We start from the raw sequence: 57,671 nt of genomic DNA, 5'->3' as shown, positions 1-57,671 counted from the left end.
ATCAGCGCCTGCAGCTCCGACATCGCCGAGCGCTTCTTGGCCACCACCATCAGCCCCGACGTGTCGCGATCCAGCCTGTGGACCAGCTCAAGCTCCTGGTTGGGACGCAGGGCGCGCAGGGTCTCGATGACGCCGAAGCTGATCCCGCTACCGCCATGGCTGGCGATGCCGGAGGGCTTGTTGATCGCCAGCAAGCGCGCGTCCTCGAACACGACGCTGCCGGCCACGGCCTCGAGCAGACCGGGCGACGGGCTGCCCTTGTCCGCCGGATCCTCGATCCGGACCGGCGGGATGCGGACCTCGTCCCCACCCTCCAGGCGCCGGTCGGCGCGCACGCGCCCCCCGTTCACCCGCACCTGGCCGCTGCGCACGATCTTGTAGACCAGTGAGCGCGGCGCACCCTTGAGGTAGGCGAGGAGGAAATTGTCGAGGCGCTGGCCGTCGCGATCCTCGGAAATGCGGACCTGGCGTACGCCGCCGGTTGCTGGGGTCTTGCCTGGATCGGACATGCGTGGATTCCCTGCGGGCTGCTGGAAGCCGCCCTTCGCGGGGCGTCTTGCCTGAATTCTTTTCTGCTACACTCGCCGGGCGAGATAAGGTCCTGATTTCGCTGGAAGTTCCCCGGTCAAAAGCCGGCCTTCCGCGAGTCCCTCCAGAGCGCGACCACTGCCCCCGGGGCAGCCATGTTAGCGGCTGGACGGCAGCTCCTGTGATCGCCCGGTGCACGCACCGGCGCTGAACATGTCCCGCGCGGCGCGCAGGCCTGCCCCCAAGGGGGGGCTCCTGCGCAGCCGCCGGCCCAAAAAAAGCATTATGGAACAAGCGCTCCCGCGGCCCGCCGTGGTGTGCAGCGCTGGAAGCAACCAGAGTCGCCAGGCGCTCGCGCGCCGGCGGCAGGTCAGATCCAGGCGAAACGCCCCGGCGTTCCGCGTGCGAGAGCGCGTAAGGAACGCAACAATGAAGCGCATGCTGATCAACGCGACGCAGGCAGAGGAACTGCGCGTCGCAATCGTCGATGGACAGAACCTGTACGACATCGACATCGAGCAACCCTCCCAGGAACAGAAAAAGTCCAACATCTACAAGGGCCGCATCACCCGCATCGAGCCCTCGCTTGAAGCCGCCTTCATCGAGTACGGCGGCGAGCGCCACGGCTTCCTGCCGCTGAAGGAAATCTCCCGCGACTACTTCGCCTCCGGCGTCGACCACAACAAGGCCGGCATCAAGGAGCTCCTGCGCGAAGGCCAGGAAGTGGTGGTCCAGGTCGACAAGGACGAGCGCGGCAACAAGGGCGCCGCCCTGACCACCTTCATCTCGCTGGCCGGCCGCTACATGGTGCTGATGCCGAACTCGCCGACCGCCGGCGGCGTCTCGCGCCGCATCGAGGGCGACGACCGCGCCGAGCTCAAGAAGGCGATGGACGCGCTGGCGATCCCCGACGACATGGGCGTGATCATCCGCACCGCCGGCGTCGGCCGCGACGCCGAAGAGCTGCAGTGGGACCTCGACTACCTGCTGTCGATCTGGAAGGCGGTGGCCGAGGCCGCGCTGTCCAAGCCCGCGCCGTTCCTGATCTACCAGGAGTCGCGCCTCATCATCCGCGCGCTGCGCGACTACATGCGCGCCGACGTCGGCGAGATCCTGGTCGACACGCCGGAGATGTACGAAGAGGCGAAGGAATTCGTCGAGCTGGTGATGCCGCACAACCTGCGCAAGCTCAAGCATTACACCGACGACGTCCCGCTGTTCAATCGCTACCAGATCGAATCGCAGATCGAGAACGCCTACGAGCGCACCATCCGCCTGCCCTCCGGCGGCGCACTGGTGATCGACCAGACCGAGGCCCTGACCGCGGTCGACGTGAACTCGGCGCGCGCCACCAAGGGCGGCGACATCGAGGAGACCGCGTTCCACACCAACCTCGAGGCCGCCGAAGAGGTGGCGCGCCAGCTGCGCCTGCGCGACCTGGGTGGCCTGGTGGTGATCGACTTCATCGACATGTCGTCCAACAAGCACCAGCGCGAGGTCGAGAACCGCCTGCAGGGCGCGCTCAAGTACGACCGCGCGCGCGTGCAGCTGGGCCGCATCTCGCGCTTCGGCTTGCTTGAAATGAGCCGGCAGCGCCTGCGCCCGAGCCTGGGCGAATCCAGCCAGATCGTGTGCCCGCGCTGCGAGGGCCATGGCCGCATGCGCAGCGTCGAATCGCTGGCGCTGGCGATCATCCGCCTGGCCGAAGAACATGCGATGAAGGACAACACCGGGCAGGTCCTGGTGCAGGCCCCGGTGGAAATCGCCAACTACCTGCTCAACGAAAAGCGCAGCGCCCTGCGCGAGATCGAGAAGCGCCACGACGCGCCGATCGTGATCGTCGCCGACGAGCAGCTGCATACGCCGCATTACGAAGTCACCCGCCTGCGTACCAACGAGCTTGACGACGAGTCCGCGAAGCCGAGCTACCGTCGCGGCACGCCGCGCAAGGTGGCGACCATCGCGCTGACCAAGGCCAACCTCAACGTGCCCGCGGCCGCGGTCACCAAGGTCCAGCATTCGCGCCCGGCACCGGTGCGCGAGCCGCGCCCGGCGCCCGAGGCGGCGCCGGCACCCGTTCCGGCACCCACGCCCGCCGCGGCTGCACCGCTGCCGGCGATCGCCGCCAGCGGCGGCATCGTCGGCTGGCTGAAGGCCTTGTTCGTGGGCCAGCCCGAGGCCGATGCGCGCAAGCCGGCCGCGGACAAGTCCGGCGGCCAACGCCGCGGCGAACGTGGTCCGCGGCAGGAGCGTGACGGAGGGCGTGACGCAGAACGCGACGGACGCGGCGGCAAGGGCGGTGGTCGCCGCGATGGCCGTCGTGGCAACGGCGGTCAGGGCGCGGGCAGGCAGCAGAAGGCTACGGCCCAGAGCAGCCAGGACGGCCATGACACCCTGGACAACCAGACAGCCGCGGCGCAGAAGCAGCAGCGCGAGAAGCCGGCACGCGAGAAGCGCGCCGAGCGGCCGGAAGGCGAGCGCGGTACCCAGGGCCGCAGGCGTCGCAACGAAGACGTGCAGGTCCCGGCTGCGGGCGACAAGCTCGCGCAGGACGCTGCCGACAAGGCAGCGGTGGTGGCTCTGGCGGCGACCGGGGTGACAGCCGCGGCCGCGAGCGAGTCGACGGCTTCGCAGTCCCCGGCCGCCGACTCCGGCACGCAGGGCGACACCCCCCGACGCAACCGCGCGCCCGCGGCTTCGCCCAGCGATGAGCTGCCGGTCGCGGACGCCGCGGACAACGGCAATGCCGTCAATGCCGATGCAACACCCGGCGACTCCGACGACGACTCCGGGCAGGCCGCGCAGAAGCGCCGCCGCGGACGTCGCGGTGGCCGCCGTCGCCGTCGCGGCGCGGGTGAAGAGGGCAGCGGTGACAACGCCAACAGCGACGACATCGCAACGGGCGAGGATGCTTCTGACGTCCCGGTTGCACGCAGTTCGCAGCCGGAATTCGACTTCGTCGACGATGCGTCGGCGGCGAAGCCCGTCCAGCGCCAATCGCCGGCGGCGGAGGCGACCCCGGTCGCTTCGGCTGCTCCTGTTGCCTCGGATACTCCGGCAATCGCCGCCACTCCGGCAGCCGTGGCCGCCACGGCGGTCGCAGCGACGGTCGTGGAGCAGACGCCGCAGGCCAGCGCGGACGCAAGCCCGGCCCGGGATCCGGACGTGGCAGCGCCTGCGAACGAGACGCCCGTGGTCGAGGCGGCGGCGGATGCGCCCGCGGCCGATGCGCCTACGGCCGAGGCCCCTGCGGCGACGCCGATCGGGACCGTGCCGGCTGCAACGTCACAGCCGCGCGGCCTCTTTGACGGCCTCGAACCCACGTCCGCCGCAGCCGTGTCGGCCACGCCTGCAGCAGCCGAAGCCGCCGCGCTCGCCGAACCCGTGGCCGAAGCAGTGGCGCCGGCCGAAGCCGTAGCGCCTGCGGATGCCGCTGCCGAAGCCGTGGCGGATGCGGACGCCGGCGACGAGTCCCAGGCGGCGCAAGCCGACGCGCAGGACGAGCCGCAGGATGCGGTGAACCCCGCGCCGCGCGGAAAAGACGACCAGGCGCCCACCGGCGCCTGACCGAAGCCACCCCCGCGTACGCTAGACGATGGCGTGCGCGGGGTCGGCCATGCCGTACTGGCTGGCCAGGCGCGCAAGCGCAATGCTGTCGTGCACCCGCAGCTTCTCGAACAGCCGCGTCTTGTGGGTGTTGATGGTCTTGGCGCTGAGGCTGAGGCGGCGCGCGATTTCTTCCTGGCGCATGCCCTGGATCAGGAGCATCGCAACCTCGGTTTCCCGCGGCGACAGCGCATCGAACGGTGATTCCGAAGCATCGAGGCCCGACAGGGCCAGTGACTGCGCCACCTTGCTCGCCAGGAACCTTCGCCCTGCCGCGACCTCGCGGACAGCGCGCAGCAATTCCTGTGCATCCCCGCCCTTGCCGACGTAACCCGCGGCCCCCGCGGCGATCATCCGCTTGGGCATCGGCCCGTCCTCGAGCACCGACACCACGATCACCCTGGGGCCGTATTCGCCGCGGACGATGCGCTCGGTGACCTCCAGCCCGCTGACGCCGGGCAGGTGCAGGTCACAAAGCACGATGTCGGGCTTCAGCGCCCGGATCTGCGGCAGGGCGTCCTCGCCGCATTCGGCTTCGCCCACCACTTCGATGTCGGCCTCTGCCGACAGAATCATGCGCATCCCGGCGCGTACCAGTGCGTGGTCATCCACCACGTAGACCCTGATGGTCATCCTTGTCCCCTTCGCTACGTTTCATGAACCCCTGCCACGAGGCTAGCGCCGGTGGCGAGGTGTCGCAAGCAGGAGCGGGACGCAGTACCGGCCACAACGTGATGTGGCACACGCCGCGCAAGGAAATGGCGTGAAACGCTCGCCATATGGCGGAAGAGGTGTCCGCAAGAACACCTCCCAGAGCCTCCCCAAAGCCGCACATTCAAACCTCATAACTCATTGTCATACAGGTAGTTGGGAGGATCTGAGAGCGTAGAGCATCCCAAGTTCAACCAGATCAAGCGAACATTCTTTGGTAGAGTTGATGGTAGAAAGCAAGTTTGGATGCGGGTCATGCCAAAGAAGGCCAAAGAGCTGAGCGCGCTCGAGATCAGTCGCCTCACGCGTCCGGGTAACCACGCCGTCGGGGGCGTTACTGGATTGTACCTGTACGTGAACGCAGAGCAGGGTCGCTCCTGGGTGCTTCGCATCATGGTAGGCGGCAAGAGAAAGCATCTCGGCTTGGGCGGGTATCCAACCGTCACTCTGGCCCAAGCACGCGAAAAGGCCAGAGAGGCGCGCGAGCAGGTTGCGAACGGGATCGACCCCGCTGCGAAACGCCGAGAGGCCCTGCACGCACTCCGTGCGCATCAGGCTTCCCGCCGTACCTTCAAGGAGATGGCGAACGCTTACATCTCCCTCCAGGCATCCAGTTGGAAGAACGCGAAGCACCGCCAGCAGTGGAGCAGAACACTTGAGACCTATGCCCACCCTACCCTCGGCGAAATGGCCGTTGATGCCATCACGGAGCAGCATGTCATCGCGGTCCTTGAGCCAATCTGGACTCAAAAGACCGAAACCGCCGCTCGATTGAGAGGACGCATCGAGAGCGTCCTCGACTGGGCAAGCGTGCGTGGGCACCGCGCAGGTGAAAACCCAGCCCGATGGAAAGGACACCTCGACAAGGTCTTCCCTGCGCCGAGCAAGATTCGCCAAGTACGCCATTTCCAAGCCATGTCCGCACCCGACACACCAGACTTCCTCGCCCGGTTGGCCAAGCAATCCGGCGTGAGCGCGCTGGCGCTCCGGTTCCTGATCCTCACTGCGGCACGAAGCGGAGAGGTACGAGGAGCCAAATGGGCAGAAATTGACGAGGATCAGGCCATCTGGACCATTCCCGCCTCCCGGATGAAGGCCAAGAGGGAGCATCGCGTTCCCCTGAGCGAAGCCGCACTCGTTGTTCTGAAGGCGGCCAGAGCTCTTGATAGACCGTGTCCAACCGACTTCATATTTGCCGGCCCCAAAGGAGGAGTGCTGTCCGATATGAGTCTGACCGCCCTCATGCGGCGAATGAAGGCGGGCGCGGTGCCCCATGGTTTCCGATCCACATTTCGGGACTGGGTTGGCGAGTTCACGCAGTTTCCTGGGGAGCTTGCAGAAATCGCGCTAGCTCACGTGCTGGCGAACAAGACGGAAGCAGCATATCGGCGCGGAGATGCTCTTGAGAAAAGGCGAGCCCTGATGGATGCTTGGGCAGCTTTCTGCCTGGCGCAAGAATCACATGGGTGAGATGTCAGACCACTACTTCACGTGCCCTCGTTCGTTGTTCGAGGCGACCAAGATCGACGTCGACGATGCGATCAGTCTGGTCGTCTACGCCAAGCTGCCTCTGCGGAGCGCCTTGGGAGGAAGCGATCTGATCACGGGGTTCATCGAGTATCACAGAAGTGGCGTGTCAGCCGCGTTCCTAAGCACGGGACAGAAAAGCGATATTCTCGCTAGGTATCAGAGCGACCTCACGCCTCTTGAGTATCCGGTCGCCCCTTTCCAGTACGAATCACTATTGGAGAAGATGGTGGAGGCCGGCGAGAAAGTTCTTCCACTATTCGTCCATGAACACCATCTTCTCGTCGACAGACGCCTCAGAGTCTTTCTGTTCTCGCAACTCCTCAGCGAGCTCCGTCGCGACGTCGGCCAGGAGAAGGTGACTGTTCAGATTTCAGACTCGGAACGCACCACCACTCTGGCGTCACACGCTTGGATGACCCCTAAAACACTGGCTACCTACCTCGAAAGCGAAGGTGTCGCCCCGTGGTGGGCATCCGAGACCAATCTCAACACCCACGCGCGTCTCGAAAGGATCGGCCTAGACGACACGCTGGATCTACCAAGCAATTACGACGGCGAGACCTACGACAGAGAACAAATGCCATCATTCGTCTTCGGAAGAATGCTGCTCAGGCGATCATTTCGGCCGTCAGGCTTCCCGAGCCCTGCTACGCCAAAGCTATTCTCTAACGCAAAGACAGGCGCGCCGCAAGCGAGCTCTGGACCTCACCGAGCGAGGCAACAGCAGGCGCGGATGGAACATCGTCCAGCGAAGTCTGACTTGGTCACACAGGAAGCTGCCGCCCTCCAGGAGCCCAACGCTCCCGCGACGCCCGCGCTGGCACGCCAGCTAGGCTCTACGGCCAGGCATGCCGAAGAGGCGGTGCGGACCGCCTCTTCGGTCGACGACGAACGGATGCTGGACAAGAAGGAGGTCGCCGCACTTATCGGGATGTCCGTAAGCTCTGTTGACAACCTGCGGAAGACCCCCGAATTTCCGAAACATGTGTCCTACGGGCCGAACACGATTCGCTGGAAGAAGATCGATATTGTTCAATGGATAGATCAGCGCAAGGAACAGTCACCTAGCTGAGACCATTGCTCTCAGTCACTGGCACTCGTCGCCATCTTGCGCATAGCCCTGTACGTCGCCTTTTCCTCCGAGGACATATTCCTGATGCGTGCTTGCCCTAGATGCCGCTCAGCCTTCCTCTCAAGGCCTTGGTCCTTGAGTGTTCGGTGATCGACCCGCGCGCTATGGCCATTGGTCTCCAGATGTCGGTTAATGGTGTCCGCCACAGCCTTCCGCGTCGAGATGACCGAATCTCTCAACTGCATTCGATTGAGTCCGCCACTTGCCTTTCTCCGGCCTCCAGCTTCGGGATTCTTGCCGTTGAACCTGCGGAAGAATTTCTCCGCGGGACGCTCAATGCCGTCATCGATACGGTCGCAGTACATCAGATGCAGGTGCGGGTTTGACTCCCCCTCAAGCGAGGACGTCGGCGCATGAACTGCCGCCTGATACGGTTTGCCAGGAGCAACCACCTCAATCAGATCCGATACAAGTGCTGCGTTCTGATTGGTCGCGAGCTCTACCGGCAGCGCAATAACTGCTTCACGGTACGCAGCGCCATTTTCTCGCTCAAACCTGTCAGCTGCCCTCCATAGGGCTCGAGGATCATCCCCTGCCCATTCCGGCAAGTTCCCATGATCAGTATCCACCAGGTCCCCGCGCTTCTTGTGGAAGCCATTGCGTGCGATGTAACTTGCATGATCCAGCGCCGTTCCCTTCCGACCGCTCTTGAGTTGGAAGCAAAATGTAGCCATTGGTTACTACCCTTTCTTAGTTGGCGAATAAAAAAAGGCCGACCAGGTTGCCTTGGTCGGCCTCGCGTGCTTGTTCGAGCTGGTTTAGAGGAAACGGTAAGTGCGCGTAGGCTTCCCCTCCCCTATATCGACAGGGAGTATCTACACTTCTACAATGTCACCATTACTCACCATTCTGCTCATAGGGTAGTACCACATGAGTAATTAATTACATTAGATCGATGATTGAATAAATCGCTCTCTCCGCCTGATTGTCACTGACGTATACCAAGCTCATTCAAAGACCTATAGCAAGCTCCGGAACCGGCGAGCATCGGCATCTGTGGACTTCAGGATCCGATACTCCATTCCGCTGGCCACAGCGATCTGCTGGGCGAATTCCTTCTTCGCCTGGACTACTGCATCCTCGATTTGATTGTCAGCCTTCACTTCGACGATCACGTACTTCAGGCTGCCATCCGGCTCCTGGCGCTGGAAAATGAAGTCCGGGTAGTAGCTGCGAACAGTGCGCGAGTCTGGATCGATGTACTGGATGAAGAAGTCGGACTGCCCGTGGGTCAGCATGCCGGTGAAGTAAATCTTCTTCACCTGGTTCTCGCGCAGTAGGTCCCAGAACAGCCAACTCTCAGAGCCCGAGTCGAAACAGTAAGTGTCGAGGTGGAAGCTCTTGGCGCGCTCCTCATCCTTGACCCGAGTATCGCCCATGCGGACGATCCTATCCTTGGCAGCCGACACCTCGTAGTAACCGTTCGGAGGCAGCTTGATCAGATCGACCTCGTGTTCCTCGGTTTCTTGCGACTCATCGAGGTCATAGAGCTGGCGGAACAAGCGCGGGATGATCTCGTCGTAGAGCAGCTCGTTGAACTCGTTGGTCATGGCGACCAGCTCGTCCGTGCCTTCCTTTGTCGCGTCAAGCAGCTCCTCAATCTCCAGTGGGCTGCGGTTGAGGTAGCGCGACACCTCGGAGACCAGCGTCAGCCGTGAGAACGCACACTTTTCACGGCGCTCTGTCAGGTCGAAGGTACGGCTCACCGAGGCGCGGGCCGCGTCGGCGGCAGTCAGTCCGTCCTGCTGCGTCTCGATCAGCCGGTACTTCTCCACGAGCTCACCCCACGCCTCCTTGTCGGTACGGTCGACACCTAGCGCCTGCCCGTGCACGAGCTGCTTCTCACGCATCTGATACTGCTTGCGCACGCGAACCAGCTTGATCTTGACCGGTGGCTCATTCACGCGTATTTCAACGCGCTCTTTGTCCTTGCCGATCTTTTGCAGATCGTCGGCACTGATGCGGAAATTCTGCTGAAGCTCCTCGTTCAGGGTGCTGAGGTTGTCCTTGGAGAGGAACACCTGCCCGGTATACTGAGCTTCCCCGATAGCGCGCAGGCAGCGCATGGTGGCCTGTAGGACGAACACCTTGGACCTGGGCTCTCGGAAGAGGCCGACGCCGAACAGCGAGCGGCAATTCCAGCCTTCGCGACCCTTGTTGACCAGGAGGATGAACTGCTTCTCCGAGCCTGGCGTGTCGAGTCGGTTGAACTCTCGAACGTCGTCATTGGTGGTGATCTTGCTGTCACCAACGTTGACCAGGATTCGCGAAGTCGAGAGGCCACGCTTGAGCAACGCTCGCTCCACTGCTGGCCGCAGCTCGCCGGTCAGCTCATCGATCGTGGCGGCGAAGAACGCTAGCTTGGGCAGCATTCCCTCCGGACGGAGCTCACCGGACTCCTTCAGGAAGGTTTCAACAGCGATGTCCACGAACTCGTCCGTGCGGGTGTTGGCGTAGCCATGCAGCGTCAAATTCTTGAGAAAGCCCTTATCGATCGCCTCTTTTAGGCCATAGGCGTAGACGACCTCGGGCAACACCTCGCGCCCCACGTAGGGCGTTCCTGTGTAGTTGTAGCAGGCCACCACTCGCGTACCTGCCGCGCTCAGGCTCGCAGCCAATACGTCAATCGTAGTGCGCAGGCTGGTGTCCGTTTCCTTGGTCCCCAGGCCCATGTCCTTCGCCAGGGCCTTGCCGAAGGCGTGGTGTGCTTCGTCAACGAAGATGCCCAGCTGCCCCAATCGGCGCAGCTTCTCGAAGCGCTGGTTCGTGGTGAGTTCGCCCTCGTCCTCCGGCTTATCAAAGTTGTAGAGGTCGGCGGCGTCGGCATAGACCCCAGTGGCCGAGAGCGCTTCTCCGGTTCCGCCGAACAGCTTGTCGACGGATGTCTTCTCCTTGCGCTGCCGCTTGAGGATGATCTTCTGCGTGTTCGATACGATGATGTTGAATCGCGAGCGATCCAGAGTATCCAGCGAGGTGCCTGCCTCCTCCAAGTAGTGGAATCGCAGGTGTGTTGTCAGGAAGTTGACGTACTCCGGAGGCACCACACGGGCCAAGTCGAAGGACTCGATCTCCTTCAGCGAGTGCAGAACTGTCTTGTCCGGGGCGAACACCAGAGCGTTGTGGCAATAGCGCGCATCCTTTTCGAACTTATTACCAAGAAGGAACTCGTAGAAGATGCAGGTTCCCATCAAAATCGTCTTGCCCGTTCCCATCGTCAACGCGAAGATATAATTTGGGTAGACACGCGAGTTCTTTCGCATGGCCGCGAACACGGCCTTGTACTGATCCTGGGTGATCTGGTCGAATAGGCCGACTTGCCCAGCGCTGCCCGCTACGACGCCACCCTCAGCGCGGTCAGCGAAGCGGCCTTGCTTCTCGAACCACTGCTGGAAGATCTCCTCGACCTTGGCGTTGCCGAGGAACTCCTTGAGGAAGACGTAGGTTTCCAGCGCCTCGAACTGCGGCTGACGCAGGAAGGCCTTGGGGTTGCGCTCCGGGTTGTTGAAGTCGAGGAACTTGCGCGTCAGCTCCTTGTAGTGCGACCGGATCGTGCCGCGGTTGGCCTGATAGAACTGCCAGAGGAACTGGAAGAAGGCGAAGTCAAGCGACGCGCTCACCGCCTTGGCTGCGCGCTTAGTCGCCATTGCCCACGCTCCCTTCCCACGACTCCGACAGCAGGTCGGTGATCTTCACGCGAATGGTGCCCGCATCGTCCGGCACCTGGTACGCGCCCTTGACGAGATCGCTCTTGCCGGGGATGTCCACCACCGCCGGTGTCAGCACCGCGCCGTCGTAGTTCCAGTCGATCAGCACCGACTCGACCAGCTCTTTCCAGTCCTCGACCGATTCCTTCTGCAGCGAGAGTTTTTGCAGCAGGTTCATCGGGTAGAACTTCTCGATGCGCAGTTCGCCCTTCTTGATGACCACCTTTGCCTGCGAGTCGCGCTTGAACTCCAAGTCGGCCTTGTCGCGCAGGATGTCCACCACTTCCACGTCGATCTTGAAGGGCTTGGCGGCCAGCTCCAGTTGCGCGGCCAAGTCCGGCTCGTGGCCCATGCAGACGAGCGTGATCTTCTCGACGGGGCGGTTCGGGGACTCGTTCTGTTTGCGTTCCCACGCCTTGTAGTCGAAGCCCGCGATCAGCTCGTTCAGGTCGGCGCGCGTCGCGATGCGGTTGACGGGCATGATCTTGACCATGCGTCCGTCCTTCTCGCCGTCGAACACGGTGCTGAACTCCAGCTTCTGCACTTCCAGCGCCTCGATCAGTAACTCCTTCGCTTGAACGGGGTTGCGGAAGATGTCGTAGTGGTTGACGTTGTGCAACTCGAAGCCGGTGAAGTACTTGGTCTCGCCATCAAGGGCTTTCTGGCGCAGGCTATCAGCAACCCCGATCAAGCGCTTCGCTGTCGTCTGTATTGCACCCAGATTGATGTCCGCGCCGATAAAACGGCGACCAAGGCGCATCGCGGCATCTTGCGTCGTACCCGAGCCCATGAAGCAATCAAACACGAGCGATCCGGTATCCGAGGATGCCTTGATGACACGCTCCAGCAGATCAACGGGCTTCTGGGTGGGGTAGTCGAGTCGGTCGCTCGCCTGCGAGTTGACCGGAAAAATATCCGTCCACACCGAATCCAGGGGGCGTCCGTCCGACTCGTCCAAAAAGCGGATGAATCGTGGCCGCTTGGTTTTGTCTTCTGGATACCAAATGCGGCCTTGCGCATCCAGGTCCGTCATTTTCTCAAGACTGTATCGCCAGCCGTTCTCTGGCGGTTGAAACCCCTTCCACACATACGTCATGTTGGGTCTAGGGTTAGGGCTAGTCATGTTGTCGAGCGTATAGCGACGACCGTCCTTATCGACGTTGCTGTATTTGCTACTTAGATAATTTTCGCTGTGTTCGGTGAACTGCCTATTCCACGTGAAGCGTTCTCCCCTAGTGTAGAAAAATAGGGTGTCGTGGACGTGGTTGTAAGTCTTCGAGTCAGCTCGTGCCGCAGTACGCTTCCAGATAATCTCGTTCCGGAAATTCCCCGCACCAAAAACTTCATCCAGAAGGCACTTGATGTAGTGCCCACGGTTGGCGTCGCAATGAACGTAGATTGAGCCGTTGTCCGCCAGCAGCTCGCGCAGCAGCACCAGCCGTTCATACAGGAACTGAAGGTACTCGTCGTTGTTCCAGATGTCGCCATATTGCTTTTCCTCGAACGAACTCTGGTCGCCTTCTGCCAGTCCGCCCTTGAGCCGGATGCGCTTCTTGTAGTCCGCCTTCGAATCAAACGGCGGGTCGATGTAGATGAGATCGACCTTGCCCCGAAACTCCTTCAGTAAGTGGCTCATCACCTGCAGGTTGTCACCCCAGAAAATCTTGTTGCGCCAGCCGCCCACCTCTTCGTCGTGGACTTCCTTCAACTGCGCTGGGTAATACTGCGTCGAGGTGAACGGGCGCTTACCGCGCCAGTTGAGCATCGGATAGCCCTTGATCGGCTCGAACTCGTACTTCTCGACGTTGGTGGTGACGCCATCGGGCGTGCCAAGTTGCAGGCTGTCCTGCGCAGGCGTGGTTTTGCTCATTTGTCGTTTTTCCTGAATTTCCAATTCTTGTTGTCGCAGTAGGCGCGGATGTCGCAGCTCTGGCACAGCTTGGCCGGGCGTGCGGTGATGGCGTAGTCCTGCCGCTCGATGCGTGCGACGATGTCGTCGAAGCGCGCGACGGTCTTGCCGATGGCACGGTCGTCCTTGGTAAAGGAGACGTAAGGGTTGCCGCCGTCCTCGCCGGTGTAGTACAGGTGCATCCGACTGACTTTCTGGCCGGTGCGTTCCTCGACCAGATGGGCGTACACCTCCAACTGATGCTGGTACTGGCGCAGGCGATCCCGATCCTTCTCCATGTCGGGCTTCTTTTCCGACTTGAAGTCGAGGATTTCGACGGTGTCGTGTTCGCCCCGAATCAGGTCAACGCTACCTTTGAGGATGTACTGGTCCTTGACCAGTGAAATCTCGACCTCAGCCTCCTTGATCCGATCCCAATTGCCGTTCTCCCGCTCGTAGTAGCGCAGCACGTGCAGCAACGCCGCCTGCTGCGAGCTGGGCGCAAGGTAAACGCGCTCCTTCTTCGACAGCATCGCGTAGTTGGCCGAGAACCAACCCTCGATGGCCAGGCGATTGAGGGTGGATTCCTCACCGCGCAACACGGTTTTGTGAATGTCCTCGATGGTTTGATGCACCAAGGTACCGAACAGCATCGGGCTCTCGCGGATCGCAGCGAATTCCAGATCTTTGAAGAAGCGGTACTGCTCAGCGCAGTTCTCGAACACAGTTATGTGCGAGGTGAACGAGTACTCGCGCTTGAGGTTGATCTGCTTCACCGCCTCGAAGATCAGCCCAGACAAATCGACATCGCGCCAGCTCGGCAACTCGTAGAACAGACGGTCGAAGTACTTCGACGGTGACCTTCCCCTCCCCTGCTTCTCCTGCGCTGCGAGTACCAGGAAGTTTTGCGCGCGCGAAAAGGCCGTGTAGAACAACCGCCAGAAGTCGAAGTTCTTGATGTGATCCAGTGGCTCAAAGCGTTCCTTGGACAGGTAGCCACCATCCTCCAAGAGCACATCAAGCTCGCTGTACTGCTTGCGCGGCACCGCCTCAAGCGAGCCGCAGACGACGACCGGGAACTCCAGCCCCTTGGACTGGTGGATGGTCAGGAACGAGACGCAGCCCTTAGGCGCATACTCGGACTCGTCCTCGTACTCGCCGATTCCACCGTCCTGGAGAAAGCGCAGAAACTGGTTGAACAGGTCGCGGATGTTCTTCTCCAGCCACTCCGGGTTCAACACGCTGACGAAGTGCAGGTACTCGAACTTGATGAGCAGCTTGGAGAAGGTGCCGAGGTTGCGCGCCGCGCGCCCCTTGTCCACGCCTTGCACCGCTTCTTCGGTGAGAAAGCGCGAGAAGAGCGGGAACTGGAGCAGTTGGTAGAACAGTCCGGAGAAGGCGTAGTCGGTGTTCTGCGTGAGCACTGCGTGGCGCTTGGCCAGCGGGCGTGCCCAGTCCAGCAGGGGCTTGTTCTCAGGCTTGCGAAGCTCGTCGATGAAGGGCTTGAAGCAAAGCTGGTCATAGTAGTCCCAGATCGGCAGCGTGACGCCTTCGGCCCACGCTCGCACCTTGGGGAACTGCGGGAATAGGAAGATCAGCGCACCGATCATCAGGCAGATTTCCTCGCGTTCGAAGTACATGTTCGAACGCGGCGAGAACACAGGTACGCCCTCAGCTTCTAGGAAGCGCGCGAGGGCCACCACCCTGTCGTTCTTCACCGAGCGGAACAGAAAGGCCACCTGATTCCAGTCTGCAAGCTGGCCGGATGCCTTCAGGCTGTTGAGGAGGGCCAGCACCTCAGCGTGCCAGTTGGAGGTTTCACCCTTTTCGTCGCTGGCTGCTAGCCGTACCGCCGTGGGCAGGTCAGGGAAGTCGTCTTCGCGCGGGACGATTTGCTTGGCGAAGCGAAATGCGCGTTCTCCGTCATCCCATACCTGCTCCTTCATCCACTCGTTGTAGAAGCGGATGATGTCCGGATGCGAGCGGTAATTGACGGTGAGCTTGACCTGCTTGCACTGGCCGTCATCGAACAGCGCCGGGAACTCCAAAATGTTGCGGATAGTGGCTCCGCGAAAGCGGTACAAGCCCTGGTCGTCGTCGCCGACGACGCACAGATTCTTGTTCTCGCCCGCCAGCAGCAGGAGGATGCGCTCCTGAATGGTGTTGGTGTCTTGGTACTCATCCACCATCAGGTGGGTGAGCCGCTCGCGCAGTTGTGCCAGCACCTCGGGGTGCGTCTCCAGCAGTTGCAGCGCCTCGTACTGGATGCCGGAGAAGTCCAGCGAGTTGTGCTCGTGCAACAGCTCCTGGTACTTGGCAAAGCAGGTGGCCAGCGCGCGGATTTCCACTTCGGGGGCGGCGACCAACGTGCTGACGTCGAGCGCTTCCTCGCTGACCTTGTTGAGCCACTTGAGCAGGTTTTCAGACTGCGCCCAGCGGCCCGTTTGATCGTCGCCCATGACGAGCTGGGCATCAGGCAGTTCGCGGAAGTGCTTGATCCGCTGGTACAGGAAGTACTGCTGGTCGAACTGGTCAAACAGCGTGAAGCTGCGTTTGAGCCGCGTGAACTCTCGGAAGTCCTCCAGCAGCCGCAGGCAGATGGAGTGGAACGTGCCGAGGTACATCTCGTTCAGGTTGAACTTGATGCCCACGTCAGTCAGTCGGTTGGAGATACGTGTAGTCAGCTCGCGCGCAGCCTTGTCCGTGAATGTGACCACAAACAGCGACTCGGGCGCGATGCCCTTCTGCGTGATGAGATAGACGATGCGCTCGACCAGCGTGAAGGTCTTGCCTGAGCCAGGGCCGGCAATGATGAGCACCGGACCGTCCGCGGCGAGGATCGCTTCGAGCTGCTGAGGGTTGGCCTTGGATTGAAGGACAGCGGCGCTACTGGTCATTCCGACCCTCGTCGTAGTCCGCTCCCACCCTGCCGATGCGGCTGGCGATCCACTCGTCCAGGTCGTCGCGCCGGAAGCGCCATGTCCCGCCAAGCTTGAAGGCTGGGAGCTTCCCGCCGGCCGCAAGGCGATAGACCGTGCGCTTGCCTGCCTTCAAGTAGGCCGCTACCTCGTCAATCGTGAGGATTTCACCCATCAAGATCCCCATCTCCCCGCCCCCCTCTCGCACCGTGCCTGGGTTACCGCGGCACTTTGTCATTATGCTGCACGATTGTGCACACTTGGCAATCTTGGCAGCCGGTAGCCTGCCTGACCAACGGAGGGGGCCGTGACGTCGAACTATGAGGAAATCTGCGCGGAGAACCGGGAGAGCTACGGCTCCAAAGGGGCTCAGAAGTCCGGCCAGCTGGCCGCTGGCCTGTACGATGATCGCACCCACTTCATCTTCGAACTGCTGCAAAACGCGGAGGACGCCCTCGGTCGACGCGGCGAGTGGGATGGATCACGCAAGGTTGCGTTCACCCTGACCCCGACCCGCCTCGAGCTCTCGCATTACGGAAAGCCATTCGACGAGGCCGACGTCCGCAGCATCTGCGACATTGCCGAGAGCACCAAAAACGAGTCCTCCATCGGACGCTTCGGCCTCGGCTTCAAGTCTGTGTATACCGTCACTGACCTTCCGGAAATTCACTCGGGCGATGAGGATTTCGCCATCGAGAGCTACGTCTTTCCTAAGCGACTGGCGCCGTCGGCGCGCGCTGAGGGCGAGACGCAGATCATCCTGCCGCTGAAGCCCCACGACCCTACCGCGGCGCAGGAGATCACGGCCGGGTTCCGCCACCTTGGGCCTGGCGCATTACTGTTCCTGCGCCACATTAACGAGATCTACTGGAGCGTCGAGGGCGGCGCCTCGGGGTTCTATCTGCGCAACACCCCCGAAGCACTCGGACCCAACGTCCAGCGCGTCACGCTAATCGGACACGAAGATGACCGACCGGAAGTCGATCAGAACTGGCTGGTCTTCCATCGTGACGTGTCTTTTGCGGAAGGGCACAAGGCCGGCCGGGTAGAAATCGCCTTCTCACTGCTTGCTGAAAAAGATGCCCCTGGCCGCTGGTCGGTACAGCCTCTGGCTAAGTCGCCAATGGTGGTGTTCTTTCCGACCGTCGTGGAAAGCGATCTTGGTTTTCTCGTACAGGGGCCGTACCGCACCACGCCAAGCCGCGACAATGTACCGCCCGCAGATCCGTGGAACCAGCATCTTGTCCAGGAAACGTCCAGTTTGCTAGTGGAAGCGATGCGATGGATGCGGGATAACGCTATGTTGGATATAGCGGCGCTGCGCTGCTTGCCGATTGACGACAAAAAGTTTCCAGAGGGCTCGCGGTTCACGCCCATGTTCCATGCCGTCCGGCAGGCATTCCAGGAGGAGCCGCTGCTTCCGACCTTTGATGCCGGGTATGTCGCTGCCCATCAAGCCAAGCTGGCTCGCACGAAAGAGTTGCGGGAGCTCTTCAGTCCTAACCAGGTTGCGGCACTGTTCGGCTCGGAGGGTGCCGCCTGGCTGTCCGACGATATCACTCAGGACAAAGCACCCGAGATTCGCCAATACCTGATGCATGAGCTCGAAATTGATGAAATCAGGCCCATAAAGCTCGTATCGAGTCTGACAAGGACATTCTTGGAAGAGCAACCCGACGAGTGGGTGTCTCGGCTGTACGAATTCCTGAATGGACAAGGGAAGGCTCTGCGTCCTCTCTTGGGCACTGTTCCGCTCGTTCGCCTCGATGATGGTGCGCACGTCCGCGCTCACGAGGACGGCGAAGCCAGGGCGTTCTTACCTAGCAACATTGCAACGAGCTTCCCGACGGTTCGGCCCGCCGTATGTGCAACTCCGGAGGCTCGGGAGTTCTTACTTTCGCTGGGCATCACCGAACCTGACCCGGTAGATGACGTTATCTGGCACCTCCTGCCGAAGTACCAGCAGGACGGTGTAGATGCGGATGAAGACGCCTACGCTGCCGATATCAAGCGCATCCTTGCGGCCTTCAACACTGACTCCACAGTCCAGAAGGAAAAGCTTCGGTCGGCCCTGCGCAACAGTAATTTTGTGATGGTTGTCGACACTGGTGACGACCAAACCTACCTCGCCAAACCGGAAGAGGTCTACATCGCTACCGAACGCCTGCAGCAGCTCTTCGCCGGTGTGCCGGATGTCTTCATTGTCGACAACGGATACGACTGCCTGCGCGGTGAAAGCATCCGTGACCTGCTCGTGTCATGTGGCGCAAGCCGCTACCTTATGCCGGAGGCAACACCCTCTGGTCTAGGACGAGCCGAGAAACTGCAGCTCCGCAAAAAGGAAGGCCTTGAGCGTGCAAGCCGGGAAGATGAGCCCGAAGACTTCACCCTTCGCGGGCTGCCGGAGCTACTGGAGTTCTTACTTGGGCTGAGACCCGAGGAGGCTGCAGCCAGGGCGAAGGTGCTGTGGAAGGCGTTGACTGATCTGGAGGCGGGCGGCACTGCTGCTTTCTACGGCTCCTACAGGTGGGGCTATTCCCACCAGACAAAGACCGCTAGGTTTGACGCCTCCTTCATCCGGATGCTCAATCAAGCCCCCTGGGTGCCAAACGGTGAAGGCGAGCTAGTGCCTCCGGGGGATGTCGTGTTCGACACCCTCGGCTGGAAGCCCAACCCGTTCCTGCTGACCAAGATCACCTTCAAGCCACCGATCATCGATCAACTCGCCAAAGCGGCAGGCATCGATCCAGCCATTCTCGACCTGCTGCGAAGAGATCCCGCCATCGTTGCCGAGCTGACATCCCGACTGAGCGCAGTTCGGACGCCAGAACCCGAGGCCTCACCAGCACCCGAACCTGAGCCCGACGAGCCGTGCGATGGCGACGTTTACGAAGGTGCGAAAGATCTATACGGCGATGACATGCCGGATATTCCGCCCGGCACCCCTGATGCAGACGGCGGTGACGGCGTGGGCACAGGTGCGGGGGGTGGTGGCCATGGCCTCATTGGTACGGAGACTTCACGCGGCGGTGGCCAGGGCAGAGAAGGTGACCACGGCGGATCAGGTGGCCAAAGCAATGGTGGTGACAAGGGCAAAGGCAAAGGCGGCGGTCAGGGAAGGAGGTCGCCCGGTCACGCAGGCAGTAGGCCGTTCATTTCCTACGTCGGCACGCATTCCTATGACGACGACCCTGATCCAGATGGCCTCGACCAGGCGGAACGGATGCAGATCGAGGGACGCGCAATCGACCTGATCCTGGACCTTGAGCCAGCACTACGCCGCACTCCGGAAGGCAACCCAGGCTTTGACCTTTTCGAGGCCGACAGGGAGGGGAGACAGATTCGATGGGTGGAGGTAAAGGCGATGACGGGCAGCTTGCAGAATCGTCCCGTCGGTCTGTCACACACGCAGTTCCATTGCGCGCGCGAAAAGGGCGATGCGTATTGGTTGTACGTGGTCGAGCACGCGACTGATCCTGCGCAAGCTCGTGTGCTCAGGATTCAGAACCCCGTCGGTCGCGCCAGGACGTTTACTTTCGATTCTGGATGGATGCAGATTGCTGAGGTGACCCCACCCTCCCCTGCGTGAGTGCCATCGCCGGATTCGTAACGCACTACGCTGAGAACAACCAGCGCGCCTTCGGAACCACCATAGCGATCTGTGAGCAATGCCAAGCCGTTTTCAGCTCCTTGGAAAACTCGTAGTGAGCCGTCCAGAACTCGAGAAACCCGGCGAAGTGAAAAAAAAAGCAGCAGGCGCTAGCACAGCGGGGTGCACATTGGTGCACCCCGCTTTGGACAAGCCTCCCGCCACGGATGTGATCACCGCACTCAATAGCCGAACCACCAACGGCTAGATCCAGCCACGCTCAGCCAGTGCGACCGTCCGCAGCCCACCCACGACCACGTGATCAATGAGGCGCACGTCGACCAAGGCGAGAGACTGTTTAAGTCGAGCTGTCACGGTCCGGTCGGCGGCTGAGGGCTCTTCCGACCCGGACGGATGGTTGTGAGCCACGATGACCGCTGCGGCGTTGCAACGGAGCGCGTGACGCACGACCTCCCGTGGATGCACCTCGGCCCCGTCGATGGTTCCGTGAAACAGCTCCATGTACTCGACCAGGCGGTGGCGGGTGTCGAGAAATGCAGCGGCAAAGACCTCCTGCCCAAGCCCGCCCAGCTTGTCGCGGAAGAAGGCTTTGGCGGCCTGCGGATCTGAGAATGCGGCTCCTCGCTGCATCCTCTGTCCAATGACCGCGCGAGCCGCCTCCAGGACCTCGTCGGGGCTGGCTGCCTTGTAAGATCGCGTCCCACTTCGAACGTACAGCGGGGGCAAGCCCGCGGATTGTTGCTCCATTTGGTTCTCCTCGCTTAAATCCCTTGTAGTGCCCTGCTGAATCGAAAAAGGGGCGCAGTAGCGCCCCTTTCCATTGCCGCCACCCGCCCTTGGCTGTCCGCGAGCCAGAAGCGCCGCTACTCCCGTCAGACAGCAGCGCTCGCCTGCTCCGGCGTGTGGCTGGGCTCCTCCTGGTCTGGCGCTTGCCTTGTGCGCTGCATCGTCTTTACCTGCTCGATGAACTTGTTCAGCCCGTAGAGCGCGAAGCCGTACACAACGGCCCCGCCAATTGCCTTCAACATTGTCGTGCTCCTCTTCATTGACTAACCGGCCCCCAAGCGGGCCACCTTGTTCTCCAGGCGATCCTGCAAGCTGCCGCCCACGGATCCGTTTGTGATGCCCTTGTCTGAGCCGCCGGCATCAGCCGGGTAGAACTCCTCCACCACGGCTGGCACGTCTTCGGCCAGGTCCTCGAACGCGCCGTTGGAGAACCCCTGCCTTGCGGCCTTATCCAGAGCCGCCTGATCGAAGCCCGCATCCTTGCGAGCCTGGTCCAGCGACCTTGCCTCCCCGATGGCCTGCTCCAACGACAGGCCAGCCCTGACCACCAGATCAACGTAGTAGATCGCCGACCTGAAGCTCATCGTCGTGGACTTGCCTCGCAGCTTCAGCTCCAGCGGCATGCAGGCCAAGCGCCCTCCCGAGACCGCATCGAGGTACGCCAAGCGGGCTGCCAGCGTCCGGATCGTGTTGTAGGACGTGGTGCGAAGCACGAAGCTCCCCAGCTCGTCCTCCTCTCCGACCCTCACGTTCAGGCGGGCATACGCCTTGCACTCCCCCATGGCGAACGGGCAGCCATCGGGGCCGGGACAGGCTTCCTGGCTGATGCCGTCCTTGCCCATCCTGCGGCTGGTCTCTCCGTTGCCGACGCACACAGGCCTGCCAGTGGTGCGATCGAAGAGCGAGTAGTCCGCACGCAGGTTGAGACTGGGGTCGTTGAAGAGCAGGCGAACTGGGATTGCGCGCAGCTTACCGCCTGACTCCTTCCGCAAAGCCTCATCCATCGGATGCAGCACCCAGCCTTCACGGTTCTGCACCTGGCTGGTAAGGGTGAACTGATCGTCCTTCTCCGGTAGGCGCTTGCCGTTGCGCTCGACCACGCGGCCGATTGAGATCCGCCCGACCACGGGCGGGGTGATCGCCAGGCCTTTCAGCATGGTCATGCTCCTTCGATTGGGTTGGGAACGATCCGGAACCGCCGGGATCCGGGCCGCTCGACGGTGAACTGGGCCACGAGGTCCGGATGGGCCTCGCCCAGCTTCTTGAGGTCGATGCTAGTGCCGTCCTTGGAGCGCCGGTAGGTAATCTCGCCGGTCGGGAAGAACGCCCGGGAGGCATCCCCCATGGACTGCTCCAGCTGCTGGCGCATCTGCTCGGCCTGCTTGTCCATCTGGGCAATCTCGTCGCGCAGCAGCACCAGGCCATCGAAAGTGGCCGACAGCTCGGCGTCTTCGCTGAAGTCGATACTCGTGTCGTTGCCGGTGTACAGGCTGCGCAGTGCTCGGGCGGCAGACTCGCTTCCATCAGCCGGCGGCGGGGTGTCCTGGGTTACGTGCTCCCAGAACCTGGCCTCCAGCACGATCAGGCGCGAGATTACGTCCTCGTCGCGCTCGATCCGATGCACCTCAAGCTTCTGTCCGCACAGGAGGACAGCCACGTCTGCGGCCAGCTTGCCGGTCACGGCTAGCTGGTGCTGGACCTGGAGCTGGACGTACTCCGGCACGCCGTCCCGCCAGAGCCGTGAGCCGAACTCCCCGGCCGTCTTGCACTCGAGAATCTGGACATCCGGCACACCGACCACTTCCCGATCGATGTTGGCCAGCATGAAGCTGTAGGTCGGATGCTGAAGCACCGCATTGACGCGGCGCACCTTTCGCTCGGTTCGCTCGGTGTAGGCCGCGGCGACAAGCGGCTCCAACAGGGTGCCCCAGTACATGGGATTGTCCTGACCCGGCTCCTCGCCCCGAACGGCCCTGCCGGTCTTCTCCATCCAGAGCTCCAGCTGACTCTTGTACGGGCACAAGCCCACCGCAGCCGCAGCGTCAGAGCTGCCGATGCCCTGCTTGCGAACTTCCAACCATTGCTCACGCTCGAGAGCGCGTGTATCGACCAGACGAATCGCCGCCGATCTGCTCATTTCGGATCCTCCAATGAATGAAGCCCGGCCTCCTCGCGGAGACCGGGCCTATGGCCTTGCTTGATGAGTTAAACGGTTAGGCCGGCGATGTCGCCATAGCGGACACCAGAATCCTGCTCAGGATGCTTTCGGCGGCGTCAGTGTCCCCGCCAGCCAGGAGGTGCCTGCCAAAGGCCCGACCAAAGGGCTCAGCCACTTCGTAGCACCACACGCTGGGGAACTGTTCACTGCAACCTTGCCATGCCCGGCCCAAACGTTCGGCTTGCTCGATGCAGGCCTGGACGTAACGCAGCTCTCCCTCGAACGGAAGCTTCGAGTAAGGCGCACCACTTTTGTCCAGCGCCTGCTTGGCCCCAATAGCGATGTACGCGACGTCGAGACAGTCAATCGCCATGGCTCAGACCACCAGCTTCATGGCTTCATCCCAAGCGCGCTGCTTCAGTTGGGCCCCCGGACCGAACCACGCTGCATCCCTGCGGTGATCGTCGCTCCTGGCACGCCGATGGTGGTCGACGAACTCTGTCACGCTGCTGAGCACGCCCCACGCCGTTCCGCGCGAACTGGCCAGCTCCGACCCCTTGCCCGCCCCGTCGTACAGGGCGCGGGCTACCTTGAAGGCCTGCTCGTTCACTGCCACGCCCTTGCCGTCCGGATTCGGGTATGTCAGCACTCGACGCAGAAGGCCGTCCACCGAGTCGGGATCCACCGGACACTCGACCAGCGCCTTCATTCGGGCCACGAACGAATCCCAGGTTGACACGGTGATGCCCAACTGGCGCTTCACCACGTCGGGATCAAACTGACTGCGATGCGGCACCTTGACGGCTCCCGCGTTGCTGCCGAGAGCGATGGCCAAGGTGTTGTTGCACACCACCCGCACCGAGGTGAACTGCGCGGTGGTGGCCAGCGTACCGTCGCAGGCCGTGGCCAGCAGCAGGTAACCGTCGACGCGATCCTTCCGCTTCAGCACCGTGCTCTGCCCCGTCTTGGCCAAGGCCCAGAACTTGCGGCCCTCCCGCAGGACCCCAGCCGTCTCCAACTCGAAGCCCCCGACTTCGGTCAGGTCGCGGTAGAACTCCAGGATCTCGCCCGGCTGGACCACCTTGTACCGCTTGGACACGACCGACAAAGGGGCGTGCGTGTCGGACCGGTACAGGACTTTCTGCTCCGGGAAGGCGTTGATGGCCCCGATCCCGTTCTTTCCCACGACATAGCGGACCTCAGACTCCTCGATCTCCCAGTCCATGCCGGCCTGCTGCTTCCAGAGATCAACCGATTGTTGCGGCGCCAGCCTATTGCCGAGGCCGTGCCAGGGCTCTTCACCGGCATAGGCCATTGTTTCAACCAGGTGCATCGTCACTTCTCCTGAATCGGGGGGCATAAACGCACAAGGCCCGGCGACTGCCGGGCCTTGTGGTCTGCGAGGGGTTGTAGATCACGGAAACTTCAGATACTTGCAATGAACGCATCTAGCAACACTAACCAGCGTTGCTGCAACCACTACTAGCACGCAGTAGATCGCTTCCGACCTATCACTCATTTGAAGTCCTTTGGTACGGCGCACAAAGAGCGCTGTGCCCTTGCGCAAAGCCAGCACCGACTGACTTCACCTGAGTGATATAGGTTTGAAAGAATTTCGTATCGCTGAGGCGGCCCCAATGAAAAAGGGGCAAGCCTTAGCTCGCCCCCCCCAAATCCGAATCTTGTTGTCGTCAGAACATATTACATGCGAAGTCACTGCCATCTGGATCTGGCAAGACCGCTCTGGCATTTCCCTTCAGCAACTTTATCGTCTTTCCCTCGGCCCGAATCAGAGCATCACCTTTACGGAGTTCTCGCAGCATGAACGTAAAGTTCTCAACTCCAACGTTGCTCATCGCCTCGTGTGGCAAATCAACTGACGCTCCATTGACCTCGATTGATCCGGAGATCTCTTGATCAACGCTCCCACGGTGGAGCGCCACGACCGAGGGGGAGTCTGGGTTGAACCCAGCATCTGTAGGGCAATAGATCCTGAGAGAGAGCCCCTCGACGCGCGCGATGTACTCCTCGTCGCCCTGAACAAATCCCCCTTGCCAGTTCGCAACGCTCTCGGGAATTGAAGGGCTAATCGGTGCCGCTACCTGCTCAGCAACTTGAGTTGCACCCGGTACAGCTTTGGAAAGTCCACTCTGATCGCTTCGAAAGCCATCCATTGCCGCTTGGATTTCCACCAGTGTGGGCGCAGCCTGCCCGCCGACGCGCCGACCGAACTCCTCGTAGCCCATCAACAGAATCGCTTCTTCCTGCCACTTTGCTCGGTTCTGCTCGTCCGTTGCGTCAGCCACAGCCGGCGCGCTCGAATCCGCACCCGCGGAATCGCCACTCACTTTGTCAACCTGCGAACACGCGGAAAGCACGGCGACCAGTGAGGCCGCCAGAAACATCTTGTTCATTTTCTTCCCCTGTTAAAGACCTACCGACAATGATCGCTCTGTCTCCCTCGAGAACTGGGCTTCCTCTGCCAGCTCCCGGAAGCACCGACCCCTTAGGCTCACCGAGCCAACGCTAGATCTTACCGATCTGCAGGGAGCGTGGCAGCGTGCGGACGATCCGCGCCGTTCCGCAGGGTAGTCCGGACGGCCACGCGGCATCGATGCACCATGCTGCGCCTCGAAGCATAATGGGCCAGAGAGGGGGGAGGATACGGATGAGTTGGTGGCCAACCGATAACGGTACGCTTGTCACAGGCGCACCCCGATGGACCGTCTATATCTCCGGTGACCAGGTCGTCATGAACGTCGCCGGATTGCCGTCGGTGAAAGTTCACCTGCTGCAGCTGGCTAAGCTCGAAGTCATTCAGGGCTTCGTATGGGCGACTTGCCACTTCACCTTCCAGACGGCGGAAGGCTCTGTCATACACAAAGTTGACGGTATTCCGAATGAGCGGGCCGTTGATATGGCCAACTCATTTGACCGCGCGTGGGCCGCAGTTATCGCCGACCTCGTTTCAAGCTCCAAGAATGAACTTGAAGCATGGATGGAGCGGGTCACCCAACTACTGGCAAAGGCAACTCCGGACGTTTTTGGGAGCTATGCCGTCGGGATTCTGAAAAACTCAACCCCCCCACCGACCCCAGGAAACATCTCTTGGGACAGCATTTTTAACCATCCTGAAGCAGCGCAGGCTAGAAAGCGAGCAGAATCCTGGCCCGACTGGAAAGGCACACCCAGTACCGTTGCGAAGTCGAAAGCAGAATCGCTTAGGCGAAGCTTGTTCATCAGGGATGTCGCAGAGTGGGTTAAGGCCTTCATCGACACCTACGGTGGGGACCGCTGGATACCTAAGAGTGCTGTTTCAAAGCACCTCAACTCCCATCCTGTTCCGGCGTGGCCAGGAAATAGCTGGGAGTATGCGATGAAGGGGCTATGCAAGCCGGAAAATAAAGACCCCCACAGTGCAACGAGCATTCTAGACCTGATAATTACCCCTGAAGTCAAAGACCTTGGCCATGGGGTCACCCATGACGTGTGGAGGATCATTACACGCACGACTTCTCCGTCTGAGGCGCTGGCGGCTCTCGTTGATCCGCACAACCCTGCCCACTTGAAGCGAAAGCGCCATGAGTGCAAGGAGTTCTTCGACACAGTCGACAAAAACCCGCTAACAGACGAGCAAATTCACGCATGTGTGTGCATGGACGATCATGTGATGGTGGTAGCAGCAGCTGGATCGGGCAAAACCTCCACCATGGTGGCCAAGACCGGCTATGTCCTCCATGAGAGGCTGGCAAAACCGAATCAGATTCTTCTGCTGGCTTTCAACGTGGCCACCGCAAGGGAAGTCGGAGAGCGGATTGCGGAACAGCTAGCTGACGTTCCCGAGGTAGATCAGGTCAAGTCCAAGACCTTTCATTCCTTTGGCATCGATGTCATCGCGGACGCAACGGGCAAGAAACCAACACTCGCGCCCTGGGTGGATCCAGCCGTTCCGAACGGGGACATTCGGCAGATCGCAGAGATTGCGGCCAGCCTTTCCGCTGAGAACGCTGAGTTCCGGCGCGACTGGGCCGTGTTTCGCACAATTTACGGGCGCGATATTGGCAAGTGGGGCATCCCGGAAGAGCCGGACGCTTACGCAGATGGCAACCGCGGATTTCTTACTGCCAACGGCGAGATTGTGAAGAGCAAGGAGGAACGTACCATCGCCGACTGGCTTTTCTACCATCAGATTGACTACGTGTATGAGCGCGCCTACGAACACGACACCGCGACGCAGTTCCATCGCCAGTACTACCCGGATTTCTATTATCCAGAGGCTGCCCTCTACCATGAGCATTACGCGCTCAATGCCAATGGCGACGCCCCTGAGCACTTCAAGGACTACATTGAAGGCGTCAAATGGAAGCGAATGATCCACGCCGAGAAGGGCACGACCTGCATCGAGACAACCTCATTTGCCCTGAGCAATGGCACAGCGCTGCGCGACCTAGAGGACTCTTTGCGGGCGTATGGCCTCAGCCCTGCATTCGACGGCGAGCGAGAGGCCAAGGGCCTTGGTCCGATTTCGAACGAGGACCTAGCCAGGACGATCCGCACCTTCCAGCAGCATGTGAAGAACAATGGGTTGACAAGGGAGGATCTACACAGAGTCCTCTCTACTCAGTCCGAAAGCGGGTTCGCTGATAGGTTGCGCTTGTTCCTCGCGATATACGAGCGAGTTGCCGCAGAGTGGGAGCGACGCCTCAGGAATGCCAAGTGCATTGACTTTGAGGACATGCTTGTCACAGCAGCCGAACTGGTGGAAAGCGGTCGGTTCCAAAGCCCTTACACCGTGATCCTCGCTGACGAGTTTCAGGATAGTTCGCGGGCACGCATCAGACTTCTTAAAGCTCTAGCTGCTCAGCCCAAAGAACATGCGCACCTATGCGTAGTTGGCGATGACTGGCAGGGTATCAACCGGTTTGCCGGCTCTGATATCTCAGTCATGACCGAGTTCGAAAGCACGTTCGACCACTCTACGCGCCTCACCCTGACGACTACCTTTCGCTGCCCCCAGCACCTGTGCGACGTTTCGAGTGAGTTCGTCCAAGCCAATCCAGCTCAGATCCGTAAGGACGTGACAACCACCAACCCCTTGCTGAAGACCCCAATTCTTGCCTTTGCACTTTCACGCAAGGAGGCGATGCATGACCATGTCGCTGACCAGCTCGCCTCGATGCGAGGGGCAGTGGCCGCCGGCAAGCTGATACCGGCCAATGGTGATCGTGTCACCGTCATGCTGCTGGGGCGCTACCGCGATGACATCCCGGCTGGCTTAGGCCAGTGGCAGAACGCGTTCGGTGATCGGTTGAAGATCGAGTACCGGACAGCGCATGGATCAAAGGGCTTGGAGGCCGAGTACGTTTTCGTCCTCAACGTGGTTCAAGGCACTCGTGGCTTCCCAAGCCAGATCCAGGACGATCCGGTGCTTCAACTGGCAATGCCGGCTCCAGATCCATTTCCTTACGCCGAGGAACGCCGCCTGTTCTATGTTGCTATGACCCGAGCTCGCAAACAGGTGCGCTTCTACACAACGCTTGGTGAGCCCTCCCAATTTATCGTGGAGTTGGCGACGAACGGCCGCCTGAAGATCGAGCCAGTGGACGGTGAGGAATTGGAAGCATGTCCTGCGTGTGCGAGTGGCGTACTTCGCCTTCGCGAAGGCGTTCGCGGCGCTTTCCAAGGCTGCTCACGTTTCCCTTCCTGCGACTTCACTAGAAGCACAGTGGGGGAGGAGGTGCGAGCGACTACAGTGCCTCCCGCGCCCCACAAGATCCAGGGACCTATCAGCACTGGCGGCCAGTGCCCGGTTTGTAAGCAAGGCACCTTTGAGAAGAAGAATGGGCGATACGGCATTTTTCTCGGCTGCACCAGTTACCCCAGCTGTCGCGCAACCGCGAAGCTGCACTAGAAGCGCTACTTGGCAAGACAATGGCGAAAGATCCCGCGCTTCAGAGGCCGACGTCCCGCCGATTTTAAGTAGCACGGCGATCTGGAGTCCAATTTCCCAAAGCGAGGAGACGTCGAGAGCTTCAACGGCCGCCTGTGCGACGAGTGCCTCAACGAACACTGGTTCACCAGCCTGCTGCACGCTCGCACGGCCATCGAAACCTCGCGCCGCGAATAGAACGAGGAACGGCCCAAGAAGGCGCTTGGCGGGCTCACCCCGGAGGCCTACGCCAAAGCCCTGGGGGGCTCGGATACCCTAACCCAGGACTCTAGAGCCGACTGCCACTGAAGGCGGGGGACGTCGAGCTCTATTGAATGATGAGTTCGGGCGAATGCTGATGTGGGGCGCTCAAAGATGAATTGCGCAGATTTGCTCTGCTGCGGCAACTCTCGATCACGCATCCGTAGCCAAGATCCGCAGCGCATGCCGATGACCGCCGCGCTTCGAACCGGGGATTTCAATCAGAGTTGGCTGGTATCGATGTCCCACGCCATGGCCTTGGTTGTCGCGATTAGGTGAGCCGCGAATCTCTCGACAAAGTCATCCATGCCTTCGGCCGCCGTCGCGTCACCTTCGGCCGCAATGAATGCCCCCAGTTCTTCTTCGGTTCGGATGTCGATGGAGCGGGCTGCGGACCCAAATTTCTCCCTACTGAGCTCTCCGCGAACCAGTGCCTGCGCGATCTCCGAGCTCTCGCTGTAAATCTCGGCCATCTCTGGCCAGTCGGCAGCATCGGCAACCATCCTGAGCGCGGCAGCTTGCACCGCCACCAGCTTGATGACGTTCGTCCGATCTCTCGCGCTAGCACTGGCGAGTGCATTGGCCTCCGCGACCATCTGCAGGTTCTTCTCGACCTTCGCTCGGACGAGAATAAAGACCATCTTCCTTTGCGTCGCCTGCAGCGCTCGAATCTTGTTGAGATAGTCTCCATTTGTCAGAAGCTGATCAACCCCCGTGATTGGGGCCGGAATCACCTCTGTGGAGCGAGCAGACTCAGAGCTTTCGGCGCATCCCAAAGCGACTGCGGCAATCCCTAAGAATGCAACAGCGTGGATAACTCTCTTGGCAGAGCCTGTCTTCCGCACTACTAGATCTCCTCTCCATTATTCTGACAATCTAGCCGCGCGCGCTACTCACGAGCGGCGGACTGCTCGACGCATCAAACTGCACCCACCCCGACGACTGCTGTTTCGTCGGCTTGCTCACTAGCCCACGGTGCCGTCAGACTCCGGAGCGTTCGCAAAGCCCAGTGGCCGACAGCCAAATCTAGAGCGGAGCGAGCTGCCGGTTTGTCCGATCCGCAGGCTTTGATCGGATCCAGGCGACTACGGCTGCGGGGGTTATGGCAAGTACTAAAGCCTCGACTAGGGACACGAGAGCGATGGCCGACTTAGCGCCCATTGCATTCTGGTGGTACCCAGCGTGGTCGGCCGTCATTCGCAGCCCATAACGAACGATGGCATCGAAGTGCTCTTGGGACTTCGCGTCTCCGAAAACCCAAAACTCGTAGTCAATTCCATGGCCGAAATCGGCAGGGAGAGAGTAGTCGTCTTCCCAGAGATAATGGTCCCGACGCACATCCTTTGCGAATAATCGCAAGTCATAACTGATCAGCCTGCTTGTCAGCGAGTGGTGCCGCCAAGTTTCCCGCAGCGTTTGCTGCGTCATCGGGGAGTTGCGCTTGTTGGTGAAGTTCGTGTCGTGCGTGGCAAGCACCACTACCGAGATCCAGAGGACCGGCACCAGCAGGATCAAGTTTCCAACGAACGTGCCGAATGAGAAGCGTGCCAGCTTGGCGATACTGGTCCGTGCGTAGGCAGAGCCTACTCGAGCCTTGGCAACAGCACGGTATCTTTGCAAGGGAGCGCCACAACTGATGCACGTAAAGGCATTAACGGATACCGGCGTACTGCAATCTGGACATAAGCACTTGTTACTTGACATTCTTCGAGTCCGCCTGCGCCGACGGAACATCGGCGAATTTCTGACCGGCGACTCGCTGAACCTGACAAGATTCCCGCCCCTGAGGCTGCCTCAGGCAGTTCCTTCTGTAGGCATCTCGGATGCTGCTAAAGATTCTCACGCTTGCCATCTCATCAACTGCATTTGAACTTCACATTTTACGCGACGGTCTAGCGAATAGCCTCTGGGTCGCTTAAATGACGTTCCGCCATTGCGCTCTCAAGCCCAAACACCATCGCTTTGGTTGCCCACTTGTTGGCGCGTTCTCGCAGTTCCCCCCCTTGCGGTGTATAAGCGTGGCGGAGGGCGCCGGCGATCTCGCTCGGCGAGTGAAGATTCGGTCTGCAGTTAATTGCTCTAGCAGTCCTTCCCTCAAAGATGCGCCTCATCTCCCTGCTCTCACGGAGATAGCAAACACTGCCATCTTGGTTCCCTAAGATCTGGGCTAAGGTGCTCAGCTGCCTCAATGCTAAGAACATCGCGAAAATGCTTTCTTCCTGAGTGGCGCGCCCGTCCTCAATAAATTCGCCAGCTACGAACTCAAACTTCTCATTTAGCACTGCGGAAGCAAATATTAGAGCATGACTGGGGCTACTTCCCGCTAGCTCGACGAACTCTTCTTGAGCATTGAGGAGCTGTTCTAGATGGATACTGGCGAAGTATCCATGAACTTCGAGCTCTTGCTCCGGAGTTGGCTCGAATGCTGCGCTTGTACGGTCCGTAACGGTTCCGGTGGCGCGGTGACCCGTTTGGTGATTCTCAGACCCGTGCTCGGAATTCCAAGCACGCTGTGTGCTGGTTTCTAGTTCACCCGCTGTGCAGGTGCCGGGTAAAGTTGACATAAGTAGAAATGCTAAGAACAAAGCGACATACGCGCGGGCTGACATTGATTGTAGTTCCCAAGAGCAGAGCACAAGGGACATTGTAAGCGACGCCGTCTAAGCCCGACAGGCGCGTTGGATCGTGATTACTGCGGACCTTACTTATAGGCTCTTCCAGTCGGCGCCAGCTGGAAGGCTGCTCTTACGCTGAGCTCCAGGGATGAGCCTTCAGAATCGGGGCAAGCTTGGCGCCCCAATATGTTCGAAGCCTGCCCTTCCCTTCCCCCGACGATCGTATTTTCGCCAGAACCCGCGCGCGGCATGGCGTAGCCGACGGACACGTCGAGGCGGACCGGACCCTTCCGGTGGACGCGTCCGTAGGCGTTGACGGTGCGGGCCACCAACGGGTGCCGCACCACGTCGCGCGATTCGAAGAAGGTGAAGCTGACGCCGTCGACCTCGTGCAGCACGTCCAGCGCATCGCCCAAGCCCGACCTCACCTGCTTCGGCAGCTCATGCCTGCGGGCAACAGGGGTCTCCTGCGTACACTAAAGCCGGGATTGGCGAAGTCCCCTTCCGGCCAATAGCGGACGTTGTCGTTGTCAGCGGTATGGTCAGTCGAAGCAGGCGCCAGCGACCAGCGCGGGCGGTTTGCGCACGTTAGCTAAGCGTTCGGCTCCTCACGCCCCTCGCCGAGCATGTGGCTAGCGGCTTTCGCAGCCGCCAGCGACTCCACAAGGCTCGTCTTGAGTGCTTGAGTCGTAGCAGCAAAATGCTCAAGCTGCGCGATGCGCTTTTCCAGCTGCTCGATACGATGATTTTTAAGCTGCGCCTCGTCCCGCCCCGCCCCCACGATCCTGATCCGGAGTTCGGTGAGGGGGTCTTCCTCGTCTAGGCGCCGAGCCAGTTCTAACCACTCGGCGCTGTCTCGCCCCGCCGCGCGCGAGGCGTGCGCAAGGACGTGGTGTATGAGGTTGCGAGCCGCGCCATCGATCCCCAAAGCGGTCGTCAGAAGACTCTCGACATCACTGTCCCCGTTATTAGCCCGCGCATCGAGGGCGCGCCAGAGGTCGTTGCGGTAATGCGGTCCACCGTCCGGATGCAGGGAGTCGATGGCTTCTATCACCCGGTCAATGGACTCGAAAGCCGTTCTCTTTGCGGGGAAAGCACGTGCCTGTGCCCACAGGTCCAGGATGGCGCGCGCGCACGACTGCTGTGCCTCATCACGCTCGGGCAGAGGGGCGTTCTCGGCGCGCACCATCAGCTCGGCGACGTAATGCACCATCCATCGCGCGAGCGTGTCGGTCGAGTCAACGAGCTTTAGTTCGGCGACGAGTTTTTCGCCGAGGGCGAACGTTGCGGCCGACAATGCGGGGGACTCCCGCTCTTTCGATCGTGATGATACTCGTTGAGTGATCTTCTTCGGCATCTCCACTCCTGCTTTCGTAGCTGAACGGCACCACGTGACGATGGCAGATAACTTCAAGGATCAACGTTCGTTCCTGTCGATCCAGGGCCTTCTGCAGGAACTGCCTGTCGACCACGAGGCGTTCTCCACTCGGGGTGTGCCCGCGCTCATCGTCGGCGCCTTCGCTCCACCGCTCGACCCAGGCCACGCACGTTCCGTCATTCTGGTGCCACGCACCAGAGGCTTCGTCCCGGACAATCCCGAGTTCGGCCGCCACGGGCCCGGCGATATCCGGAAAGCGTCGGGCCAATCCGCCGGTCCACGGATCATCCGAATCAGCGCCGGACTCGGCACCTGACTCCGTCACCCACCCTTCCAACACGAAGTCGCCGTGATGGATCTCATGTGTGTCCTGGAACTCGGGCAATGCGTAGTCGTACGGGTTTCGAGTCGTCGCCAAGGCCCGGGACAGTGCGCCGGCACGGGCCCGTGACGCGAATGCGCTGACCACGCGGAGGGTTTCGCTGTTGCGCCCCTCGTACTGCGCCCATCGGCCTGCCACCACCACCGCCCCGGTTTGGGCCATGAGGCGCGAAAGCACGTAATTCTTTGCCGGAGGGGCGGGCCACGCGCCCTTTTTTTGTGCCGGGAACTTGATAGCATCCGCCGGAGACATCTGCCTGCGGTCTGCCAGCCAGTCGCCCTTCGCATCAAGCGAAGCCTTGTCTTCGAGCCAATGGGAGAATGATCCCCATGAGCTCTCAGGGTCCTCATGGAGCGGATGGGTCTCCAGCAGCTGCCCTGCGGTCTCCATCAGGGCGTGATAGGAGAGATAGAACGAGAGGTTGTCCTGTCCGCCCAGTTCGCTGCCGCGGCGCCTCGAGTGTTCCTTGAATTGGCCGCGTAGAGCACGCGCATCCTGATCGTAATGGCCGTTCTCCTGCAGCCCCCAGTCCTCGCGAATAACCCGGCATGCGTCGGCCTCGATCCCCTGGGGGCGTATCGCAAAGCACCGTGCCAGCGACTCGATCCAGCTACGCGAGAAGTCGTAGCCGAAGGTGAACTCGCATGCGAAGTCCGAGCCGGGCGGGCTGCGGTGCGACCGGGTATGGTAGGCGGAAAACTGCGTCGGAAGCGTGGACGCATTGATGCTGACTAGCGCATCGCGGGCCACAGGATCCACCGTCACGTGGCCCCCATCGGCCAGAGCCAACAGGGCGCGAGCCGCTATACCGCGGCAGATCACATGACGATTCTGCCTCGATGCCAACGACTCCAGCCAAGCGGCATGGCTCGCGACAACGTCCCCGCTTTCGCGCGAAGCGCGGTCGAGGGCAGTCAGCAACCACTGGATCGCGTGCATTCGATAGAAGTGGAAGCTTGCGTCAGTAAAGGCTGACGCATCGCCGCCGGTCGAGAGCGCGAGGATGTCCGCCAAGAGCGCTTCGCGACCCAAGAGGCACAGCGCCCGGACCGCGTGAGCCGCCTGCCATCGGCGCCCCGATTCAACGGCCCCGAGGGCGGCCCAGATATAGCCTGCGATGCTCCCGCGACAGCCCCCGGCGGGTGCCAAGCACGGGCTCCAAGGCCCATCGCCCTGCTCGCGGCCGAGCGTCGCCTCCAGATGCTCAAGGCCATAGCCCAGCACGGATCGCGCTTCGACGGGGCCCAGGAATTGAGCGAGGACAGCGACGAGCTGGAACAAGCCGTGGGAGGTAGTCGGCAGGCTCGTCTCGGCGATCGCCTCCAGCGCACCCCGCAACAGCTCTTGGCGCGTGACTCCCGTCTTGTCAAAGACGAGGTCGTAAGACAGGGACTGATAGTGACGGTTGATGCCGAGTGACGTCGCATGGTCGCGGGCCATGCGCCGAACGAACGACGCCAAGGCCTGTCGCGCCGCGAGTCGATCCGCCCATGTCGAGGGGATCTGCTCCAGAAGCCCACGGACAGCATAAGGGCTCCAGTCGTCGACCGCTTCGAGGCTCTCGACGAACGCACGTTCCCTGCCCGCGGGCACGCGAGCCACGGCTTCGCCGATCCACTCCTCGTGCCACCGCCCGAAGCGGCGGTCCGGCATTCGCGCTTGGCTTTCAAGAAGGCCCGAAGCGCTGCCGAGATCAATGCCTGCAAACACCGCGCCCCAGTCCGGACTGGGCTCGCGCCCGCTCGTCAGCGACGCGTCGCGCGAGTCGCGAACCGATTCAGACCGTCGGGCGCGTTCTTCCAACTCGCGAAACGGCTGCGCGTTCAGGCGCCGCGCCTGGACCGCGTCGGCGACCTCTTTCAGACACCGTCTGGAATCCGCGGAGAAGCGTAGGTAGCTGTAAAACTGCGCCAGCAGCTTGTCCTTCTCGGCGCCGCTCTCGGCAGCATCGAGCGCGGCCGCCATCAGGCCCGGCCAATCCCAGTAGCCTTCGAAGCAGATAAGGGCTGCCGCGTCGCGCGCATCCAGGTCACCCCGCTTGCAGAGGACTTCGACAAGCTGAGGGAAAAAGCGCTCAGGCTCGCCGAATCGACGGTCGCGCCAACGGCTAATGATCGCCGGCGATGTGCGTGGCGACAGCGTGGCGATCGCCTCGACGGTGTGCTCCCAGTCAAAATGCTTGTCGCGATCGACGTACGATCGTGTGAGCTCGGCCGCACGCGCAAATCGATACGCGAGCTGCGGATCATCGAATCTATCCGCGGCGCCGGCATCGCTCAGGTGCAAGAGCGCGTGCCAGCGCTCAAGGTTCTCCTGTCCGATCTTGCTGGCGACCCGAACGGCCTCATTGAAGTACTGCAGGGCCTCATCCTCGCTGCTCCCCAGCACGGCTCGAGCGAGGAGGACGAAACTGTCGGCCATGGATTCGGCGAGCTCGGCTTCCTCTCCGATCCGACCGCGAGCCTTGTGTGCAAAGGAAAGGACGATATGCGGGGGGCCGCCGGTCAATGCCGCGCGGCGCGCGAGGTCTGCCAAGGTCGGAATGAAAAGGGGAATCCGTAGGCCGTCCTGCCATTGCGCTAGATTCACCCAGAGCGCCTCGTCCCTGCCAAGCAACACGATGCATTCGGACCATAGCCGGGCGACCCCGTCGGCCGTTGCGGACCAGTCCTGATAGACGTCGCGCCCGTGGCGCGTCCAATGCTCCAGCGCCTCCGCCGATGCGGTCTCGAAGTCCGCTTTGAACATCGCGCCGGAACGGACCTTCACGCTTAATTCGTGCCACGGCAACAAGGCCTTTAGGTTCTCAAATCCCCGGCCGCTGAACCGATTCTCGCTCGTCGGCTTCTTGCGGGACCTGCGCTTTTCTCCATAGATGAATTCGAGCGTCAGGGGCTTGCCCAAAAGTGCTGCCAGCAACGCATATGCCCGCAGATACTCAAACCGATCTTCATTGAGGTGTTCCGATTCGAGAGTGCGGGGCGCGCCTTTAGGCAAGTAGCGACGCAAGAGGCTGGCCAATGCGCGCTTGGACGCCAAGCGGTAATGCCGTGCGGTATCGATCATCGACGCGACCGCGCCGATTCGCGTGCCCTCGCCTTGCCAGTCGCCCGGTGCGTCGAGTTTGACTCGTGAATGCAGGAGCAGGCGCATGGTGCGTGCCGCGGCAGCTTTCGGCACGTGGCGTTCGACGGCCCTGAGTTCGCCGGCGACCGCGAGGACCAGCCCGATATCGTTGCCGGCCGCCAGGGCCAAGGCATCGGCATCCGCCCACCGCCCTGCGTCGACCAGACGCTTTGCGAGAGGTCGCCCAACGCGATAGGAGAGCTCACGCGGCCGCCATCGCCGCAACTGGGCGGCGCACCGGGTCGGACCATGGACATTCAACTCCGCCCACTCCAGCTCGAGGATGTCCTTGCCCTCGACCGAGGTTCGTTGATCTCTCTCCTGCCGGTTACGTAGCCAGTGGCCGAGCCAGTCATAGGCAAAGCGCAACTGGGCGCGCGCTTCGCCCTCCAGGCCCTTTCGTCCTGAGAGCAGCGCCGCCTCATAGGCATGCTCGGAGCCGGTCCAGTTGCCGCCGACGATTTGACGCCTGGAGACCTGCTCCAGCAGTTGATCCGCATCCAGGAACCGCGATGCGAGATCTACGTTACCGCTCAGGAGCGTCTGTTGACGGGCATCGGCTGCCACCCGACCGCCGGCCTTCAATGCGAGCCTGGCGGCATCGACGTACCGGCGTGTTCTCAGAGCCGCCCTTGTCGCAAACTCCAGCCGCTGCAACTCGACGTCGCGCCGGGCGATCTCGTCGTTCTCAGGCAGTGCGTCGTCGTTCAGTGCCAGTTGAACCAGTTCATCGAAGCGATCGGTGTTCAGCATCAGCGCGGGCAGCGCGGACGCGGCATAGCGGCTTTCCCGCGCAAGCGGTTTCAGACGGCGGACGAATGCCTCGAGCTCTTCCTGTTCGGGTCTGAAGTGCTTTTGGAACCACGTCTCCGTGGGCTCGTCCCTGAACTGGACGGAGTCGTCCCGAAGCAGCAGCGGTCGGCCGAGGTCATGGATGAAGCTTCGGACCAATCCCTCGTCAACGCCCGCTGTCAACGCGATGATCCTGATCGGCACGAACGGACGCAACGTGGCGAGTGCCGCGCAGATGCGGCCGATCTGGGGCTGCTCGACATTCGCAGCGACATGCCGGACCTGGCGTACGGCCTGCTCCAGGAGATCGCCGATGGTGTCGTCGACCGTGCGAGGCGACGGACCGAGGCTGCGGAGGACGGTCGCCAACGGCGCGGCCGGATCCAAGTCGAGCGCCGCGCGCTGCACGCGCGGGTTGCGCGAGGTCAGGCGGTGAAATTCCCGGATGTCTGCCTCCCCCACGTCCGGAAATCGCGTACTGAGCAGATCCCCGGTCTCCTTCTCGGTGAACCCATCGAGGCCAAAGCGGATCACGCTCGGTGGCGGCTGAAGCTTGTCAACCCGATGAGGACGCGCGGTGAGCACGAGCCGGACGTTGTCGGGAAAGGACTCGGCGAGCAACAGGCGCGGGAAGCTAGGCGGGTGGTGAAATTCTTCGGCCGCCATCTCCGCGTTGTCCGCCGCGTCCAGCACCAGAACGAGATACGCGCCGGCAGCCTGACTGCGCGCGGCGGCGCTGGCTTGGTCCACCCGCGCCATGAACGCATGCACATACGCGGCGTCGTCTGCCTTAGGGGTCGGGATCAGCGGGTGGCACAGGCCTTGGACGGACATTTCGTTGGCCAGTTGGACTAGACCGTCCTTCGCGCGATGCCGCAGGCCGGTCGCGCTTCGGTACCCGCCATTGCCGAAGCAGTCATAGACAAAGGTCGTACTGCCCGGCAATGCAGGGCCGATCTGAGTGGCGACGATGGATTTGCCGTAGCCGCCATCGGCAGACACGATGACCGGTGTCGACGATTCGGTGATCGCCTTGACCAGATCCGGCATCTGGGCGCGTGGCACGACGACTGTAGGCGACTCTAGGACATTCGGCGCCGGGAACAGGTCGTCCAGGCGGACGCCGATGGTGTCAAGGACGTCCTCACGCCGGATCTCGCGATTGGACTTGAATTCAGTCGTGGCCTTGCGTGCGACGAGCTCGCGCAGCGTGATCGCCGCATCCTTGTCGTTATCCGGAAGGTAGGCCCGCAGATCACGCGTGAGCAGCGCACGCTGCTCCAGAAATCCCTCGACGCGCGTGATCGGCCGGAACAGGGAGGCGAACGCCTCGAGGTCAGCAGGCGCCAGGCCCGTCACGCGGCTGATGTAGCGCGCGTCACGCCCGTGCGTGCCCTGCGTCAGGTCCGCCAGCGCTTGATCCACGCGAGGCGAGAGTGGGCGGTTGGTTTCGAACTCGAAAGCAAAGCGCGCGCAAACGTCCTGGACGCCGAATTGGCCCACCAACGCCGTAAAGCGGTCAGCGAAGTCCTTGAGCGTTTTGCGCAGGCCGCTCGCGGTCCATTCCTTGTCGGCGTGGAGCGTTGAGTGCTTGAGCTGGCGATAGCGCACGCGTCGCGCGGTGGGCAGGCCGGCGCTGCCGTAGTAGAGCGCGAGGTCGATGGACTCAATACCCGCGTTGACGGAGTCGCTCTTTGAAATGCCTTCAACGGACACGACCTTGAGGTCGGAGGATGCTTCGAGAAGTTCCAGGCAAAGGCGGGACGCGCGCGAGTAATGAAACTGGTCGCCGTCTCGGCTGGGGCCAACGTCAAAAGTATCAATCTGTCGCGACATCAACTCGCAGGTCCTTCCCCGTCACAATGACGATCCCCCGCCAAAAATCTAGTTCGCCACGCCGAGGCAGCCCAACGGATCTGGCGGGCGTACGTGCGCCTCATAGCCGGCAAGCCTTAGCTTACAGATTTGCTGGGTAGTTGGCCCAACGGCATAGGCAGAATCGCCAAGCGACTCTAGTAGTGGCACGGCCGATAGATTCGCATTCGCACGGGCTCGGACCAGGCAGTGTCCGCTTTGGGTCGAAAGCAGTCACTCGAACTCGAGAGAGAGCGGTGGGCAGGATGCGAATCCCGCCAGGCTTAACGCGCCGCTCTTACGCCGGCGATGTGGACGCAGCACGTCAGCCGACCCCGGAACGGTCCGGAGCGGTCCGGTCCGGTCCGTGGATCTTGCACTCTGACCCCAGTTTTCCGAACAAGGGCTTCATCGGGATCGCTCGGGATCAGGGCGTGGAGAGGTAGCGTTCGGATTCGAACGCCCTGATGAAGCCTTCGGCCTCCTTGCGCGACATCGGATACTCGCCTGTCACCGCCTCCTCCAGCTGGCGTGCCAAATCCGGCGTCTTCAAGCCTCATCGCTAGGGTCACTTCGAGTCTTCCAGTAAGGTTCTGGGCTTCAACGATGAGACTTTCCGGATCGATTACGGAAAGGTCGACCAGGTCGGGCTGCGTGGACGGGACGTGGAGGTGACGGCCGGCCTCGTTGATGGCTACGAAGAAGATTGACTTGGGAATCCGGGCCGGCGCGAGATCGCGCCGGCCCGACTCTTGTGCAGCTGCTAGTATCAAGAGCCGGCAACTGGAAGATTGGCTACGACGCGGGGAACGGATGAGCTACTTCGGTGACACTGAGTACGCGATGCGCCATCTGATTGAACTTGCCTCGAAAGAGGAAGAGCTCTTGAGTGAGGCCCTTGCGCAACTCGATCCCGCTGAGGCCGAGTTGAAAGTTCACCAGTGGGACTTTCAATCAAGTGATCTAAACGAGGACTTCTCGGAAGCATACGTGATGGCTGCGTTCTCACGGGCTGGCCGCGCGGGCGTCGAAGTCGACGGCTTTCGACAGCAGGTGGCGTTACTGCAGGCGGCAGTGGGCGCTCATCAGATTGCAGTCCAAGCCATCTGCGGCGCCATCCTTCAGATCGCTAAGCAAGGCATCTCGGTAGTCCATGGACGACTGGACGCCAGTCCGGATGGAAGAATGCTTGGGACATCGACACTCAAGGCCGTGATCTGGCAGGGTCGAAACCAAGCAATTCACTACGAAGATGAGAATTTCAGTAACCCCGTGGTGACACTTTTTGCTGAACTCGAAGCAGCCTATGGCCCGGAGTTCTCCTTAGCCGCGCACCGAAATCGAAGTCTGGCTAAGCAGGTAATCGACCTGCTAGATTGGCGCACGTATGCGGCGTACCAGTCCGACGCAGCAAGTTTAGGCTTGTGATACAGATATATCGCTCGACGTGGCCCAGTACTTCTGCCAGCGTGAGCTTGCAAACTCAACACGCTAGTTTTCGGTAGAAGCGACTCTGGGCAGCGCCTAGGATGGAGTTAGCCCGGCTGTCTTCGCACGTGTAGCAGCTTCGGCGCCAAACGCACTTGGTAACTCCCAAAAATTGACGGCTCGCTGCCAGCCGCTGTATACCCACTGAGGGGCCGACAATGTCGGGGCAGGGCTAGGGGACATGGCGAATATTTCAAATGCAGCGTCCAGTCGGCCGGAGCTTCATGAAGTTGCGCCCCGCGAGGTAAAAGGGCGCGACGTCATCGCGCGCTTTGAGGGTCAATTCAGATCTGCCGCCCTCGCTTGCCTAAAAATTCTCGAGGGAAAAGGGACTGACCGGGTCTTTTGCGACTACCACGATGATTTCGTCGAGCGAGAGTTGGTCAACGGCGAGAAGACATACCACTTCGTCCAGGTCAAGACGAAGAAGAAGAAGAGCTACCAGTGGTCGAGAAACGAGTTGCTCGGCATCCCCAAGAACCTGCCTAAAGTCGCGGCCAACGTCCACGGGCCCGGCGGTGTGGCGGCGCCCTCGCAGGACGAAAGCAAGAAGCTCTCCGGCAGCTTCATCGGCAAGCTGCTGATTCACACCGCCCACTTCAAGGATGCCTGCGCTTCGGTCACGTTCCAGACGAACGTTCACTTCGACGGTGACGTCGAGAAGATCGAACTTGCTCTGATGTCCGCCCAATTCGACGAGCGCACACTTCGTTACCTGGCCGACAATTATTCAGTGATCTGTGGGCCGACCGATGCGACTCTCATGCCGGAAATCGAGAATCGTTTAGCGAAGCTACGATTTTCCGGAGGGAACGCTTTCCTGCACCCTCACGACCATGACTTCGAAAATAAGGCCAAGGCAGCCCTCTATCAGTTTTGCGAGATCGATGTGTCGCACGCAGAAGGGCTTGAATTGGCGGTAAAACTCCTCGGGCTGGTGCAGAAGCGGTCCAGTGCTGAGACCCTCCACACGATGTCGGTGGCCGAGCTGGAGCTGACCGTCAGCGTTGGGCTCGACGAGCTGCTAGATTTGCTTCCAATCTCGCCTGGCGCCTACCGTACATTTTTAGCGAATGGCGACTCTAGCGCGCTAAAGAACGCCTCAATCCTCCAGCGCAAGCTCGGACCCCTCGATGCCTCGGGAGTTTTAGTCGAGACCGCATCCAAGTGGAAGGTCGACTGGGAGACTTGGTCCCGAACCGCGCGTCATACGTATGAGGTCGAGTGGGTGCTCCTGCAAGCAAAGCTCAACAAGATCTATGGGCATTGGGCCGGTGGCGAGCTAGCGTTCTTCGATATTCACAAGGAAGTCTCCAAGCTGCTGGCCAGCTTGGATCACACGCCGCTGAAGGGACTCTTGACGGTGAATCTACTACTTGGCGCTGTCATGTCGGAACTGGTCCGGAGTGAAGCGCGATGAATGCTTTCGAATTCTTCGAAAAGGTTCGCGCAGAGGGGCTCGAGGTCGAGTTCGACCATCGCACACCGGCGCCGCCGGCGCGACTGGGCAATGAGGCGTTGTTCCAGTTGCCGCTCATCGCGATTACGGTCCTGATGATCTCGAAGGGTCAGGCCAAGCCCGGCGTTAATGAGCTAGGACAACTGGTCGGAGACTGTTTCGAGCGCACATTTTCTGGCTTTCTGGGTTCCGCGCAGCATCTCGGCTGGTCGGCGTCGCTAAGAGTTCGCACCGTGCAAGCGCTTGCGTTTCTTGAGCAAGCGGCGCTCGTCGAGGTGCAAAGTCCGGAAGCCAAAGTCGTCGCAACGCCATTGGGCCGAAAGGTTCTCGACCGAGCGCTCGAAGCAGGTGGCGATCTGGCACACAACCTAGTTCTGGTCGAGCGCAGCTATCGCAATGTGCGTGTTGCTCGCCAACTTAGTTTGGACCCGGCATGAAACTTCTCAGCTTGCAGATTCTCCCAGATGGCCCTAGAGGCTGGTACTCCGACCGCCTAGTCTTCGGCCGACGAGCTACGCAGCTTTTCGCGAAGAATGGAAGCGGCAAGACCCCATTGTTGCGGTCGATTATTTTCGCGTTAGGTGGGAAGGTCGATTTTCGTCAGGATGTTAATGACAACTGCGATCGCGTGCTGCTTGAGGTGGAGTTGGGCGGGCGGAAGATTACATTGGAGCGGTCCTACAAGCGGTTCAACGATATCGCAGCGACACTCGATGACGGCTCTCGAGTCGAGTTCAGAGGCGAGCGCGACTACAGTCACTTTCTTTTCTCGCGCTGGGGCTTGCAGGACCCTGTCCTGACGACGATCCAGAGCCAGAAGGGTCAGCTCTACACCTCGCAGTTGCTGCCTTTGTTCTACCTTGATCAGAAGAACGGGTACACGACAGAGTACTCGGCGCCTCAGAAATTCATCAAGGATCAATACGCGGAGGCCATGCGACTGATTTTCGGTTTGGCATCGAAGAATCTCTACGACAAGAGACGCGCCAAGATCGAGCTCAAGGATCGCGAAGACTATCTCGATAGGTCAATTGCGCGGAGCGAAAAGCTGATCGAGGAGTTGGCACGTTCCTCAAGCGGTCCACGCCGGAGCTTGGCCGACTTGAACAACGACCTGCAAGCATCTATGGATGCCCTAGACGAACTCCGTTTCAGTGGAGCGACTGCTGAGAGGATTAATCTAGATATCGACTCACGCCTCGCCCAATTGCAGCACGAGGAACGTGAGTTGCTGCGCGAAAGAATCTCGCTTCACGGGCGCGTGCGCAGTTTCACTCAAATTCGCCAAGAGATTGAGATTGAAACAAACACGTTGTCTCTCAACGAAGAGGCCCGTCGGGTGTTCTCATCATTTGACGCAATTTGCTCGAACGAAGGCTGCGGCATGTTCGTCCGAAGCTCGGAGAACTATGGGAAGAGCTTGTTGTATCTTAAAGATCAGGTTAAGGATCTCAATCGCGTCAGCAAGTCGCTTGAGGACACCATCGCCGGAATTTCGGGGCGGCTCAACATCCTCGGGTCGGACATAGAAAGTCTCAAAGCTCGGCGACTACCGGATCTACGTACACCGGCGGCGTCTTCGATCGTAGATGCCGCTGAGCAGCTTACCGAGACTGTTATTAGTCTGAAGAAGGCCATTCAAATCGAGAGCGAGCTGCTTCAACAAGAGAGCAGCTATGTGAACTTTCTGGCTGAGCGTGTGCAAGTTCAAGCGAACCTTGCCGGCCTCGTAGGACACCAGTCGGGATCGAGTATTGAGCTACTCAGCCTCAGGAATGCGCTTCGCGATCGCATCGTGCACTGGTTAGACGTGCTGCGCACAAAGAACGTGAAGCGCGACGTCGAGGTCGGACCCGACTTCGAGGTCATCTTTGGGGTGGAGAAGTCCTCAACGATCGACTCTGGCAGCACGCAAACGCGGATCATTCTCGCAATGCGAACGGCTGCCTTCGAGCTCGCAATTCAGCGTAATCACGCCCTTCCAAGATTCTTTATCCTGGACACACCGCGCCAACAGGACATTGCTCGTGACGATCTCGCTGCATACATGCTGGCTATTTACGAGATGGCCGCCACGCTCGGGGTGCAGGTCATCTATTCCACAACCAACCAGCGATACGAGCTGGAAGCCGGCGATGTTGAGTGGGAGCCGAAGTACCCTGGGGAAGAGCAGCCGATGTATTTGGCCACTGCAACATAGGCAGCATTGATTCGCCGCCATTCTCCTCGGCCGCTAACGTCCGGAGATGGATATACTCGGCCAATTTCTCCGCGGAGACCAGCCAAGGCGAATTTTATGAGCCTAGGCGAAAGGCCGGTACGGGCAGCTGCTGCAGTGATGCCGCGCGCTTCGCCTCTGCGCCAGCCGCAGTGTTCAATGAACTTTGTCCGGCGCGTTGGATAGTTGAGCGATGCCCCGTCAAAGCGCGAAGCCGCACACCTGCGTCTGCCGCGTCCGCTTTGGGTCGGAAGCGGACCCTCTCTACCCCCCGGTAAATATACGTACAGGCACCTGCCTGTGCGCCCCAATCGGCAGCATTTTCCATACGGCGCCGTTGCTTTAGTCAGACCTTCTCTAAATCCCTACCAACCCACACAGTTGGCCTTCTAAAGGGACGCGGGAGGCCGCCAACCATGACGTTCCGCCAGAATCTGCCATTCCGGCTTCTTCAATCCGATGCACTGACGACAATAGTTAGAAAGGGCGATGGTCTGAGGGATTGGATAGAACATCAGCGATGTTGGCGTCGACTTCGACACACTGTGCTGATGCTGGTACTGAAACGCGACAATCGCTTCCGAAATTAGGCCGTAGAGCTGGCCGTCATGGGTGCCCGCCATGACCCTCCCAAGTGATGTCATGTGAGACGCCAAGGGCTTGACCTCGGTAATGCTCCTGATTGTCTTTTCGTAGTCGTTCATGGGCCCATATCTCGTCGGATGTGGAGATGTTAGTCGAACAGTGCAGGCGACTGTCGCCAACATGACGCCACGACTCATGCCGGCAAGCCCGAGCTAGATGTGAGGTTTCAAGAGGTTGCTCCCCTCTGACTGGGGTAGGAAGCTGATGTCGCCAGACGTCATTTCCATCCCAGCGAGGGGAACAGCATGCACAAGAATGCCCGGCTGACCCCGAAGGGTCGAGAGGTTCTGATCCAGCGACTGGAGGCCGGCCAACGGGTCTGCGAGGTCGCACAGGCGATGGGGATCTCGGAGACCACGGCCCGTAAATGGTGGCGGCGTCACCAAGCGGGCGTAGGCCTGCACGACCGAAGCAGCCACCCGGAGCTGTCGCCACGACGAACGTCGGCGGGGGTGCGCGCTCACCCGCCAGCGACGGACTGGCCGCTGGATCGCCCAGCAGACGGGCCTCTCGCCGGCCACGGTGTCGCGGCTCTTGCGGCAAGCTGGCATCAGCCGCTGGTGTGAACTGGAACCGCAGCCACCCGCTCAGCGCTACGAATACGGCACACCGGGCGACCTGATCCACTTGGACATCAAGAAGCTGGGGCGGATTGGCTCACCGGGCCATCGCGTAACCGGCAATCGGGCGCATCGGCACCGGGGCATCAGCTGGGACTTCGTGCACGTGGCCATCGATGACCACTCGCGCGTGGCTACGGCCACCATCGCGGCCGACGAGTGCGGCGAGACGGCGGTGGCGATCCTGCACCAGGTCGTGGCGGGCTATCGGGCCCGCGGTGTGACCGCTCGGCGCGTGATGACCGACAACGGATCGCCCTATGTTTCCCGTGCCTTCGCCGACGCCTGCCGCTCGCTGGAGCTCGAGCACATCCGCACCCGGCCTTATTACCCCACGCACCAACGGTAAGGCTGAGCGCTTCATCCAGACCGCCTTGCGCCAGTGGGCCTATGCAACCTGCTTCGAGACCTCCGCACAGCGCGAGGCGGCGCTAGATGACTGGCTGCATCACTACAACTGGCATCGGCCGCACACCGCCGCAGGCGGCTTGGCACCGGCCTCCCGACTGCGGCTCAGCCAAAACAACCTATTGAAGCTCCACAGCTAGACCGCACAGCCGGCCCCAAAGATGACAGCAGGGGCTCTCTCCGTCATCAACGAGCCTGGGGCTGGCGGACAAGCTCCCCAAGGGGTCACAAAGCTTCTCAAATCCTCACAAATCCGCCCAAAACGACAGAAGAACGGGGATCTAGAGATCAACCTGCGCCTCGTTTGGTAGAATGCTTGGTAGAAAGATGATCAAATTACTTGTAAGTAATTGATTTTATTGATGCGGTGGCGGAAGAGGTGGGATTCGAACCCACGAATGGTTTCCCATTGCCGGTTTTCAAGACCGGTGCCTTCAACCGCTCGGCCACTCTTCCGTAACGCGCTGGCGGCATTTTCCTACAGCATCAAGCCGCTGTATCCGATGCCTGGTGATGACGCGCAGAGATTGTCGCACGACATGACGCAGGCGCCCGTCCCTCAACTGTCCGTCCGATCAGGCCGCGGCAGCCGATGCGCCCGAGCCGGCGTGTCGTCCGCTACAGCTCTCGCAGTCCAGGCGCGACGCCTCGATCAGCGGTGGCAACTTTTCGGCCAGGAAATCGATGAACACTCGCACCGCCGGCAGCAGGCCGCGGCGTGATGCGAACACCAGGTGCGCGATGCCCTGCGGCAGGCGCCACTCGGGCAGCACCACTTCCAGCTCGCCGTTGCGGACCGCCTCGGCACACAGGGTTTCCGGAAGCATGGTGATGCCCAGGCCCTGGCGGGCCAGCGACATCAGCATCGGGAAATCGCCACCCGCGATTCGCGGCTTGAGGTCGATGCGCCGCACTTCGCCATCGACGCCCTGGAGCTCCCAGCGCTGGCGGACCTCGTCCTCGCTCATGGTCATGGTGGTGTGGTCGTTGAGCTCTTCCGGCGAGGCCGGTCGGCCGGCACGATCCAGGTAGGTCGGGCTTGCGACCAGCAACTCCTGGATCTGGCCGAAGCTGCGCATCACCAGGCTGCCGTCGTCGTCAAGCTTGTTGCGCACGCGGATGGCGACGTCGAAGCCCTCGTTGATGACGTCGACGCGACGATTGTTGACGTGCATCTGCACGCGCACCTGCGGGTAGCGCGCGAGGAACTCGGGCAGCAGCTTCGGCAGCTGCTGCTGCGCCAGGCTCACGGGCACGCTGGCGCGGACGATGCCGCGCGGCTCGGCGCTCAGGCGGTCGACGACCTCGCGCGCAGCGGTGGCTTCGGCCAGCATCGACTGGGTGTGGCGATAGACGCTCTGGCCGACGTCGGTCACCGCGAAGCGGCGCGTGGAGCGCTGCAGCAGGCGGACGCCGAGTTCGGTTTCAAGCTGGCTGATGCGCCGCGACAGCCGCGACTTGGGAATCCCCAGCGCGCGCTCCGCCGCAGCAAACCCGCCGTGGTCGACGACCATGGCGAAATAATAAAGATCGTTCAGATCCTGCATGACCGCACCTCACCGGGACAATTGCCGATATTTCAGCATAGTCGTCCCATACATGCAACGAATGCCGATGGACCAGCCATCGAACCGAAACACGGAACGATCCGGGATGCAGTCGCCAGCGCCGCGGCGTGGAGGCGCGGCTCCAGCCGCGCCGGAGCTCAGTAAATCGCGTCCACGCCGCCCATGTAGGGGCGCAGCACCTCGGGCACCGTGATCGACCCGTCGGCCTGCTGGCCGTTCTCCATTACCGCCACCAGCGCGCGCCCAACGGCCACGCCGGAACCGTTGAGCGTATGCACCGGCTCCGGCTTGCCGCCGGCATCGCTGCGCCAGCGTGCCAGCATGCGGCGGGCCTGGAAGTCGCCACAATTGGAGCACGAAGAAATCTCACGCCAGGTGTCCTGCGACGGCAGCCAGACCTCGAGGTCATAGGTCTTGCGCGCGGCAAAGCCCATGTCACCCGAACACAGCAGCATGCGGCGATAAGGCAGGCCGAGGCGCTCGAGCACCACTTCCGCGCAGCGCGTCATGCGTTCGTGTTCAGCATCGCTGTCGTCGGGGCGGGTGACCGAAACCAGCTCGACCTTCTCGAACTGGTGCTGGCGGATCATGCCGCGGGTATCGCGACCGTAGGCACCGGCCTCTGCGCGGAAGCACATCGAGTGCGCGGCCATGCGCAGTGGCAGCGCCGCGGCGTCCACGATCGTGTCGGCGACCAGGTTGGTCAGCGGCACCTCGGCGGTGGGGATCAGATAGCGTTTCGAAGCCGCCTCGCCCTCGCCAACGATGGTCGCGAACAGATCGTCTTCGAACTTCGGCAACTGTCCGGTACCGCGCATGGCCTCGGCGTTGACCAGTACCGGGACACTGGTTTCGCCATAGCCGTGTTCGTCGACGTGCAGGTCGATCATGAATTGGGCCAGCGCGCGGTGCAGGCGCGCGAGCTGGCCGCGCAGCACGGTGAAGCGCGCACCGGACAGGCGGGCGGCCGCGTCGGCGTCGAGCCAGCCGTGGCGGGCCCCAAGATCGACGTGGTCGCGGACTTCGAAATCGAACACGCGCGGCGTGCCCCAGCGGTGCTGTTCGACGTTGCCGGATTCGTCGCTACCGGCGGGCACGCTCGCGTCGGGGAGGTTGGGGATACCCATGGCAATGGCATCCAGCTCGACGCGGATGCGTTCCAGCTCGACCTCCGAAGCCTTCAGTTCATCGCCGAAGCCGGACACCTCGGCCTTGATCCCTTCCGCTTTCGCGATGCTGGCCTCGGCCTGTTCGAGCTCACCGGCAGCCTTGAGGCGCGCAACCGACCCCATCAGCATGCCGATCTCCTTGCTGCGCGTATTGCGCAGGTTCTGGAGCTCCTGCGTGCGCATCTGCAGCGTCTTACGCCCTGATTCGAGGGCTTCGAGGGCGCCGGCGTCGAGCTCGAAGCCGCGGGCCTCGCGCAGGCGCAGGGCGAGCGCGGCAGGGTCCTGGCGCAGAAGATTGGAATCAAGCATCGCGTCGCTTCATGAAGTGGCGGACCGGGGATTATCGCGCGTCGCGAGGGCATCTGCTCCGCGGGGCCGTGGCAGAATCGGGCATCCGCGATCACAGGGCCACACATGCCAGCCACCCCGTCACGCAGTCCCCTGCCCCTTCCCTCCGGCCGCGGCTGGTGGCTCGTGGGTGCCGGCATCGCCGCTGGCCTCGCCATGTTCCTCGTGCTCTGGTTCGTGCAACGCGGCGACAGCGACCCGTATCGCGCCGACGTGCAGCCCCCTGGGGCATCCGCGCAGGTGTTCCAGCCCCTTCCCACCCCGCCCCAGTCGGGCACTTCGATGGGTGCGGACATCCCGGAAATGCCCTCATCCGGCGCCCGGCTGGAAGAGCCTGCAGCGCCCGGGACCCCGCCCATGGCCGCAGGTCCCGCCCCGGGCCCCGCCGCACCGGATGTGCAACCGGTCGAGTTGTCGGCCAGCTCACCGGTGCCGATCAGTTCACCCGGACCGACCTATCCCGCGCGTGCCCTGCGCCGCGGCGAATCCGGCGAGGTGCTGCTGCGCATCCATGTGGATGCCCGCGGCGTCCCCGCCCAGGTCGAAGTCGCATCGAGCAGCGGCTCCCGGGACCTCGACCGCGCGGCCCAGCGTGTGGCCCGGCGCTGGCGCTTCCGCCCGGCGATGCGCGACGGCAGCCCCACCGCGGGCACCGTGACCGTCCCGATCAGCTTCGACAGCGGGCGCTGACCGCGCGGCGACGTGCACACACGGCCGCGACCTGGCTTGTGGAACGCTTCCTCCAGCTGCTGCACCTGCGCAGGCAGACGAGGAGCCGTCCATGGCTGATCCGAACCGGAATCCGAACACACCCCCGCCCCCACCCCCACCGACGCCCCAACCGCCGCCCGCCGTCGAGCCGGAGCGCAGGACCGCCGCACCGCTGCTCTGGATCGTGCTGCTCCTGGCCCTGCTCGCGTTCGGGTGGTTCATCTACAGCCAGCGCGCCGGCGTCACCACTGCGCCCGAAACGCTGCCTCCACCGGCTGTGGAGATCGGTGATGGCCAGGACGCCGCGGCCGAGCGCGAACGCGCGGCGGACGATGCCCGTCGCCAGGCGCGGGAGCAGCCCCGACCCGCCGCACCCGCAGCCACTCCTGACCGGGTCGCGGAACCGCTGACCCGCGTCCAGCCCGTGTACCCGCCCGCGGCCTACCGCGACCGCGCGCAGGGCACGGTCTTGGTGAGCGCCGTGGTCGGTGCCGACGGCCGGCCGGGGGACGTGACGATCGTGAGCCGCAGCGGATCACGTGATCTCGACCTGGCCGCGATCGAAGCGGTGAGGGAGTGGACGTTCCAGCCGGCGATCAGCGGTGGGGAACCCGTTTCGAGCACCGTCGAAGTCCCGGTGACCTTCCGCCGCGACGACGAGTAGGCGCCATCAGCCCTGGTGCAGGCCGAAACCCGCGGCCTGCACCATCGCCTCGAAACCGGGAAAGGATGTCGCGACGTTGGCGACGTCACCGATCACGACGTCGCCCGCGGCCATCTGAGCCGCCACGGCGAACGACATCGCGATGCGATGGTCACCGACGCTGTCCACGCGACCGCCGACAAGCGACCCGCCTTGGATCTCCATGCCGTCGGGCAGCTCGCGCACGCGGATGCCCAGCGCCTGCAGGCCGATGGCCATGGCATGGATGCGGTCTGATTCCTTGACCCTGAGCTCGGCGGCACCGCGTATGCGCGTGGTGCCGCGCGCGCAGGCCGCAGCCACCGCGAACACCGGGAACTCGTCGATCATGTCCGCGACCAGTGCCTCGGGCAGGTCGATGCCCTGCAGCGTCGCATGGCGCACCGCGATGTCCGCGACCGGACCGCAGGCACCGGCGCGCCGATCAGTCTCGCGGATGTCGGCGCCCATCATGCGCAGCGCATCGAGCAGGCCGGTGCGCCTGGGATCCACCCCCACCGAGCGCAGCAGCAGCGACGAACCCGGCACCAGGGTTGCGGCGACGATGAAGAACGCCGCGGACGAGAAGTCGCCGGGCACGTCGATCGCGCGCGCACTCAGGCGATGCCCACCGCTCAGCCGCACCGCGCCGGCCGATGCCTGCACCGGCCATCCGAACGCGGCCAGCATGCGCTCCGTGTAGTCGCGCGTTGGCCGCGGCTCGCGGACGGTGGTCTCGCCATCGGCATAGAGGCCGGCAAGCAGCACCGCGGACTTCACCTGGGCGCTGGCCACCGGCGGCTCGTATGCGATCGCGTGCAGCGGCATGCCGCCGGAGATGCGCAGCGGCGGCCGCTCGCCGTCGACGGAGACGATCACCGCACCCATCGCCTGCAGCGGCGCCACCACCCGCTGCATGGGGCGGAGTGACAGTGAGGCGTCACCCGAAAGCACCGTGTCGAAGCGCTGGCCCGCCAGCAATCCGGCCAGCAGGCGCATCGCGGTGCCGGAGTTGCCGCAGTCCAGCGCGCCGGCGGGCGCCTGCAGGCCGTCGATGCCGACCCCGTGCACCACGCGGCACGCCGGCGACGGCGTCTCGATGCGCACGCCCATCGCGCTGAAGATCGCAGCGGTGGCGCGCGTGTCCTCGCCCTCCAGGAAACCGTCGATGCGTGAGCTGCCATCGGCCAGCGCGCCGAACATCACCGCGCGATGCGAAATCGACTTGTCGCCCGGCATGGCGAATTCGCCCGACAGCGCCCTGCCGCGCGAGGCCACCCAGCCCGGCTGGTTCCCGGGCATCGCCACTCCGCCACCGCTCATGGCACTGCGACCGGGTACGAGCCCAGCACCCGCACGTCGCCGGCGAATGCGTCGATCTCGGCCAGCGCATCCCTCAGCGGCGACTCCTCGACGTGTCCACCGACGTCGATGAAGAACGCGTACTCCCAAAGCGCGCCGTGGGAGGGTCGCGACTCGATGCGGTTCATGCTGACGCCGTGCCGCGCCAGCGGCTCGAGGATCTTGTACAGGGCGCCCGGCTGGTCGCGGATCGACACCATCAGCGACGTGCGGTCGTGTCCCGACGACGGGAACGCGGCGCGCCCGACCACGAGGAAACGCGTGGTGTTGTCGCTGCGGTCCTCGATCGGACCGGCGACCGTCTTGAGTCCGTAGACCTTGCCTGCGCTTTCGCCGGCAATCGCCGCCGCGTCGTCGGCGTTGCGCGCGCGCCGCGCACCCTCGGCGTTGCTGGACACCGGGAATTTTTCCGCCAGAGGCAGGTGCTGCCGCAGCCAGTTCTTGCTTTGCGCCAGCGACAGTCCGTGGGAATAGATCCGTTCGACATCCTCGATCCGCCCCGTGCGCGACATCAGGTACTGGTGGATGCGCAGTTCGACCTCGCCGCAGATCATCAGCGGCGAGGTCAGGAACATGTCGAGCGTCGACTGGATCGTGCCCTGCCCCGAGTTCTCCACCGGTACCACGCCAAAGTCGGCGGCGCCTGAAGCAACCTCGTCGAACACCTCTTCGACGCTGGCCAGCGGCAGGCCCAGCGCCGAGTGCCCGAAGTGCTTCTGCACCGCCTGCTGCGAGAACGTGCCCTCGGGGCCGAGATAGCCGATCTTCAGCGGCTCCTGCTGCGCAAGGCATGCGGACATGATTTCGCGGAACAGGCGCAGCAACACGTCGTCGGCCAGCGGGCCGTCGTTGCGGTCGACGACGCGCCGCAGCACCTGCGCCTCGCGTTCGGGCCGGTAATAGTCGATGGCGGCGGCCAGCCTGCCCTTGGCGCGGCCGACCTGGCGCGCGAACAGCGCGCGTTCCGCGATCAGCGCCTGGATCTCACGGTCGATGCCGTCGATCTGGGCACGCACCGCGGCGAGGTCGGGCTTCGCCGCTGCCCCGCCGGCAGCGCCTTCGTCGTCGTTCCTAGCCATGTCGACGCTGGAAATCCATCATGTGATCGACCAGCGCGTGCACGCCCGCCAGTGGCATCGGGTTGTAGATGGATGCGCGCATGCCGCCGACCACGCGATGCCCTTTCAGGCCGATCAGGCCGGCCTCGCGCGCTTCGACAAGGAAGGCCTCGTCGAGCGCGGGGTCAGGCAGGAAGAACGGCACGTTCATGCGCGAGCGCACGGCCGGCTCGACTTCGTTGCGGTACCAGCCGCCGGAGCCATCGATGGCCGCGTACAGCAGCTTCGCCTTCTCCTCGCTGCGGCGTGCGAACTCCTCCACCCCGCCCTGTTCGAGCATCCAGCGGAAAGTCAGGCCGGCGACGTACCAGTTCCAGGTCGGCGGCGTGTTGAGCATGGAATCCGCGGCCAACTGCAACCGGTAGTTGAAGATGTCGGCGCGCGGCTGGCCGGCACGTTCCAGCAGTTCACGGCGCACGATCACCACGCCGATGCCGACCGGGCCGAGGTTCTTCTGCGCGCCGGCATAGATCGCCCCGAAGCGCGACACGTCGATCGGCTCGGACGCAATGCTGGAGCTGAAGTCCGCGAACAGCGGCACGTTGCCGGTATCCGGATAGGCGTGGCCTCCCGGCACCGGCGGCCGGAATTCGACGCCGTGGATGGTCTCGTTGGCGGTGACGTGCACATAGGCCGCGTCTTCCGACAGGCGCCAGTCCCCGGCCGGCGGGATGCTGCGGTAGCCGTCGGCCTCGCTGCTCGCGGCCACGTTCAGATCGACATAGGGCGCGGCCTGGCGGGTGGCGATCGCGCCCCAGTGGCCGGTGAGCACATAGTCGGCGCGCTGCCCGGGGGCGGCGAAGTTCAGCGGCAGCAGCGCCTGCTGCGCCGTGGCGCCGCCCGGGAGGAACAGCACCGCGTAGTCGTCCGGAATGCCGATCAGCTCGCGCAGGTCGGCCTCGGCGCGGGCCGCGATCTCGATGAATTCAGGCCCGCGATGGCTGATTTCGACGATCGAGGCGCCGGCGTCGCCGTATTCGAGCATCGTGTCCCGAGCCTGGAGCAGCACCGGCTCCGGCAGCATGGCGGGACCGGGACTGAAGTTGTAGGCGCGCGACATGGCTGGACCTCACGGTACGAATGGAAGATCAAGTATGCCGCAATGCAGCACCGCAGCATCACCGGACCGGCGTTAGGATGGGCCCTCCCCCGGCAAGGATGCGGACATGTCCCGCTTCCGGCATTTGCGACTTCCTGGCGAACCACTCACCGACGAGGCCGTCTACCGCGACCGGCGCCGCCTGCTGCAGATGCTTGCACTCTCGCCCGCCCTGCTCGCGGCCGGCTGCCGCGGCGCCGAGCCGCCGCCACCGGTCGACGTGCCGCGTGCCGCCGGCGCGCGCACCGGCTTCAACACCGACGAGCCACTGACCCGCTACGAAGACGCCACGGGCTACAACAACTTCTACGAGTTCGGCAGCGGCAAGGCCGACCCGTCGCGCGCGGCCAAGACGCTGGTGACCTCGCCGTGGTCGGTGGCGGTCTCTGGCGAATGCGCCCGCCCGGGCACGGTGCCGCTGGAGACCCTGCTCAAGGGCCTGGTGCCGGAAGAGCGCACCTACCGCATGCGCTGCGTCGAGGGCTGGTCGATGGTCATCCCCTGGCTCGGCGTGCCGCTGGGCGAAGTGCTCAAACGCTTCGAGCCGACCTCGGACGCGAAGTACGTCGCTTTCACCAGCCTCGCCGACCCGCGGCAGATGCCGGGCGTGCGCGCGCCGATCATCGACTGGCCCTACCGCGAGGGCCTGCGCATCGACGAGGCCATGCATCCGCTCGCGCTGCTGGCCACGGGCATGTACGGCAAGCCATTGCCGCAGCAGAACGGTGCACCGCTGCGCCTGGTGGTGCCATGGAAGTACGGCTTCAAGGGCATCAAGTCGATCGTCGCGATCAAGTTCACCCGCAAGGCTCCCGACACCGCATGGAACGATATGCAGCCGCGTGAGTACGGCTTCTTCGCCAACGTCAATCCGGCCGTCGACCACCCGCGCTGGAGCCAGGCGAGCGAACGCCGGATCGCCGGCGACGGCAACCGGCTGTTCGCCGACCGCATCGCCACGCGCCCCTTCAACGGCTACGCCGAGCAGGTCGCTTCGCTGTACCAGGGCATGGACCTGGCACGCTGGTATTGAACACGCCGACTGGAGCGCGGAATGCTCCGCGCAGCGGCCGTGGCCTGGTCGCGGCCAAGGCCGGCGTCCACGCGCTCGCGCTGACGCCGCTGGCGCTGCTCGGCTGGCAGGCCTGGCAGGTCGGCAGCGGCGCGAACATCGACGCACTCGGTGCCGATCCGGTGGCCGCGATCGAACACGAGCTCGGGCTGTGGGCGCTGCGCCTGCTGCTCGCCACACTGGCAGTGACGCCACTGCGCCAGCTCCTGCAGCAGCCGCTGCCGATGCGCTTCCGGCGCATGCTGGGGCTGTACGCCTTCGCCTACGCCAGCCTGCACTTCAGTGCTTACCTGGTGCTCGACCTGCGTGGCTGGTGGGCGCAGGTGCTGGTGGAAATCGTCAAGCGGCCCTACATCACGGTGGGCTTCGCGGCCTGGCTGCTGCTGGTGCCCCTTGCACTGACCTCGACCCGCGGTTGGATGCGGCGGCTGGGCAGGAACTGGGGACGGCTGCATCGCCTGGTCTACGTGATCGCGACGCTTGCGGTGCTGCATTTCTGGTGGGTGGTGAAATCCGATGTCCGCGAACCGCTGCTGTATGCGGCGATCCTCGCCACCTTGCTGGGATGGCGGTTTGCCTGGCGGCGCCGGCGCAGCGCGTCGCCGTCGCGGGCCCGGGCTTCAGCCGGTACCGAACAGCAGCAGTAGCGCCAGCAGTCCCGCCAGCACCACGGCCGTGACCAGCAACCATGGCAAATGCATGGCCCCGCCGCGCTCGCCCGCCACCGGCGCCTCGGCGGGAGCCAGCTCGGCCCTGGAATCCCCTCGCGCACCGGACGGCGCCTCGAGCACGAAGCGATGGTGGGCGTCGAACACCACCTGGTCGCCCGGGCGCAGCATCGCGTCGCGCACCGGCTCACCGTTGACCTGGCTGCCCTCGGCCGAACCAAGGTCGCGCAGCACCACTTCGCCCCGCAGCATCTCCAGGCGGGCATGGCGCTCGGAAAACGCGGCTTCGTCGATGCGGATGTCAGCCTCGGGTGCCCGTCCGACCAGGCGCGGGCGCTCAAGCGTGAAGCTGCGCCCGTGGTAATGGCCGCCGACCCCGCGCAGCACGATGCGCACGTCGCCAGCCTCGCCGGTGCTGTCGCCGAAACCGCCGTCCGGCTGCCGCGGCGGCTGCGGTGCGACCAGGCGCATGCCGATGCCGTCCACGAACACCGCGTCGCCCACGCGCAGCATCGCCATGCGCTGCACCGGGCGGCCGTTGACGTGCACGCCGCGCGTGCCTTCGGGGACGGTGAGCCAGACGCCGCGGCGGTCGACGCAGAAGTTCACGATGGCGGCGTCCGGCACCGGGCCGAGCGTGGCATCGCCACCGGCTCGCCCGATGCCGTGCACGCCGACGGTCAACGGGTAGTCGTCGCCGGTGGGATCGAAGCGCAGCCTGAGAGTGTCCATGCGCGGTGGAATCTATCACGCGCCACGCTTGGATCGAGCCGCCGTCGCATCCAGAATGTCGGCCCACGCACACGGAGTACGTCATGGCCGACATCGACATCCACCACCCGCACCAGCTGTCCATGGCGAGCGCGCGCGACGCCGTGCAGCAGGTCGCCGACAAGCTCGTCGAGCGCTTCGGGGTGGACTGCCGGTGGCAGGGCGACGTGCTCGGCTTCAGCCGCGCGGGCGTGGACGGCGCCATCGCGCTGCATCCGGGCGAAGTCCGGGTCACCGCGCAGCTCGGCTTCCTGTTCGCGGCGATGCAGGGCCCGATCGAGTCGGAAATCCGCCGCGTGCTCGGCAAGCACTTCGGCTGAGCGCGGCACGCCGGCCGCCAACCAGGCGCGGGTGCGTCTATCCTTGGCGTTCCAGGGACAGGGGCGGAACACATGTTGAAATGGGCGCTTGCAATCGTCGTCGTGCTTGCGATCGGCGCGGCCGCCACCTGGCTGGCGCATGGCCCGCTGCGCCGCCGTGACGAAACCGCCGCCGGGATCACCGCGCTCTCGGCGATGTCATGGCGCGAATTCATCCGCATCGTGCTCGAAGCCCTGTCGCGCCGCGGATACCACCGCCTGGTGGACCGCGAAGCTCCGTCCGGCGAGAGTGACCACACCCTGGTCCGCAACGGCGAGCACTGGCTGCTGTCGACCAAGCACGGCAGCGCATTCGTGCTCGGGCGCGCCGCCGTCAACGAGCTGACCGCGGCCATGGGCCTGGCCGGTGCCGTGGGCGGACTGCTGGTCACGCAGGGGCGTATCGACGACGACGCCCGCCGGACTGCGCATGGCCAGGCGGTCGAGCTGATGGACGGCGCGACCCTGTGGCCCGAACTCCGGCCGCTGGTGCCGGCGCCGACACTTGCTCCGATCGAAAAGGCATCCGCCAAGCGCGCGCGCGAGCGCAGCCTGGCAGGCTGGCTGCTGGCCCTGATCGCAGGCGTGGCGGTCTTCAGCCTGCTACCCGCGCCAGGGCTACCCGCTAGCGTCGCGACTCCCGGCGCAGTCGTCCCTGCGGATGCACCCGCCGATCCGGCGGCCGCGGAAGGGGCCACCCCGACGGCCGAGCCGGATGCCGCTGCGCTCCAGGCGGAGCGCCGGCAGCTGGCCACCACCATCGCGACGCTGCCCGGAATATCCAGGGCCTTCTGGACCAGCAGCTCCACGCTCGAAGTCTTCGTCTCCGGCAACGAAGACGACCCTTTCGTGGCCATCTGCCCGCTGGTGGAGCGTTATCCGGCGCTGGCCTCGTCGCGGATCCAGCTCACGCCGCCACACGACAGCGGCCGCGCCGTCCGCTTCCGGCAGTGCCGCAGCTACTGAGGCCGTCTCCCGGCCCGGCTGTCACCGGACCG

41 protein-coding genes, 1 tRNA gene and 3 pseudogenes (1 of these 45 cut by a window edge) are annotated in these 57,671 nt (G+C 62.7%); 17 read left to right on the top strand and 28 right to left on the bottom strand.

The window, feature by feature from the left end:
* On the bottom strand, positions 1-509 hold the 5' portion of the coding sequence (locus ACW7GZ_RS12570) for an RluA family pseudouridine synthase (protein ID WP_457002548.1). Its footprint begins 457 nt before the window's first position; the window shows 509 of its 966 coding nt (coding positions 1-509); it begins with the start codon at positions 507-509; the stop codon falls past the left edge of the window.
* Positions 510-957: 448 nt separating this feature from the next.
* On the opposite strand from ACW7GZ_RS12570, the gene rne reads away from it, so the two are divergent.
* Positions 958-4,095, top strand: a complete 3,138-nt coding sequence (rne, locus tag ACW7GZ_RS12565) for a ribonuclease E (RefSeq protein WP_457009510.1) — start codon at positions 958-960, stop codon at positions 4,093-4,095.
* Positions 4,096-4,116: 21 nt separating this feature from the next.
* Here the strand turns inward: rne and ACW7GZ_RS12560 are convergent, their stop codons facing one another.
* Positions 4,117-4,767 (bottom strand): response regulator, encoded by a 651-nt coding sequence (locus tag ACW7GZ_RS12560; protein WP_457002545.1) that lies wholly within the window; start codon positions 4,765-4,767, stop codon positions 4,117-4,119.
* 333 nt (positions 4,768-5,100) lie between these two features.
* Between ACW7GZ_RS12560 and ACW7GZ_RS12555 the strand changes: the two genes are divergently transcribed.
* Positions 5,101-6,315 carry a tyrosine-type recombinase/integrase gene (locus ACW7GZ_RS12555; protein WP_457009508.1) on the top strand — a complete coding sequence of 405 codons (1,215 nt, stop codon included), beginning with the start codon at positions 5,101-5,103 and terminating at the stop codon, positions 6,313-6,315.
* A complete protein-coding gene (locus ACW7GZ_RS12550; protein ID WP_457009506.1) occupies positions 6,308-7,447 on the top strand; it encodes a helix-turn-helix transcriptional regulator in 1,140 nt (379 codons plus the stop codon). The genes ACW7GZ_RS12555 and ACW7GZ_RS12550 overlap by 8 nt, the downstream gene beginning before the upstream one ends.
* Positions 7,448-7,458: 11 nt before the next feature.
* Here the strand turns inward: ACW7GZ_RS12550 and ACW7GZ_RS12545 are convergent, their stop codons facing one another.
* From ACW7GZ_RS12545 to mads1, 5 genes are all read right to left on the bottom strand, one after another.
* Positions 7,459-8,181, bottom strand: coding sequence for a MobA/MobL family protein (locus ACW7GZ_RS12545; RefSeq protein WP_457009504.1), 723 nt, complete (start codon positions 8,179-8,181; stop codon positions 7,459-7,461).
* A 285-nt stretch (positions 8,182-8,466) separates the two neighbouring features.
* Complete coding sequence (locus ACW7GZ_RS12540; protein ID WP_457009502.1) at positions 8,467-11,151, bottom strand: TnsA endonuclease N-terminal domain-containing protein; 2,685 nt, start codon at positions 11,149-11,151, stop codon at positions 8,467-8,469.
* Positions 11,141-13,081: a site-specific DNA-methyltransferase gene (locus ACW7GZ_RS12535; RefSeq protein ID WP_457009501.1), complete on the bottom strand. Its 1,941-nt coding sequence runs from the start codon at positions 13,079-13,081 to the stop codon at positions 11,141-11,143. Before ACW7GZ_RS12535 ends, ACW7GZ_RS12540 begins: the two co-directional genes overlap by 11 nt.
* A complete protein-coding gene (locus ACW7GZ_RS12530) occupies positions 13,078-15,996 on the bottom strand; it encodes an ATP-dependent helicase (protein ID WP_457009499.1) in 2,919 nt (972 codons plus the stop codon). Before ACW7GZ_RS12530 ends, ACW7GZ_RS12535 begins: the two co-directional genes overlap by 4 nt.
* Positions 15,986-16,192, bottom strand: a complete 207-nt coding sequence (gene mads1, locus ACW7GZ_RS12525) for a methylation-associated defense system helix-turn-helix domain-containing protein MAD1 (RefSeq protein WP_457009497.1) — start codon at positions 16,190-16,192, stop codon at positions 15,986-15,988. The genes ACW7GZ_RS12530 and mads1 overlap by 11 nt, the downstream gene beginning before the upstream one ends.
* Before the next feature lie 132 nt (positions 16,193-16,324).
* Here mads1 and ACW7GZ_RS12520 point away from each other — a divergent pair, with 132 nt between their 5' ends.
* Positions 16,325-19,606 (top strand): sacsin N-terminal ATP-binding-like domain-containing protein, encoded by a 3,282-nt coding sequence (locus ACW7GZ_RS12520; RefSeq protein WP_457009495.1) that lies wholly within the window; start codon positions 16,325-16,327, stop codon positions 19,604-19,606.
* Between the two features lie 264 nt (positions 19,607-19,870).
* On the opposite strand, the gene radC is transcribed toward ACW7GZ_RS12520, so the two are convergent.
* From radC to ACW7GZ_RS12485, 7 genes are all read right to left on the bottom strand, one after another.
* Positions 19,871-20,374, bottom strand: coding sequence for a RadC family protein (gene radC / locus ACW7GZ_RS12515; protein WP_457009493.1), 504 nt, complete (start codon positions 20,372-20,374; stop codon positions 19,871-19,873).
* Between the two features lie 125 nt (positions 20,375-20,499).
* The gene (locus ACW7GZ_RS12510) at positions 20,500-20,655 is read right to left on the bottom strand and encodes a hypothetical protein (protein ID WP_457009491.1); all 156 of its coding nucleotides are present in this window, start codon (positions 20,653-20,655) and stop codon (positions 20,500-20,502) included.
* Between the two features lie 21 nt (positions 20,656-20,676).
* On the bottom strand, positions 20,677-21,570 hold the full coding sequence (locus ACW7GZ_RS12505) for a recombination directionality factor (protein ID WP_457009489.1): 894 nt from the start codon (positions 21,568-21,570) through the stop codon (positions 20,677-20,679).
* A gap of 2 nt (positions 21,571-21,572) precedes the next feature.
* Entirely contained in the window at positions 21,573-22,550 is a 978-nt protein-coding gene (locus ACW7GZ_RS12500) for a YqaJ viral recombinase family nuclease (RefSeq protein ID WP_457009487.1), read from the bottom strand.
* Between the two features lie 76 nt (positions 22,551-22,626).
* Positions 22,627-22,944 (bottom strand): hypothetical protein, encoded by a 318-nt coding sequence (locus tag ACW7GZ_RS12495; RefSeq protein WP_457009485.1) that lies wholly within the window; start codon positions 22,942-22,944, stop codon positions 22,627-22,629.
* Between the two features lie 3 nt (positions 22,945-22,947).
* On the bottom strand, positions 22,948-23,904 hold the full coding sequence (locus tag ACW7GZ_RS12490; RefSeq protein ID WP_457009483.1) for a DUF932 domain-containing protein: 957 nt from the start codon (positions 23,902-23,904) through the stop codon (positions 22,948-22,950).
* A 358-nt stretch (positions 23,905-24,262) separates the two neighbouring features.
* The gene (locus tag ACW7GZ_RS12485; RefSeq protein WP_457009481.1) at positions 24,263-24,985 is read right to left on the bottom strand and encodes a lipoprotein; all 723 of its coding nucleotides are present in this window, start codon (positions 24,983-24,985) and stop codon (positions 24,263-24,265) included.
* A 338-nt stretch (positions 24,986-25,323) separates the two neighbouring features.
* Between ACW7GZ_RS12485 and ACW7GZ_RS12480 the strand changes: the two genes are divergently transcribed.
* Both ACW7GZ_RS12480 and ACW7GZ_RS12475 read left to right on the top strand, forming a co-directional pair.
* Positions 25,324-28,482 (top strand): UvrD-helicase domain-containing protein, encoded by a 3,159-nt coding sequence (locus ACW7GZ_RS12480; RefSeq protein ID WP_457009479.1) that lies wholly within the window; start codon positions 25,324-25,326, stop codon positions 28,480-28,482.
* 111 nt (positions 28,483-28,593) lie between these two features.
* Positions 28,594-28,793, top strand: a pseudogene (locus tag ACW7GZ_RS12475) (integrase core domain-containing protein); the annotation flags it as partial.
* Positions 28,794-28,982: 189 nt separating this feature from the next.
* Here ACW7GZ_RS12475 and ACW7GZ_RS12470 read toward each other — a convergent pair.
* The 6 genes and pseudogenes from ACW7GZ_RS12470 to ACW7GZ_RS12445 all read right to left on the bottom strand — a co-directional run bounded on the left by ACW7GZ_RS12470 (position 28,983) and on the right by ACW7GZ_RS12445 (position 39,461).
* Positions 28,983-29,606 carry a hypothetical protein gene (locus ACW7GZ_RS12470; RefSeq protein ID WP_457009477.1) on the bottom strand — a complete coding sequence of 208 codons (624 nt, stop codon included), beginning with the start codon at positions 29,604-29,606 and terminating at the stop codon, positions 28,983-28,985.
* A gap of 181 nt (positions 29,607-29,787) precedes the next feature.
* Entirely contained in the window at positions 29,788-30,276 is a 489-nt protein-coding gene (locus ACW7GZ_RS12465; protein WP_457009475.1) for a hypothetical protein, read from the bottom strand.
* Positions 30,277-31,675: 1,399 nt separating this feature from the next.
* A pseudogene (locus tag ACW7GZ_RS12460) lies at positions 31,676-31,819 on the bottom strand (PhoH family protein); the annotation flags it as partial.
* Between the two features lie 149 nt (positions 31,820-31,968).
* Positions 31,969-32,733, bottom strand: coding sequence for an AVAST type 3 anti-phage proein Avs3b (gene avs3b, locus ACW7GZ_RS12455; RefSeq protein ID WP_457009473.1), 765 nt, complete (start codon positions 32,731-32,733; stop codon positions 31,969-31,971).
* Positions 32,615-38,890 carry an AVAST type 3 anti-phage nuclease/ATPase Avs3a gene (gene avs3a, locus ACW7GZ_RS12450; RefSeq protein WP_457009472.1) on the bottom strand — a complete coding sequence of 2,092 codons (6,276 nt, stop codon included), beginning with the start codon at positions 38,888-38,890 and terminating at the stop codon, positions 32,615-32,617. Before avs3a ends, avs3b begins: the two co-directional genes overlap by 119 nt.
* A 445-nt stretch (positions 38,891-39,335) precedes the next feature.
* Positions 39,336-39,461 (bottom strand): hypothetical protein, encoded by a 126-nt coding sequence (locus ACW7GZ_RS12445; protein ID WP_457009470.1) that lies wholly within the window; start codon positions 39,459-39,461, stop codon positions 39,336-39,338.
* A gap of 137 nt (positions 39,462-39,598) precedes the next feature.
* Here ACW7GZ_RS12445 and ACW7GZ_RS12440 point away from each other — a divergent pair, with 137 nt between their 5' ends.
* The 4 genes from ACW7GZ_RS12440 to ACW7GZ_RS12425 all read left to right on the top strand — a co-directional run bounded on the left by ACW7GZ_RS12440 (position 39,599) and on the right by ACW7GZ_RS12425 (position 44,055).
* The gene (locus ACW7GZ_RS12440; RefSeq protein ID WP_457009468.1) at positions 39,599-40,336 is read left to right on the top strand and encodes a hypothetical protein; all 738 of its coding nucleotides are present in this window, start codon (positions 39,599-39,601) and stop codon (positions 40,334-40,336) included.
* Between the two features lie 241 nt (positions 40,337-40,577).
* On the top strand, positions 40,578-41,816 hold the full coding sequence (locus tag ACW7GZ_RS12435) for a dsDNA nuclease domain-containing protein (protein WP_457009466.1): 1,239 nt from the start codon (positions 40,578-40,580) through the stop codon (positions 41,814-41,816).
* Entirely contained in the window at positions 41,813-42,292 is a 480-nt protein-coding gene (locus ACW7GZ_RS12430) for a hypothetical protein (RefSeq protein ID WP_457009464.1), read from the top strand. The genes ACW7GZ_RS12435 and ACW7GZ_RS12430 overlap by 4 nt, the downstream gene beginning before the upstream one ends.
* Positions 42,289-44,055: a hypothetical protein gene (locus ACW7GZ_RS12425; RefSeq protein WP_457009462.1), complete on the top strand. Its 1,767-nt coding sequence runs from the start codon at positions 42,289-42,291 to the stop codon at positions 44,053-44,055. Before ACW7GZ_RS12430 ends, ACW7GZ_RS12425 begins: the two co-directional genes overlap by 4 nt.
* A 407-nt stretch (positions 44,056-44,462) precedes the next feature.
* Here ACW7GZ_RS12425 and ACW7GZ_RS12420 read toward each other — a convergent pair whose 3' ends face one another.
* Positions 44,463-44,777 carry a hypothetical protein gene (locus ACW7GZ_RS12420; RefSeq protein ID WP_457009460.1) on the bottom strand — a complete coding sequence of 105 codons (315 nt, stop codon included), beginning with the start codon at positions 44,775-44,777 and terminating at the stop codon, positions 44,463-44,465.
* 186 nt (positions 44,778-44,963) lie between these two features.
* On the opposite strand from ACW7GZ_RS12420, the pseudogene ACW7GZ_RS12415 reads away from it, so the two are divergent.
* Positions 44,964-45,886: pseudogene (locus tag ACW7GZ_RS12415) on the top strand (IS481 family transposase).
* 228 nt (positions 45,887-46,114) lie between these two features.
* Here ACW7GZ_RS12415 and ACW7GZ_RS12410 read toward each other — a convergent pair.
* The 3 genes from ACW7GZ_RS12410 to serS all read right to left on the bottom strand — a co-directional run bounded on the left by ACW7GZ_RS12410 (position 46,115) and on the right by serS (position 48,792).
* A tRNA-Ser gene (locus ACW7GZ_RS12410) sits at positions 46,115-46,202 on the bottom strand.
* A 119-nt stretch (positions 46,203-46,321) separates the two neighbouring features.
* Positions 46,322-47,293 (bottom strand): LysR substrate-binding domain-containing protein, encoded by a 972-nt coding sequence (locus tag ACW7GZ_RS12405; protein ID WP_457002521.1) that lies wholly within the window; start codon positions 47,291-47,293, stop codon positions 46,322-46,324.
* Between the two features lie 158 nt (positions 47,294-47,451).
* Positions 47,452-48,792 carry a serine--tRNA ligase gene (gene serS / locus ACW7GZ_RS12400; protein WP_457002519.1) on the bottom strand — a complete coding sequence of 447 codons (1,341 nt, stop codon included), beginning with the start codon at positions 48,790-48,792 and terminating at the stop codon, positions 47,452-47,454.
* Positions 48,793-48,897: 105 nt separating this feature from the next.
* Between serS and ACW7GZ_RS12395 the strand changes: the two genes are divergently transcribed.
* On the top strand, positions 48,898-49,521 hold the full coding sequence (locus ACW7GZ_RS12395; protein ID WP_457002517.1) for an energy transducer TonB: 624 nt from the start codon (positions 48,898-48,900) through the stop codon (positions 49,519-49,521).
* A gap of 91 nt (positions 49,522-49,612) precedes the next feature.
* Complete coding sequence (locus tag ACW7GZ_RS12390) at positions 49,613-50,206, top strand: energy transducer TonB (protein ID WP_457009458.1); 594 nt, start codon at positions 49,613-49,615, stop codon at positions 50,204-50,206.
* A gap of 6 nt (positions 50,207-50,212) precedes the next feature.
* Here ACW7GZ_RS12390 and aroA read toward each other — a convergent pair whose 3' ends face one another.
* From aroA to serC, 3 genes are read right to left on the bottom strand one after another with little or no spacing between them, the layout of a single operon-like run.
* Entirely contained in the window at positions 50,213-51,526 is a 1,314-nt protein-coding gene (gene aroA / locus ACW7GZ_RS12385) for a 3-phosphoshikimate 1-carboxyvinyltransferase (protein ID WP_457009456.1), read from the bottom strand.
* A 17-nt stretch (positions 51,527-51,543) separates the two neighbouring features.
* Complete coding sequence (gene pheA, locus ACW7GZ_RS12380) at positions 51,544-52,665, bottom strand: prephenate dehydratase (protein WP_457002511.1); 1,122 nt, start codon at positions 52,663-52,665, stop codon at positions 51,544-51,546.
* Entirely contained in the window at positions 52,658-53,764 is a 1,107-nt protein-coding gene (gene serC, locus ACW7GZ_RS12375) for a 3-phosphoserine/phosphohydroxythreonine transaminase (protein WP_457002510.1), read from the bottom strand. Before serC ends, pheA begins: the two co-directional genes overlap by 8 nt.
* 106 nt (positions 53,765-53,870) lie before the next feature.
* Between serC and msrP the strand changes: the two genes are divergently transcribed.
* Positions 53,871-54,836, top strand: coding sequence for a protein-methionine-sulfoxide reductase catalytic subunit MsrP (gene msrP, locus ACW7GZ_RS12370; protein WP_457002508.1), 966 nt, complete (start codon positions 53,871-53,873; stop codon positions 54,834-54,836).
* Between the two features lie 44 nt (positions 54,837-54,880).
* Positions 54,881-55,522 (top strand): protein-methionine-sulfoxide reductase heme-binding subunit MsrQ, encoded by a 642-nt coding sequence (locus tag ACW7GZ_RS12365; protein ID WP_457002892.1) that lies wholly within the window; start codon positions 54,881-54,883, stop codon positions 55,520-55,522.
* Here the strand turns inward: ACW7GZ_RS12365 and ACW7GZ_RS12360 are convergent.
* Positions 55,496-56,275, bottom strand: coding sequence for an FHA domain-containing protein (locus ACW7GZ_RS12360; protein ID WP_457009454.1), 780 nt, complete (start codon positions 56,273-56,275; stop codon positions 55,496-55,498). The genes ACW7GZ_RS12365 and ACW7GZ_RS12360 overlap by 27 nt on opposite strands.
* Before the next feature lie 83 nt (positions 56,276-56,358).
* Between ACW7GZ_RS12360 and ACW7GZ_RS12355 the strand changes: the two genes are divergently transcribed.
* Together ACW7GZ_RS12355 and ACW7GZ_RS12350 are read left to right on the top strand one after the other, a co-directional pair.
* Positions 56,359-56,634: a polyhydroxyalkanoic acid system family protein gene (locus tag ACW7GZ_RS12355; RefSeq protein ID WP_457002505.1), complete on the top strand. Its 276-nt coding sequence runs from the start codon at positions 56,359-56,361 to the stop codon at positions 56,632-56,634.
* 72 nt (positions 56,635-56,706) lie between these two features.
* The gene (locus ACW7GZ_RS12350) at positions 56,707-57,639 is read left to right on the top strand and encodes a restriction endonuclease (protein WP_457009452.1); all 933 of its coding nucleotides are present in this window, start codon (positions 56,707-56,709) and stop codon (positions 57,637-57,639) included.
* Positions 57,640-57,671 lie beyond the last annotated feature (32 nt).

The organism is Luteimonas sp. A537 (genome assembly GCF_054052065.1).
Note: the sequence above shows the minus strand (reverse complement) of the source record. Positions and strands in the feature narration are given on the sequence as shown.

Coding starts and splice junctions, on each gene's coding strand:
- rne (WP_457009510.1), top strand. CDS start 958: ATGAAGCGCATGCTGATCAACGCGACGCAGGCAGAGGAACTGCGCGTC.
- ACW7GZ_RS12560 (WP_457002545.1), bottom strand. CDS start 4,767: ATGACCATCAGGGTCTACGTGGTGGATGACCACGCACTGGTACGCGCC.
- ACW7GZ_RS12555 (WP_457009508.1), top strand. CDS start 5,101: ATGCCAAAGAAGGCCAAAGAGCTGAGCGCGCTCGAGATCAGTCGCCTC.
- ACW7GZ_RS12550 (WP_457009506.1), top strand. CDS start 6,308: ATGGGTGAGATGTCAGACCACTACTTCACGTGCCCTCGTTCGTTGTTC.
- ACW7GZ_RS12545 (WP_457009504.1), bottom strand. CDS start 8,181: ATGGCTACATTTTGCTTCCAACTCAAGAGCGGTCGGAAGGGAACGGCG.
- ACW7GZ_RS12540 (WP_457009502.1), bottom strand. CDS start 11,151: ATGGCGACTAAGCGCGCAGCCAAGGCGGTGAGCGCGTCGCTTGACTTC.
- ACW7GZ_RS12535 (WP_457009501.1), bottom strand. CDS start 13,081: ATGAGCAAAACCACGCCTGCGCAGGACAGCCTGCAACTTGGCACGCCC.
- ACW7GZ_RS12530 (WP_457009499.1), bottom strand. CDS start 15,996: ATGACCAGTAGCGCCGCTGTCCTTCAATCCAAGGCCAACCCTCAGCAG.
- mads1 (WP_457009497.1), bottom strand. CDS start 16,192: ATGGGTGAAATCCTCACGATTGACGAGGTAGCGGCCTACTTGAAGGCA.
- radC (WP_457009493.1), bottom strand. CDS start 20,374: ATGGAGCAACAATCCGCGGGCTTGCCCCCGCTGTACGTTCGAAGTGGG.
- ACW7GZ_RS12510 (WP_457009491.1), bottom strand. CDS start 20,655: ATGTTGAAGGCAATTGGCGGGGCCGTTGTGTACGGCTTCGCGCTCTAC.
- ACW7GZ_RS12505 (WP_457009489.1), bottom strand. CDS start 21,570: ATGCTGAAAGGCCTGGCGATCACCCCGCCCGTGGTCGGGCGGATCTCA.
- ACW7GZ_RS12500 (WP_457009487.1), bottom strand. CDS start 22,550: ATGAGCAGATCGGCGGCGATTCGTCTGGTCGATACACGCGCTCTCGAG.
- ACW7GZ_RS12495 (WP_457009485.1), bottom strand. CDS start 22,944: ATGGCGATTGACTGTCTCGACGTCGCGTACATCGCTATTGGGGCCAAG.
- ACW7GZ_RS12490 (WP_457009483.1), bottom strand. CDS start 23,904: ATGCACCTGGTTGAAACAATGGCCTATGCCGGTGAAGAGCCCTGGCAC.
- ACW7GZ_RS12485 (WP_457009481.1), bottom strand. CDS start 24,985: ATGAACAAGATGTTTCTGGCGGCCTCACTGGTCGCCGTGCTTTCCGCG.
- ACW7GZ_RS12480 (WP_457009479.1), top strand. CDS start 25,324: ATGAACGTCGCCGGATTGCCGTCGGTGAAAGTTCACCTGCTGCAGCTG.
- avs3b (WP_457009473.1), bottom strand. CDS start 32,733: ATGCCGAAGAAGATCACTCAACGAGTATCATCACGATCGAAAGAGCGG.
- avs3a (WP_457009472.1), bottom strand. CDS start 38,890: ATGTCGCGACAGATTGATACTTTTGACGTTGGCCCCAGCCGAGACGGC.
- ACW7GZ_RS12440 (WP_457009468.1), top strand. CDS start 39,599: ATGGCTACGAAGAAGATTGACTTGGGAATCCGGGCCGGCGCGAGATCG.
- ACW7GZ_RS12435 (WP_457009466.1), top strand. CDS start 40,578: ATGGCGAATATTTCAAATGCAGCGTCCAGTCGGCCGGAGCTTCATGAA.
- ACW7GZ_RS12430 (WP_457009464.1), top strand. CDS start 41,813: ATGAATGCTTTCGAATTCTTCGAAAAGGTTCGCGCAGAGGGGCTCGAG.
- ACW7GZ_RS12425 (WP_457009462.1), top strand. CDS start 42,289: ATGAAACTTCTCAGCTTGCAGATTCTCCCAGATGGCCCTAGAGGCTGG.
- ACW7GZ_RS12420 (WP_457009460.1), bottom strand. CDS start 44,777: ATGAACGACTACGAAAAGACAATCAGGAGCATTACCGAGGTCAAGCCC.
- ACW7GZ_RS12405 (WP_457002521.1), bottom strand. CDS start 47,293: ATGCAGGATCTGAACGATCTTTATTATTTCGCCATGGTCGTCGACCAC.
- serS (WP_457002519.1), bottom strand. CDS start 48,792: ATGCTTGATTCCAATCTTCTGCGCCAGGACCCTGCCGCGCTCGCCCTG.
- ACW7GZ_RS12395 (WP_457002517.1), top strand. CDS start 48,898: ATGCCAGCCACCCCGTCACGCAGTCCCCTGCCCCTTCCCTCCGGCCGC.
- ACW7GZ_RS12390 (WP_457009458.1), top strand. CDS start 49,613: ATGGCTGATCCGAACCGGAATCCGAACACACCCCCGCCCCCACCCCCA.
- aroA (WP_457009456.1), bottom strand. CDS start 51,526: ATGCCCGGGAACCAGCCGGGCTGGGTGGCCTCGCGCGGCAGGGCGCTG.
- pheA (WP_457002511.1), bottom strand. CDS start 52,665: ATGGCTAGGAACGACGACGAAGGCGCTGCCGGCGGGGCAGCGGCGAAG.
- serC (WP_457002510.1), bottom strand. CDS start 53,764: ATGTCGCGCGCCTACAACTTCAGTCCCGGTCCCGCCATGCTGCCGGAG.
- msrP (WP_457002508.1), top strand. CDS start 53,871: ATGTCCCGCTTCCGGCATTTGCGACTTCCTGGCGAACCACTCACCGAC.
- ACW7GZ_RS12360 (WP_457009454.1), bottom strand. CDS start 56,275: ATGGACACTCTCAGGCTGCGCTTCGATCCCACCGGCGACGACTACCCG.
- ACW7GZ_RS12355 (WP_457002505.1), top strand. CDS start 56,359: ATGGCCGACATCGACATCCACCACCCGCACCAGCTGTCCATGGCGAGC.
- ACW7GZ_RS12350 (WP_457009452.1), top strand. CDS start 56,707: ATGTTGAAATGGGCGCTTGCAATCGTCGTCGTGCTTGCGATCGGCGCG.